Annotated in this window: 66 protein-coding genes and 1 other annotated feature (1 of these 67 running past the window's edge); of the genes, 15 read left to right on the top strand and 51 right to left on the bottom strand. The window is 32.2% G+C overall.

Annotated elements, in window-relative coordinates:
• The 6 genes from ACHAJD_RS01365 to pepV form a co-directional block, all read right to left on the bottom strand.
• Positions 1-1076 carry the 5' portion of a bifunctional diguanylate cyclase/phosphohydrolase gene (locus tag ACHAJD_RS01365; RefSeq protein ID WP_435584053.1) on the bottom strand. 88 nt of this gene lie to the left of the window's left edge, so only the first 1076 of its 1164 coding nucleotides appear in the window; its start codon is at positions 1074-1076; its stop codon lies beyond the left edge, outside the window.
• A gap of 55 nt (positions 1077-1131) precedes the next feature.
• Entirely contained in the window at positions 1132-2316 is a 1185-nt protein-coding gene (locus ACHAJD_RS01360; RefSeq protein WP_435584052.1) for a hypothetical protein, read from the bottom strand.
• 114 nt (positions 2317-2430) lie between these two features.
• Positions 2431-3531: a hypothetical protein gene (locus tag ACHAJD_RS01355; protein WP_435584051.1), complete on the bottom strand. Its 1101-nt coding sequence runs from the start codon at positions 3529-3531 to the stop codon at positions 2431-2433.
• Positions 3521-4048, bottom strand: a complete 528-nt coding sequence (locus tag ACHAJD_RS01350; protein WP_435584050.1) for an RNA polymerase sigma factor — start codon at positions 4046-4048, stop codon at positions 3521-3523. Before ACHAJD_RS01350 ends, ACHAJD_RS01355 begins: the two co-directional genes overlap by 11 nt.
• 54 nt (positions 4049-4102) lie before the next feature.
• The gene (locus tag ACHAJD_RS01345; protein ID WP_435584049.1) at positions 4103-5110 is read right to left on the bottom strand and encodes a hypothetical protein; all 1008 of its coding nucleotides are present in this window, start codon (positions 5108-5110) and stop codon (positions 4103-4105) included.
• Between the two features lie 113 nt (positions 5111-5223).
• Complete coding sequence (pepV, locus tag ACHAJD_RS01340; RefSeq protein WP_435584048.1) at positions 5224-6576, bottom strand: dipeptidase PepV; 1353 nt, start codon at positions 6574-6576, stop codon at positions 5224-5226.
• Between the two features lie 128 nt (positions 6577-6704).
• Here pepV and ACHAJD_RS01335 point away from each other — a divergent pair, with 128 nt between their 5' ends.
• From ACHAJD_RS01335 to ACHAJD_RS01320, 4 genes are all read left to right on the top strand, one after another.
• Complete coding sequence (locus tag ACHAJD_RS01335) at positions 6705-8774, top strand: heavy metal translocating P-type ATPase (protein ID WP_435584047.1); 2070 nt, start codon at positions 6705-6707, stop codon at positions 8772-8774.
• Positions 8771-9058, top strand: a complete 288-nt coding sequence (locus ACHAJD_RS01330; RefSeq protein ID WP_435584046.1) for an ArsR/SmtB family transcription factor — start codon at positions 8771-8773, stop codon at positions 9056-9058. Before ACHAJD_RS01335 ends, ACHAJD_RS01330 begins: the two co-directional genes overlap by 4 nt.
• Before the next feature lie 226 nt (positions 9059-9284).
• Positions 9285-9956, top strand: coding sequence for a hypothetical protein (locus ACHAJD_RS01325; RefSeq protein ID WP_435584045.1), 672 nt, complete (start codon positions 9285-9287; stop codon positions 9954-9956).
• Positions 9957-10036: 80 nt separating this feature from the next.
• The gene (locus ACHAJD_RS01320) at positions 10037-10753 is read left to right on the top strand and encodes a hypothetical protein (protein WP_435584044.1); all 717 of its coding nucleotides are present in this window, start codon (positions 10037-10039) and stop codon (positions 10751-10753) included.
• A 58-nt stretch (positions 10754-10811) separates the two neighbouring features.
• Here ACHAJD_RS01320 and tyrS read toward each other — a convergent pair whose 3' ends face one another.
• The 14 genes from tyrS to ACHAJD_RS01250 form a co-directional block, all read right to left on the bottom strand.
• On the bottom strand, positions 10812-12050 hold the full coding sequence (gene tyrS, locus ACHAJD_RS01315) for a tyrosine--tRNA ligase (RefSeq protein ID WP_435584043.1): 1239 nt from the start codon (positions 12048-12050) through the stop codon (positions 10812-10814).
• Between the two features lie 35 nt (positions 12051-12085).
• Positions 12086-12281 (bottom strand) — a binding site (T-box leader).
• Complete coding sequence (locus ACHAJD_RS01310; RefSeq protein WP_435584042.1) at positions 12278-13279, bottom strand: LacI family DNA-binding transcriptional regulator; 1002 nt, start codon at positions 13277-13279, stop codon at positions 12278-12280. It overlaps the preceding feature by 4 nt.
• A 115-nt stretch (positions 13280-13394) precedes the next feature.
• The gene (rplS, locus tag ACHAJD_RS01305) at positions 13395-13742 is read right to left on the bottom strand and encodes a 50S ribosomal protein L19 (protein WP_435584041.1); all 348 of its coding nucleotides are present in this window, start codon (positions 13740-13742) and stop codon (positions 13395-13397) included.
• A 105-nt stretch (positions 13743-13847) separates the two neighbouring features.
• Complete coding sequence (gene trmD, locus ACHAJD_RS01300) at positions 13848-14549, bottom strand: tRNA (guanosine(37)-N1)-methyltransferase TrmD (protein ID WP_435584040.1); 702 nt, start codon at positions 14547-14549, stop codon at positions 13848-13850.
• Positions 14546-15037 carry a ribosome maturation factor RimM gene (gene rimM, locus ACHAJD_RS01295; RefSeq protein WP_435584039.1) on the bottom strand — a complete coding sequence of 164 codons (492 nt, stop codon included), beginning with the start codon at positions 15035-15037 and terminating at the stop codon, positions 14546-14548. Before rimM ends, trmD begins: the two co-directional genes overlap by 4 nt.
• A gap of 74 nt (positions 15038-15111) precedes the next feature.
• The gene (locus ACHAJD_RS01290) at positions 15112-16323 is read right to left on the bottom strand and encodes an ABC transporter permease subunit (protein ID WP_435584038.1); all 1212 of its coding nucleotides are present in this window, start codon (positions 16321-16323) and stop codon (positions 15112-15114) included.
• Positions 16316-17101 (bottom strand): ABC transporter ATP-binding protein, encoded by a 786-nt coding sequence (locus ACHAJD_RS01285; protein ID WP_435584037.1) that lies wholly within the window; start codon positions 17099-17101, stop codon positions 16316-16318. Before ACHAJD_RS01285 ends, ACHAJD_RS01290 begins: the two co-directional genes overlap by 8 nt.
• A gap of 1 nt (position 17102) precedes the next feature.
• Complete coding sequence (locus ACHAJD_RS01280) at positions 17103-17309, bottom strand: helix-turn-helix transcriptional regulator (protein WP_435584036.1); 207 nt, start codon at positions 17307-17309, stop codon at positions 17103-17105.
• A 2-nt stretch (positions 17310-17311) separates the two neighbouring features.
• On the bottom strand, positions 17312-17773 hold the full coding sequence (locus ACHAJD_RS01275; protein ID WP_435584035.1) for a hypothetical protein: 462 nt from the start codon (positions 17771-17773) through the stop codon (positions 17312-17314).
• A 117-nt stretch (positions 17774-17890) separates the two neighbouring features.
• Complete coding sequence (locus ACHAJD_RS01270) at positions 17891-18139, bottom strand: KH domain-containing protein (RefSeq protein WP_435584034.1); 249 nt, start codon at positions 18137-18139, stop codon at positions 17891-17893.
• A 12-nt stretch (positions 18140-18151) separates the two neighbouring features.
• Positions 18152-18421 carry a 30S ribosomal protein S16 gene (gene rpsP, locus ACHAJD_RS01265; RefSeq protein WP_435584033.1) on the bottom strand — a complete coding sequence of 90 codons (270 nt, stop codon included), beginning with the start codon at positions 18419-18421 and terminating at the stop codon, positions 18152-18154.
• Positions 18422-18486: 65 nt separating this feature from the next.
• A complete protein-coding gene (locus tag ACHAJD_RS01260; protein WP_435584032.1) occupies positions 18487-18774 on the bottom strand; it encodes a DUF2129 domain-containing protein in 288 nt (95 codons plus the stop codon).
• Positions 18753-19160, bottom strand: coding sequence for a YlbF/YmcA family competence regulator (locus ACHAJD_RS01255; RefSeq protein ID WP_435584031.1), 408 nt, complete (start codon positions 19158-19160; stop codon positions 18753-18755). Before ACHAJD_RS01255 ends, ACHAJD_RS01260 begins: the two co-directional genes overlap by 22 nt.
• Before the next feature lie 51 nt (positions 19161-19211).
• A complete protein-coding gene (locus tag ACHAJD_RS01250) occupies positions 19212-19625 on the bottom strand; it encodes a hypothetical protein (protein ID WP_435584030.1) in 414 nt (137 codons plus the stop codon).
• Positions 19626-19773: 148 nt separating this feature from the next.
• Here ACHAJD_RS01250 and ACHAJD_RS01245 point away from each other — a divergent pair, with 148 nt between their 5' ends.
• Genes ACHAJD_RS01245 through ACHAJD_RS01235 form a run of 3 tightly spaced genes read left to right on the top strand, consistent with a single transcriptional unit; the run spans position 19774 to position 22419 of the window.
• Positions 19774-20985: a cytochrome c biogenesis CcdA family protein gene (locus ACHAJD_RS01245; RefSeq protein ID WP_435584029.1), complete on the top strand. Its 1212-nt coding sequence runs from the start codon at positions 19774-19776 to the stop codon at positions 20983-20985.
• 12 nt (positions 20986-20997) lie between these two features.
• A complete protein-coding gene (locus ACHAJD_RS01240; RefSeq protein ID WP_435584028.1) occupies positions 20998-21285 on the top strand; it encodes a hypothetical protein in 288 nt (95 codons plus the stop codon).
• A gap of 9 nt (positions 21286-21294) precedes the next feature.
• The gene (locus tag ACHAJD_RS01235; RefSeq protein WP_435584027.1) at positions 21295-22419 is read left to right on the top strand and encodes a cysteine desulfurase family protein; all 1125 of its coding nucleotides are present in this window, start codon (positions 21295-21297) and stop codon (positions 22417-22419) included.
• 12 nt (positions 22420-22431) lie between these two features.
• Here ACHAJD_RS01235 and ACHAJD_RS01230 read toward each other — a convergent pair whose 3' ends face one another.
• From ACHAJD_RS01230 to ACHAJD_RS01215, 4 genes are all read right to left on the bottom strand, one after another.
• Complete coding sequence (locus tag ACHAJD_RS01230) at positions 22432-23247, bottom strand: InlB B-repeat-containing protein (protein WP_435584026.1); 816 nt, start codon at positions 23245-23247, stop codon at positions 22432-22434.
• Between the two features lie 77 nt (positions 23248-23324).
• A complete protein-coding gene (locus ACHAJD_RS01225) occupies positions 23325-24041 on the bottom strand; it encodes a pseudouridine synthase (RefSeq protein WP_435584025.1) in 717 nt (238 codons plus the stop codon).
• 64 nt (positions 24042-24105) lie between these two features.
• On the bottom strand, positions 24106-24345 hold the full coding sequence (locus ACHAJD_RS01220; RefSeq protein ID WP_435584024.1) for a UPF0223 family protein: 240 nt from the start codon (positions 24343-24345) through the stop codon (positions 24106-24108).
• Between the two features lies 1 nt (position 24346).
• Positions 24347-25474: a 6-phosphofructokinase gene (locus ACHAJD_RS01215; protein WP_435584023.1), complete on the bottom strand. Its 1128-nt coding sequence runs from the start codon at positions 25472-25474 to the stop codon at positions 24347-24349.
• 210 nt (positions 25475-25684) lie between these two features.
• Between ACHAJD_RS01215 and def the strand changes: the two genes are divergently transcribed.
• The 6 genes from def to ACHAJD_RS01185 all read left to right on the top strand — a co-directional run bounded on the left by def (position 25685) and on the right by ACHAJD_RS01185 (position 29362).
• Positions 25685-26275, top strand: coding sequence for a peptide deformylase (gene def, locus ACHAJD_RS01210; protein WP_435584022.1), 591 nt, complete (start codon positions 25685-25687; stop codon positions 26273-26275).
• Position 26276: 1 nt separating this feature from the next.
• On the top strand, positions 26277-26927 hold the full coding sequence (gene fsa, locus ACHAJD_RS01205; protein ID WP_435584021.1) for a fructose-6-phosphate aldolase: 651 nt from the start codon (positions 26277-26279) through the stop codon (positions 26925-26927).
• A gap of 75 nt (positions 26928-27002) precedes the next feature.
• Complete coding sequence (locus ACHAJD_RS01200) at positions 27003-27476, top strand: glutathione peroxidase (RefSeq protein ID WP_435584020.1); 474 nt, start codon at positions 27003-27005, stop codon at positions 27474-27476.
• Positions 27477-27557: 81 nt separating this feature from the next.
• Positions 27558-28142 (top strand): methyltransferase family protein, encoded by a 585-nt coding sequence (locus tag ACHAJD_RS01195; protein WP_435584019.1) that lies wholly within the window; start codon positions 27558-27560, stop codon positions 28140-28142.
• A gap of 143 nt (positions 28143-28285) precedes the next feature.
• Positions 28286-28477 (top strand): hypothetical protein, encoded by a 192-nt coding sequence (locus ACHAJD_RS01190; protein WP_435584018.1) that lies wholly within the window; start codon positions 28286-28288, stop codon positions 28475-28477.
• Between the two features lie 48 nt (positions 28478-28525).
• On the top strand, positions 28526-29362 hold the full coding sequence (locus ACHAJD_RS01185) for a nitroreductase family protein (RefSeq protein WP_435584017.1): 837 nt from the start codon (positions 28526-28528) through the stop codon (positions 29360-29362).
• A gap of 212 nt (positions 29363-29574) precedes the next feature.
• Here ACHAJD_RS01185 and zupT read toward each other — a convergent pair whose 3' ends face one another.
• From zupT to ACHAJD_RS01100, 17 genes are all read right to left on the bottom strand, one after another.
• On the bottom strand, positions 29575-30399 hold the full coding sequence (zupT, locus tag ACHAJD_RS01180; RefSeq protein ID WP_435584016.1) for a zinc transporter ZupT: 825 nt from the start codon (positions 30397-30399) through the stop codon (positions 29575-29577).
• A gap of 11 nt (positions 30400-30410) precedes the next feature.
• Positions 30411-31064 carry a metal-dependent transcriptional regulator gene (locus tag ACHAJD_RS01175; protein WP_435584015.1) on the bottom strand — a complete coding sequence of 218 codons (654 nt, stop codon included), beginning with the start codon at positions 31062-31064 and terminating at the stop codon, positions 30411-30413.
• Between the two features lie 121 nt (positions 31065-31185).
• Positions 31186-32742, bottom strand: a complete 1557-nt coding sequence (pruA, locus tag ACHAJD_RS01170) for an L-glutamate gamma-semialdehyde dehydrogenase (RefSeq protein WP_435584014.1) — start codon at positions 32740-32742, stop codon at positions 31186-31188.
• Between the two features lie 14 nt (positions 32743-32756).
• The gene (locus ACHAJD_RS01165) at positions 32757-33908 is read right to left on the bottom strand and encodes an NAD(P)/FAD-dependent oxidoreductase (RefSeq protein WP_435584078.1); all 1152 of its coding nucleotides are present in this window, start codon (positions 33906-33908) and stop codon (positions 32757-32759) included.
• Positions 33898-34179, bottom strand: a complete 282-nt coding sequence (locus ACHAJD_RS01160; protein WP_435584013.1) for a (2Fe-2S)-binding protein — start codon at positions 34177-34179, stop codon at positions 33898-33900. Before ACHAJD_RS01160 ends, ACHAJD_RS01165 begins: the two co-directional genes overlap by 11 nt.
• Complete coding sequence (locus ACHAJD_RS01155; RefSeq protein ID WP_435584012.1) at positions 34169-34654, bottom strand: 4Fe-4S binding protein; 486 nt, start codon at positions 34652-34654, stop codon at positions 34169-34171. Before ACHAJD_RS01155 ends, ACHAJD_RS01160 begins: the two co-directional genes overlap by 11 nt.
• Positions 34651-35733 (bottom strand): NAD(P)/FAD-dependent oxidoreductase, encoded by a 1083-nt coding sequence (locus tag ACHAJD_RS01150; protein WP_435584011.1) that lies wholly within the window; start codon positions 35731-35733, stop codon positions 34651-34653. The genes ACHAJD_RS01155 and ACHAJD_RS01150 overlap by 4 nt, the downstream gene beginning before the upstream one ends.
• Positions 35730-36035 (bottom strand): (2Fe-2S)-binding protein, encoded by a 306-nt coding sequence (locus tag ACHAJD_RS01145; protein ID WP_435584010.1) that lies wholly within the window; start codon positions 36033-36035, stop codon positions 35730-35732. Before ACHAJD_RS01145 ends, ACHAJD_RS01150 begins: the two co-directional genes overlap by 4 nt.
• Positions 36036-36151: 116 nt before the next feature.
• A complete protein-coding gene (locus ACHAJD_RS01140; protein WP_435584009.1) occupies positions 36152-36478 on the bottom strand; it encodes a PadR family transcriptional regulator in 327 nt (108 codons plus the stop codon).
• Between the two features lie 3 nt (positions 36479-36481).
• Complete coding sequence (locus tag ACHAJD_RS01135) at positions 36482-37738, bottom strand: hypothetical protein (protein WP_435584008.1); 1257 nt, start codon at positions 37736-37738, stop codon at positions 36482-36484.
• Positions 37739-37834: 96 nt separating this feature from the next.
• Complete coding sequence (gene ric / locus ACHAJD_RS01130) at positions 37835-38524, bottom strand: iron-sulfur cluster repair di-iron protein (protein WP_435584007.1); 690 nt, start codon at positions 38522-38524, stop codon at positions 37835-37837.
• The gene (locus tag ACHAJD_RS01125; protein WP_435584006.1) at positions 38517-38756 is read right to left on the bottom strand and encodes a DUF2249 domain-containing protein; all 240 of its coding nucleotides are present in this window, start codon (positions 38754-38756) and stop codon (positions 38517-38519) included. Before ACHAJD_RS01125 ends, ric begins: the two co-directional genes overlap by 8 nt.
• A gap of 121 nt (positions 38757-38877) precedes the next feature.
• Positions 38878-39843: an arsenic resistance protein gene (locus ACHAJD_RS01120; RefSeq protein ID WP_435584005.1), complete on the bottom strand. Its 966-nt coding sequence runs from the start codon at positions 39841-39843 to the stop codon at positions 38878-38880.
• A gap of 103 nt (positions 39844-39946) precedes the next feature.
• The gene (locus ACHAJD_RS01115; protein WP_435584004.1) at positions 39947-40852 is read right to left on the bottom strand and encodes a flavin reductase; all 906 of its coding nucleotides are present in this window, start codon (positions 40850-40852) and stop codon (positions 39947-39949) included.
• 151 nt (positions 40853-41003) lie between these two features.
• Positions 41004-42089: a M48 family metallopeptidase gene (locus ACHAJD_RS01110; protein WP_435584003.1), complete on the bottom strand. Its 1086-nt coding sequence runs from the start codon at positions 42087-42089 to the stop codon at positions 41004-41006.
• 10 nt (positions 42090-42099) lie between these two features.
• Complete coding sequence (locus ACHAJD_RS01105; RefSeq protein ID WP_435584002.1) at positions 42100-42516, bottom strand: secondary thiamine-phosphate synthase enzyme YjbQ; 417 nt, start codon at positions 42514-42516, stop codon at positions 42100-42102.
• An 8-nt stretch (positions 42517-42524) separates the two neighbouring features.
• Positions 42525-43781, bottom strand: a complete 1257-nt coding sequence (locus ACHAJD_RS01100) for a helix-turn-helix domain-containing protein (protein ID WP_435584001.1) — start codon at positions 43779-43781, stop codon at positions 42525-42527.
• A 101-nt stretch (positions 43782-43882) separates the two neighbouring features.
• Here ACHAJD_RS01100 and ACHAJD_RS01095 point away from each other — a divergent pair, with 101 nt between their 5' ends.
• A complete protein-coding gene (locus ACHAJD_RS01095; RefSeq protein WP_435584000.1) occupies positions 43883-44377 on the top strand; it encodes a hypothetical protein in 495 nt (164 codons plus the stop codon).
• A 10-nt stretch (positions 44378-44387) separates the two neighbouring features.
• On the opposite strand, the gene ACHAJD_RS01090 is transcribed toward ACHAJD_RS01095, so the two are convergent.
• The 8 genes from ACHAJD_RS01090 to ACHAJD_RS01055 form a co-directional block, all read right to left on the bottom strand.
• Positions 44388-44750, bottom strand: coding sequence for an HIT family protein (locus ACHAJD_RS01090; protein ID WP_435583999.1), 363 nt, complete (start codon positions 44748-44750; stop codon positions 44388-44390).
• Positions 44751-44759: 9 nt separating this feature from the next.
• Positions 44760-46037, bottom strand: coding sequence for a helix-turn-helix domain-containing protein (locus tag ACHAJD_RS01085; RefSeq protein ID WP_435583998.1), 1278 nt, complete (start codon positions 46035-46037; stop codon positions 44760-44762).
• Positions 46038-46041: 4 nt separating this feature from the next.
• Complete coding sequence (locus ACHAJD_RS01080; RefSeq protein ID WP_435583997.1) at positions 46042-48468, bottom strand: hypothetical protein; 2427 nt, start codon at positions 48466-48468, stop codon at positions 46042-46044.
• An 86-nt stretch (positions 48469-48554) separates the two neighbouring features.
• Entirely contained in the window at positions 48555-49514 is a 960-nt protein-coding gene (locus tag ACHAJD_RS01075; RefSeq protein ID WP_435583996.1) for a hypothetical protein, read from the bottom strand.
• A 15-nt stretch (positions 49515-49529) separates the two neighbouring features.
• A complete protein-coding gene (locus ACHAJD_RS01070) occupies positions 49530-50708 on the bottom strand; it encodes a glycine C-acetyltransferase (RefSeq protein WP_435583995.1) in 1179 nt (392 codons plus the stop codon).
• A complete protein-coding gene (gene tdh / locus ACHAJD_RS01065; protein ID WP_435583994.1) occupies positions 50701-51783 on the bottom strand; it encodes an L-threonine 3-dehydrogenase in 1083 nt (360 codons plus the stop codon). The genes ACHAJD_RS01070 and tdh overlap by 8 nt, the downstream gene beginning before the upstream one ends.
• 343 nt (positions 51784-52126) lie before the next feature.
• Positions 52127-53386: a helix-turn-helix domain-containing protein gene (locus ACHAJD_RS01060; protein ID WP_435583993.1), complete on the bottom strand. Its 1260-nt coding sequence runs from the start codon at positions 53384-53386 to the stop codon at positions 52127-52129.
• Between the two features lie 11 nt (positions 53387-53397).
• Positions 53398-54327, bottom strand: a complete 930-nt coding sequence (locus ACHAJD_RS01055) for an alpha/beta fold hydrolase (RefSeq protein WP_435583992.1) — start codon at positions 54325-54327, stop codon at positions 53398-53400.
• Between the two features lie 138 nt (positions 54328-54465).
• On the opposite strand from ACHAJD_RS01055, the gene ACHAJD_RS01050 reads away from it, so the two are divergent.
• Positions 54466-55950: a bifunctional metallophosphatase/5'-nucleotidase gene (locus ACHAJD_RS01050; RefSeq protein WP_435583991.1), complete on the top strand. Its 1485-nt coding sequence runs from the start codon at positions 54466-54468 to the stop codon at positions 55948-55950.
• Positions 55951-55996: 46 nt separating this feature from the next.
• Here the strand turns inward: ACHAJD_RS01050 and ACHAJD_RS01045 are convergent, their stop codons facing one another.
• Together ACHAJD_RS01045 and ACHAJD_RS01040 are read right to left on the bottom strand one after the other, a co-directional pair.
• Complete coding sequence (locus ACHAJD_RS01045) at positions 55997-56524, bottom strand: peptidylprolyl isomerase (RefSeq protein ID WP_435583990.1); 528 nt, start codon at positions 56522-56524, stop codon at positions 55997-55999.
• 247 nt (positions 56525-56771) lie between these two features.
• A complete protein-coding gene (locus tag ACHAJD_RS01040) occupies positions 56772-57515 on the bottom strand; it encodes a YoaK family protein (protein ID WP_435583989.1) in 744 nt (247 codons plus the stop codon).
• Positions 57516-57671 lie beyond the last annotated feature (156 nt).

The raw sequence follows: 57671 nt of genomic DNA, 5'->3' as shown, positions 1-57671 counted from the left end.
TCATTTTTTTCATAGCTTTGATGATTAATTAAATCATCATAGTGATACACAATCGCTAAAACACGTGATAAAAACGGAATATCTTTCCCTTTTAATCTATGCGGATAGCCGCGTCCGTTATATTGTTCACATTGATACAGTACTGTCTTACATACAACTTCTTTTTCAAGTAGATTTAATAGTATCTTAAACCCTGCTTCTACATTTAAAATTTCATAACGTTTTGCTTTATCGGTATGTTTGACATCATGAACAAAATCCATAACTTGACCAATGGCATGATAATAAATGGCTTGCTTTAAAAATTGTTCTTCGTCTTTACGCATATAACCATGTTGTTTCATTAAAGATGTGGCGTATTTCTCTAATCGTTCAATACGGTCTTTTAACCCATCATCTTTATTAAACATATATTGCATTAATACTTTTAATATACGTTCTTTTCGTTTAGGTCTGGCTAATAGTTTATGACGATACATTTCTTCTTCTGCACGTGTGAAAGTTTCATGAAAATTAGTATGTTTATCTTTTAAATCATCATACCCAATACTTACATCAAGTGGAATGTTAATATCTAAAATTTTCTTAAGCTGTTCTCTAACTAATTTTTCACGTGTTTTCGGATTTTTAATGCCGTTTGTAAAAATAATAACAAACTCATCGCCTCCAACACGCGCTATATATTGATCATAATAAACTTCTCTTAATATTTTAGAGAACCTTTTTATTACTCTATCGCCTTCATAATGACCAAATACATCATTAACCGTTTTTAAACCGTCTAAATCTAAAATGGCTAGTTTAACTGGATAATCAAATGCTTTTTTGTTTACGTTTTGATATAAATGATGACGATTATAAACCCCAGATAGTTGGTCATGTGATGCTAAATAATCAATTTGATTTCTAGCATTTTGAGTTTCAGTTACATCACGAACCAGACCTAAAATTTTAACTGGTTTATTGAATGCATCTTTTTCAATGGTTTGTAAATAGTATTCAATATATTTAATGTCACCAGAATTAGGCATAATCAGTCTTAATAAACTTGAACCTTCTTTAATTTTTCCGTTCATTAATAGACTATTTTTGTGGTATATATCATCTTTATCATCTGGGTGAATTGAATCCCTAAAAAAACATTCTATAAGATTCGAAATCTAGCTGGTCTTGTTCGAAAATGCGTTTAACGTACTCATCACCATCAAATGTTTTGGCAAAAAAATTAATTTCAAAAAAGCCCATTTCAGCTAAGGTGAGCATCATTTGAATTTTTCTTAATTGGCTTCTTTCATTAGCTTGTTGTTTGTGGTAGTACGTTGTGTCATAGTAGACATTTATAAATTCGTTTTGTCTTGGGGAGTAACTATAAATATGGAAATATTTTTTTACATTATCAGCATAATCTTCAAACGATAAAAACATGCCTTTTACCCCAACACTCGCATAGCGTTCAAAGCGTTTTTTAGGAAACTCTGGGTATAGTTCGTAAACTGTTTTTCCGATCACTTTGTTTGCGGTTGTATCCATGAGTTTGCCATATTGATTATTAGCATAGAGGATTTTAGCATCTACCGGTTGATTGTTTTCATCAAATATTAGAGTTAAATGAACAATCCCTAATTTTAAATAGTCGAAACTATCTAAAATATTTTCATAAAAAGAAAGAACCGGTGTATAAGCAAAGATAAATTGAATAATTTCTGCTTTTTTATCAACAAAAGTGTTTACTTTAAAATGTTTACTATTAATTGTACCAATTGTCGTAACCTCAGGTGTAACGCCACTCCGCGCTTGTTCATATAAGTTATAGAAAATCTCATAGCTTTCTAATGAATCTTTTAATGATTCAATTCGATTTTCGCTTATATTAAAGATATCATCTGCAAACTTATTACTTGTTTTCAAATTGCCATTAAAATCAAAACTCAGTAGAGCATAATCTTGATATTTGTCTTTGTTGATATTAATTTCTAAATGTTCTTTTAAAAAAGACACCTTCAAAAGACGCTCGTGGATTGCGCTTAAAGTTGTCTTATCTAGTTTTATTTGGTCAAATACTACCGCTAAATAGTTTCCGTTATAATCATTAAAAATTGCACATGGATTACTCTCGATTTTGAACGTTTTATAAGATGATTTTTCTTCTTTTGCTAATTTGGCGTGTTCAATTACTGTAAACCCGTTCTCAATTAAATATTCTGCATGGGTATAACGAAATCCCTTTTCGTTTAAAACAGCAAAATCAACAATTTCCATGTCGAAAATCGCTTTAAGTTGTGTTATTAATGGTAAAATTGTTCGCTCTTTAAACATAAAAACCCTCCCCAAGGCTTTACATGTGAACATTATAGTATTATATCACATACCTATTTTTATCACAATAACTAGCGTATAAAAAAAGACCCTTTCGGGTCTTCGTTATATTGTTTATTCTTCTTCATCTTCTTCATCTTCTTCTTCGTTATCAAAGAAACGATCTTTATCTATAACGTAGGATTCATCATCAATAAAGATATTGAATCGATAGATGGTTTTGTTTAAGATGTCATCATAAATGATATCGACAATAATTACGCCTTCTTCATCTTCATCATTATCAATTTCAAAGATAATATAAAGGGCATGACCATTATACTGTCTACTAATTTCAAACATCACTTCTTTGTGGGCATTTTCATACTCAATAACAATTGTAATTATGTCTTCATCAAACTCGATTTCAATCATACTTTCAAGTACGGTTTCTCCTAAGACAACCCACTCAACTTCAAATGTTTGTTGATCATTTTTAATTTCTTGAAGAATTTCAACATACGTATTTGATTGATTTGGATGAACGGCAATTAATTCTAATTCCATTTCATCATCATCAATGGTAAGTTCACCTGTAACTAGATACTCTACTTGATTGCGTATCAAAACACCTTCAAGTTCAAAATGATTTTCATCGACTCTCGTTTCGTTATAGTAAAAATCAAATGTCATCGGATTCCCTGTTAAATCAATCGTTGTAAAACTGAGTTTATACGTATAGGCTTGTCTATCTGATAAAACAAGCACAAATGTCATATTATCCTTATTTCCGACAATTGGTTCAATCATCGTTAAGTAATTTCTTAGCGTATTTAATTCTTGATCAATCAGTCGGTGATGATTCAAAGTAACTGTATTTGATAGTGGAATAATTTCCGGGTTATAAACTTGGGTGTCTTGAAATGATTGTGCAAGTAATGATGCTGCAGAGACTGCAGAAATCGTATATATTTCTTCTCTTTCTGAAAAAGCAATTGGGTTAGTTGGAATTGTTGGTGATCCGTTCCCAATTAATACAATAAGTAGTACGATAATTGAGGCAGTTACAGTAGTAAAGGTGCTCAATATAAATCGTTTCGATTGAACAAATGTTTTTAATTTTGAGGTTTGCTTAGGTTTGATTTGAATGGATGCTAAATCAATTTTATGGATAACATTCGGCGTCATTGAAGTAACATCATCTTTTATGATTTTGCTTATATGTTTATTTTTCATGATGATGCTCCTTTCCTGCCTCACGCATTTTTTTAATGGCTTGATTATATTGCCACGTAATCGTTCCTATCGGCTTATTTAATTGATAAGCTATATCTTTGTGCGTTAACTCCCCAACGGTTTTTAGCAACACAATGGTTTGTTCTTCTTTAGTAAGTAACGATAAATAATAGGATGCATCAATTTTTTTATCCTCTGAAGCTTCCCTTGATTCAATAAAATCTAACGTTTCATCATGTAAGGATACTTCTTTTTGTCTTGTGCGATACATATCAAGTGCTGTATTTTTTGCAATGGTTAATAACCAATTAATAAACTTATACTTTGGATTATAACTATGGATATTTTCTACCATTTTAATATACGTATCTTGCATAACGTCTTCAGCCAAAGAGCGATCTCTCACAATCGGCAAAACCATTGCGTATACGGCATGCTTTGTTTCGTGATAGATCGCTTCAAAAGCTTTTTGGTCTTTAGATTTTAGTAATTTTAGTTGGCGATTTGTGGGCAACATAACCACCTCTTTCGCCAACTATTATACCATAATAGAAAGCTAATTTTATATTTCTTATGCTTCGTCACTATCTTCTGTATCATCGTCGTCTTCTAAATCATCATCGTTATCATCTGCTTCAAAGTCGTTTTTATATTCTTTATCAATAATTCGACCTTCTTCATTATCTACTTTAATTTCATAACTAATGATATAAGTTCCTGATGCAGAATCAAATGTGATGGTAATTTCTATTGTACCTTCTTCAACTAAATTGCCATCTTCTGTAATTTTGTAGTCTATTTCATACTCTGTTTCATTGCCATCAGTTTCTATTTCAAATTTGTATTCGCTTTCGCGTCCATTTTCCATGAAATAAAGCGTCATCTCAACTTCGTCTTCTTCTAACTCAAACTCAATCTCAGTACTTTTAACTAATGTACCATCTTTATAAAGTTCAAATAAGAATTCGATTTCTGTTTCATCTTCATCAATTTCACGAGAATATTCAATAAATACATAATTGTTTTCATCTAAGTAAGCGGTCATTTCGAATGCTTCTTCGCCTTCTTCAACTTCACGTTCTCCTGTAAATATGAATGTTTGACCATCATAGATTAAAACGCCTTCAAGTGTACTTTCTACTTCATCTTCATCTTGATCTGTAATGGTTTCATTGTAATGTAACTCATAAGTTAAGCGTTCTCCAGTAATATCAACAATCGTAATAATAAGTAATGTTTCATAATCTTCAAGAGGTGATTCAGTTAATTCTGTTGTAAATCCATTATCTTGTCCCATGAATGTTTCAACAAGTTTTAAATAAGGTTCTAAATCTTCAATGTCTTTTAAAACTTCAAGTTCATCTTGATTGACATTCAAGTTCATGAACATTGAGTCATTTGAAACGGTAGTAAGATTATCCATTTGACTTAATGCACTCATTGCAGATACCGCAGAAAATGCATATACATCTTCTTTTGTTTCAAATAAACTTAGTGATGTGGTGCCTTTAAATAATGTACATCCTGCAAGTAATGTTACGGCTAGAATGAACGTAAGACTTAAAAATAATTTTTTCATAATATAGTTCTCCTTTTTGGTTTTTATTTTTTATTCATAGTGTATACGTAATAATGTTGGTTTTTATTGGAAAAAAATAAAAAAAATTCTGTCAATGACAGAATTTTTAAGTGTTATTCGTGTGCTAAGCTATAAATAGCTTCCATGTAAATAGCCGTTGCTTCAATTAAATCATCAATAAAGATATGTTCATCCACTTGATGGGCAACATCTTTTCTACCAGGCATTACCATACCAAAAGCTACGGCTTTAGTAAGGGCTCTAGCGTATGTTCCCCCACCAATGGTAAATGGTTTTGATTCAAAATCATTGGTAACTTTTTGATAAGCATCCATGAGTTTTAAAACGAGATCATCATTAGGATCAACATAATGAATTGGGACATCATTAATAAATTTATATTCAAGTTTATATTTTTTAACGCGTTTTTGAATTTTCGTTTTTGCTTCTTCAAGTTCAAAACCTTTTGGATAACGACAATTTATTCCTAAACGTACCTCATCTTTATTATAAGAGAAGATTCCAGTATTAATGGTGAATTCTTTCATTTCAGGATGTTTATAATCAATTTTAAGTTTATCACCATATGCATCAAATGATAATTGTTCATTGATGAACTTAATAAATGGATTATCTAAATGTTCCCCTAAAAATTTAGCCATAATAAATCCGGCATTAACGCCTAGATGTGGTTGCATTGCATGCGCGTTTTTCCCATGAACAATGTAGGTATTACCTACAATTTCACCTTTAAAGTTGTTGTATTTACAGAAAATTTCAAATTGTTTTGATAAATCAATACTAAGTTCAGCCTTAGCTAAATCCGGCACAACATTATAACGTTCACCTGATGTAAATGATACTAAACCGTCATCTTCTATAAATTCCCCTAATACATCAAATGTTAACATGCCTTTTTCTCCATAAATCAATGGGAAACTTGCATCCGGTGCAAAGCCTAACGTAGGCATCTCTTCAGTCGCAAAATATTCTTTAATTCCGCGCCATCCTGTTTCTTCGTCTGTTCCTAATATAATACGTACACGTTTAGATAATTTAACATCTAAATCCTTTAAGAATTTAAGTGCGAAATAAGCTGCGATGGTTGGTCCTTTATCATCCATTGCCCCGCGTGCATAAATTTTACCGTCTTTAACTGTTGGATTAAATGGTGGATTCGTCCAGTTATCTCCTGGTGGGACTACGTCAACGTGACATAATATTCCTAAAATCTCTTCGCCTTCTCCATGTTCAATATGTGCCCCATAATTACGAACATTTTTAGTCACAAACCCGTCTTTTTTTGCAAGTTTAAGCATATGCATTAATGCATCTTGTATGCCTTGACCAAATGGTGCTTCGCGTTTTGGGTCAAAATAGTCTAATACACTTGGGATGCGTAATAACGCCTTAGTTTCATCTATAATCTCTTGTCGATGCGCATTCACATGAGTTAAAAAGTCCATTTTAACACCTCCGATTAGTAAATCATATCATGATTGAATAGAATAATCAATTATTTGATTATATATGATTTCCTTGACATATGAATGCGTAATCATATATAATTTAATTACTTAAAGAAGGTGTTAAAATGATCAAGAAAATCGTGATGAAAAACCTTATTTGTTCCGGATGTGCTGGCAAAATTGAAAAGGCACTTTCAGAACTTTCTTATATTTTATCGGCAAGTTTTAACTTTGCCAATCAAGTCATGTTACTAGATGTAACTGAAGAGTATAATGAAAGCACACATATTCACGAAATTAAAAAAATAGTGGATTCAATAGAACACGGTGTAGAAACATACCCTTATGAAAAAAGACACCTTGTTGTACATAAAAGCTTTATAAAAAATAATTGGCTCATGTTATTGGGTATTTTAATCTTCGTTATTGGCTATTTACCAGATGTTTATTTAAATTTAGTCAGGGCCAATCCACTTTACTGGGCTGGTTATTTTATCATTTCCCATAAAATCGCATTAAAAACGTATCGAGGGATCAGACGAAAAGACTTTTTCAATGAAAATACGCTTATGTTCATTGCAACATTCGCTGCTATGACTATTGAGAAACCTTTCGAAGCCATCCTCGTTATTTTATTTTATACTTTAGGCGAACACTTACAACACCGTGCTATTCATCGTTCTAAACAAGAAATTAATAGCTTAATGGATTTACATATTGATTATGCAAATGTTTTAAGTGAAGAAAAAAAATGGGTAATTAAAGATCCATTATCCATAAAAGTCGATGATATCTTACTCGTTAAAAACGGTGAAAAAATCCCTGTAGATGGGATTGTGATTAAAGGTTCTACTTCTTTAAATACCAGTGCTTTAACTGGGGAATCAAAGCTGCAATATGTTAAAGAAAAAGATTATATTAGAAGTGGAAATATTAATGTTGGTGGCGTTATTGAAATGCGTGCTAGAAAAGAATATCAAAATTCTACCATTGCGCGCATTATTGATTTAATCGAAAACGCGACCAATAAAAAATCACCTACTGAAAATTTTATTACACGATTCGCACGCTTTTACACACCATTTGTAACCGTTGCTGCATTACTCATGTTTTCAATTCCTTCGATTATAGATCCAGCCAATACAAGTGAGTATATTTTTAGAGCTGCTACTTTCTTAGTTATTAGTTGTCCGTGTGCACTTGTCTTATCGATTCCATTATCTTATTTTGCTGGTATTGGCGCTAGTGCGCGTCATGGTATCTTATTTAAAGGGTCTAACTTTCTAGATATGATGCATCAAGTTGAAATTATTGGGATGGATAAAACAGGTACGATTACCCACGGAAACTTTGTCGTTGATGGCTACACAAGTTTAGAAACTTTAAGACTTGCAGCCTCATTAGAACAATATTCCAATCATCCGATTGCGCAAAGTGTCGTCAGTGCTTATCAAGGCGAACTTGAACATTTTGAAAATGTTGTTGAAGTTCCGGGTTATGGCATTAAATCAAAAACAAACGGCGATGTTTATTTTGTAGGAAGTCGTACGTTCTTACTTAATGAAGGGATTGAAGTTAAAGACCCTAAAGATACTGCTGGAACCAATGTTTTTGTTGCACATAATGATACCTATATTGGACGCGTCGTTGTAAAAGATCAAATTAAAGCCTCTTCTGTTCGCATTATTAAACACTTAAATCGTAGATTTCATATTGTTATGTTAACCGGTGATAATAAGGATACTGCTAGTGAAGTTGCTTATGAACTTGGTGGTATTGATTACCGACATAGTTTATTACCAGAAGATAAAATTAAAGAGTTTGAACTACTAATTAGTAGTAAACCTAAAATGTATGTTGGTGATGGGATTAACGATGCCCCTTTATTAAAAGCTGCTGATATCGGCGTTGCGATGGGTAATGGTTCTGAAATAGCCATTGATGTAGCGGATGTTATCATCATGGATGATGATGTTAAAACACTTAAAAAGGCATTTACAATCTCAGATCAAACTAGACGTATAGTCTATCAAAATATTATATTAAGTTTAGGTGTTAAATTTTTATTCTTAATATTAGCTAGTTTCGGTATTGCAACTATGCTTATGGCTATATTTGCCGATGTCGGAATCACGTTAATTGCGGTTATGAATTCGTTAAGACTTATTTATGGAAGGAAGATTAGAAAAAGATGAAAAAAATAGATCAAATTAAAGATACTGTAAAGTTGTTTAAAATATTTAGTGATGAAACAAGGTTACGCATCATTGCACTTTTATCTGAGAGTGAATACTGTGTTCAAGAAATTTCAGATACCTTAAAAATGAGCCAGTCTTCTATATCACATCAGTTGAAACTTTTAAGAGATTTAAATGTTGTAAAAACCAGAAGAGAAGGAAAAAACATTTTTTACAGTCTTAAAGATGAACATATAAAAGAAATTTATCTCATTGGCTATGCCCATGCGAATGAATGTTAAGGCCATTTGGCCTTTTTATTTTTGCTATTTACTGTTATCATAAATAATATAAAATAATACAATGCTATTGTCGTTATTGCTGGAGAAATATCACCTACTAATTATTTCATTGCAACCATATTTAACTTAATGATCTTGTCTTCTTACTTAATTACAGTATATGTTGTCTATAAAATAAGTCAAACATCAGAACCTACGGCATTAGAATCGTAACAGAGGAGGCATTATGTCAACACCAAACAAACATTACATTTCAAAAAGTATGACGCAGTTCTATTTAGCTTATGTGATCATCTTATTCACTTTTATTGTTATTGATCGCTACGCTATGATTCAGGCTGTTTTTTTAGATAACTTTGCACTTTATATACGAACAAGAGGGTTATCTAATATATTAGGCGTTTTATATAGACTCATTTTTGTATTGTTTTTGTATGGTATTTATGAAGAGTTAAAACCGAAAATTAAACATAAACTGTTTCGACCTTTATTTATATCGCTACTTGTGATTCATATCGTGCAGTCCGTTATTTGGATTACTGGATTATTATTAGCTAATTATCCACACAATCCTTACATCGTTATATTATCTAGTATAATTCAAACGATAAGTAATGGATTATCGATGATACTAGTTATTATATTAGTCATTGGTTTATTTACGGTATTTCGCAAACTATTTCCAAAACTCACTTTACTTGGTTTCATTTATATTACACTTTACATAAGACTATTTTTTACAATGATTTTTATTAATGCCTATTTTCAACCTGAGTCATATTTCATAATAACCTCTATTACACAGGGGTTATCATTAATAGGCTCCTTATTACTTTTTATTATTATAAAAAAGATAAACAAGCCGTATTTACCTAATGAAATCAATGAAAAAGCCTAAAAATAGGCTTTTTTTCTATTTCATATAGTCTTTAATTATGATAAAATGGTAAAAGTATGAACATTTACGGAGGATAAAAAATGCAAAATACAGTTCAATCAAAACGTGTTATTACAAACACAACGTTAATTATTTACGGCATTCTTGCTTACATTACCACTTTACCTCAACTAAGCTATTTAACACTGATTCGAGCCCTATATTCAGGTAGTATAACTGGAGATGTTCCTGTACAATTTGGATTCATATATTTGCCACTAAACATTTTAAGTTATGTTATTACTATTGTTCTTGCAATTGTTATCTATAGTAGAGTAAAACCATCAGTTCACCGTTCCCAATTATTTAATATGTTATTCATGGTGTACTTAATAACATTAATTCTTGGTTTCATTTTGTTTTTTATTCATAATTTACTCTTTTTTGTTGGGAGTAATATGGGGTACGAACTGTTTTTACTAATAAATCGTCTCTATGCAATGGCTACTTTGGTACTACTTGTGAGCACACTCTTAGTGTTTATTATTGGTTTGATTGGTATAGTACACCCTCAATTTAGTAATATAAGTGTAATACTTGGAACCATTTACATTCTATTAATAATACTTACAAAAATCTTAAGTAATCTAAATGTAGCAAGCAGTATCGATCAACACTTTAGAATGATGATTAATATTCTTTATCTGGAGCAATTAAATATATTAGTTGCTGTATTTTTCTTAGCAAGTTTGAAAACCCACAAGATAAACGAAGAGAAAAATGTTAATGATGTTTTCTCATCAGATTTTAGTTACTAATAAATCGTTTAAAATCATAAAAAAAGAACAATTTTTCTATAAAATTGTTCTTTTTTCATTAAATATGCTTGATTACGCCGTAAAGTTTTTTACCTCTTTTTATAATCGTGTAAGTATTAAATAAGGCGTTTTCTTTTTTGATCATGAAAGTTTCATCAGTTACTTTGTCTTGATTAACGGTTACAGCGTTTCCACTAACAAATTGTCTTGCTTCACGTTTACTACTTGCAAGACTTAATTCAATGAGTGCATCCATAATGTTCAAAGGTTCACTAATTTCGATACTTTTAACCCCTTTAAATCCCATTTCGATTTCTTCTAAAGAAAGCTTACTAATATCGTTACTGAATAATGCTTGCGTGATGTTTTGAACTTGTTTTAACGCTTCTTCACTATGAACAAGTGCTGTAAGTTCTTCTGCGACTGCTTTTTGTGCATGACGTAAGTGTGGTGTTTCTTTCATTAAGTGTTCTATTGTATGGATTTCTTCTTTAGATACTGAGGTAAACTGACGAAGTCTAAGTAATGCCTCTTCATCTTCAAGATTAATCCAGTATTGGTAAAATTCATAAGGTGAGGTGCGAAGTGGATCAAGCCAAATGGTCCCACCCGCAGTTTTACCAAATTTAGTTCCGTCAGGTTTAGTAATTAAAGGAATGACTAATCCGTAAGCTTTTTCTTCAGGGCCAATCGCTTTTCTAATTAATTCTAATCCTGCCGTGATATTGCCCCATTGATCTTGTCCGCCGATTTGTAGCTTACAATTATGCGTTTTATATAATTCCATAAAGTCTAACGACTGCACAATCTGGTAAGTAAATTCTGTGAAGCTTATACCTGTTTCTAAGCGACTTTTAACAGAATCCTTGCTCAGCATATAGTTAAGACCGAAATGCTTTCCTATGTCACGTAAGAACGTAATTAAATCAAGTTTTTTAACCCAATCATAGTTGTTTACAACTTGTGCATCCGGTAAGATTTTTCTGACTTGATTCGCAAGGGCTTCACCGTTAGCCATGGTTTCTTCAAGCGTAAGTAAATTACGCTCTTCACTTTTACCACTTGGATCGCCAATTAATCCTGTAGCCCCACCAATTAGTAAAATAGGGTTGTGACCATGTTCGGTCATTCTTTTTGCGACTAAGTAAGTAACTAAGTGTCCAATGTGTAAACTATCAGCCGTTGGATCTGCGCCTAAGTAAAATGTTAATTTCTCTTTTTCTATTTGTTCTTCTAGTTGGTCATCAGTTAATGCATATAATAAGCCTCTAAATTTTAATTCTTCGATTAATTTCATGTTTTTTCCTCCTAAAATATAAAAAGGTGGCTCCTAAAAAGGACGAACTTCCGTTCGCGGTACCACCTTCATTCTACGTATGTAGCTCTTAATTGGGTAACGGGTCTACCGGCTGTAGTTTTATTACAGCAACTTCTAAGTGTATTTCGCAAGCTTTACTCTTAGTTTCCACCAACCACTAAGTCTCTATTAATAAAGTGGTTTGCTACTTCGCTTATGCATCGTTTTTATTTTGTTGAATCGCGTAAGATTAAACTGTGTTCTAACATCACGCGGCGTTCAGTAATTTCTTCACTGTTCATAAGTTTAGTTAATAGACGCATGCCTACTGCACCGATATCATAAATTGGCACATCAACACAAGATAGTTTAGGTCTCGAAAGAAGGGCATATTTGGTGTTTTGGAATCCCGCCACACTAATGTTTTCTGGAATGCGAACGTTGTTAGCACGTGCAACATTCATAAACGAAACCGCGATAGAGTCACGTACTGCAACAATACCATCGACTTTATGCTCTTTAAAATATTCATTAAAATGCTCTGTGTTAATACTAATTCTACCAGAAGTACGCATGATTTTAGGTGCAAGTGATGCTTCTTGTAATGCACGCAGGTAGCCTGCTTCTTTTAAATCGTTAACCATATATTTACGGACAGTTGATACCATGTAAATATTTTTTCGACCTTCTTGAATAAGTTTTTTAGTGATTTCATAACCAGCTTTTTCATAATCAATTGAAACACTAGGAATTTCATCGCTATTTGGATAGATCGTATTGGTTAAAACAATCGGAATTTGATGTTCGTTTTTAACATTTAATAAAAACTCATATTGTTTATCGGTAATTTCATCATTTAAGTATAAAATACCGTCTACTTGTGAGGCAACGATTTCTTTTAATATATCTTCTTCTGGTGTATCTTCGCTGTCTAAGATATAAAGAAGTATAGAATACTTATAAACGCGTGCAATATCTGCAATCCCGTTCATCATCTCTGCAATAGATGCACGAGACATATCCGGTACTAATACCGCAACCGTTGTTGATTTACGACTCGCTAACCCTTTTGCGAATGCGTTTGGCTTATAACCAAGTTCTTCAATGACTCTTAAAACACGCTCTCTAGTTTCTGGTTTGACCTTTTCTGGATTATTAATCGCTCTTGATACGGTCGCTAGAGAAACGCGTGCTGCACCTGCAACATCATAAATAGTTGCTTTACTCATAATACCACCTTCTTTGAAGAATATTATAGCAGTTAATGAAAATGTTTTCAAACTATTTTCATAGCTTTTTTGTTAATAATGATTAAAAAAAGCCTTTTTCCAAAGGCTTTTTTTATTATCTACGTTCTTTAATACGAGATGCTTTAGCTGAAAGTCCACGAATGTAGTGTAATTTAGCGCGTCTAACTTTACCTCTTCTTACGACGACAATTGAGTCAATTGATGGTGAATGAACAGGAAATGTTCTTTCTACACCAACTCCGTAAGAAATTTTACGTACGGTAAATGTTTCTGATACGCCACTACCTTGACGTTTAATCACAAGTCCTTCAAATACCTGGAGACGCTCTCTGTTTCCCTCTTTGATTTTAACGGAAACCTTTACGTTATCTCCTGGATTAAATACAGGAACATCTGATTTGATATAGTCTTTCGTGACTTCGCTGATAAGATGTTGAGACATGAAATCACTCCTTTTTCTAATCAATGTTCATAGAATAATTAATCCAGCGGAACACGATGTTTTTAACAGCGAAATGATTATATCATATGTCATGACAACATGCAACTATTTGCCTGAACTTTTTTCAGGTTTTGTGTATTTTTCATAAAGGTCTTCACGGCGTTCTTTAGTGCGTTTTAAACTTTCTGTTTTACGCCATGCTTCAATTTGTTGATGGTTACCTGAGAGTAAGACCTCAGGGACTGCTTTTCCTTCAAATTCTCTTGGTCTTGTATATTGTGGATATTCCAGTAAGCCATCAGAAAATGAATCAAACTCATGAGAGGCTTCTTTGTTTAAAATTCCTGGAATCAATCTTATGGTACTATCAATAATTGCAAGCGCTGCAATTTCTCCACCCGTTAATACATAATCACCTATGGATATTTCTAAATCAAAGTAGGGTCTGATGCGTTCATCGAATCCTTCATAATGACCACATAATATGATTAAATGATTTTCTTTACTTAGTTTATCTGCATCTTTTTGTTCATACTTTATGCCTTGTGGTGTCATCATGATCTTTAAAGCATTTTCATAGTTTTCTATACTTCTTAATGCGCGAATGACTGGTTCTACTTGTAAAACCATCCCAGCGCCACCACCATAAGGATAATCGTCAACTTTTTTGTGTTTATTTAATGTAAATTCTCTAAAATCAATGACGTTTATGGTGAGTTTTTCTTCATAGATTGCACGGCCGATAATCGATTCTTTGATCACCGGTGTAATCATATCAGGAAAAATCGTTAATACATCAATCCTCATAACAAGCCTTCCATTTCAATGATAACAATTTTATCTTCTGTTACTTCTTTAACAAATTCTTTTCTAAATGGAATGAGTGCATCTTTTTTATTTTCTCTTTCTACGACTAACATTTCACCTTGTGGCATATCACGAACTTCTTTAACTAATCCAATTAATGTATCCGTATAGACTTTTAAGCCTATTAAATCAGAATAATAGTACGCATCTTCTTCTAATGCTTCTCTATCACTATCTTTAACTAAGAGTTCACAGGTTTTAAACTTAAGGACCTCATCAATGTTATTGAACTCTTCAAAAGTTAATACATCAAGTGTGCTTTTTGGAAAATACCCTTTTACCGTAACTTCTAGCACTTCATTTTTTAGTTGAATATAGAGTTTATTTCCTTTTTTATAACGAGACTCTTTAAAGTCCGAGTCTGTTTTTACTGTTACTGCACCGTTAATTCCGTGTGTGTTTGTAATGGTTCCTATGGTTATATACATTTAAATCACCTCGTATGATATTATATCAAAAGAATGGAAAATAATAAAATTAGTACCTATAATTATAAACATTTTTATTTTTGGAACATAATGCGTTCATTGTTAAACATTAAGTTAAGGATATACACAAATAAAGTGGTATAAATTAAACTTGATATGACGACGATAAAGACATTTAACATACTATAATCGAATGTAAATATACTACTTAACAAGTTAACTGGCCCATATAAAGGAATCAAATGGGTTAGTGCTGTTTGGCTTGCTTCTTGTCCGAAAGAGTTCGCAATCCCAACTATTATCGTAATAAAGTAAAATGGCATAATAAGCATTCCCGCTTCTTTAACACTTTTCGCATAAGCACTCACTACAGCAATTAAGGATACAATAAATAACACCGTTGAAACAAGAACTAGTAATATAACTAAGTAATCAGACACCCCATAAATATTTAATGATGGCCCTTGTTCTTCTAATTGCATTAAAGCTGGTAAGCTTAGCATAATCCCTGCAAAACTTGATAATGCACTCACTAATGCTAAGGTTGCTAAACTCATTACTTTTCCAAGTGCAATATCTTTACGTTTAATTGGTGTAATAAGTAAAGTCGCAATGGTTCCACGTTCTTTTTCTCCTGCAATCGCATCTGGTCCGATACTCATTGCACCAGCGAATAAGAATATGACAATCAACATTGGCATAAGCATCGCTAAGCCTTGACCTGTTACTTGACGTTCATCAACGACTTGTTCTGTTGATGCCATAAAGACTAAGTAATGATTAGGGTCTTCTAACCGATCAATTAACATCATTTCACGATACTCTGTAACTACTGGCATCACTTGGTTATAAGCAAATGAAGATTTACTACGACCATAATTATAATAAACTGCTAAATTTGGTGGCAGTTGGTTTTCATAATCCAGAATGATTTGTTCAAAGTTTTCATCAAAGAATAACACAATGTCAATTTCACCATTTAATAATTTTTCTTCGATTTCATCTGCGGTTAGTGCACTGCCATCATGAATGTCTAAATTAATACGCGATTGACCGTCATCATCAATTTGATTAAGCATACTTCTTAATGATTCTGGCATGTTTTTTTCATAAATGATAAGTTGATGTTCTAAAACACTTGTTGCTTGATTTTGAATCATGTTCCCCATGAGTGTATACATTAAGAAAATTGATAATCCTGGTAATATGAACACCATTAAAACCAGACGTTTATCACTTAATACACGAAAAATTTCTTTTTTAAATATAATCCACATACTAGGCATGTTGTTCACCAGCACTTTCTTTTACTAGTTCAAAGAAGACCGTTTCTAAATCATTATCTAATGCTAATTTTTTAACCTTGTCAATCGTATCTAGTGCTTTCATTTTACCATCAATAATAATCCCTACTCGGTCACATAACTTTTCAACCACACTTAAAATATGGGTTGATAAAATGACGGTTTTTCCTGCATTTTTCAGCTCGATTAAATAATCTGTGACCGTTTTAGCAGTCAATACATCTAACCCATTTGTTGGTTCATCGAAAATGATATAATCCGGGTCATGAACTAATGAAATAGCAATCGAGATTTTTTGCTTCATCCCTGTTGATAAATCAGCCACTTTAACTTCTTGAAACTTATCAATCCCAAAACGCGTAAATAATACTTCTTTACGTTTGATAATCATCGCCTCACTTACGCCATGAAGTCTTGAAAAATAAGTAAATAAGTAATTAGGCGTAAAATGATCTTCTAGTTTTAACTCACTTGTTAAAAAGGCAATGTTTTTTCTAACAAGATTTGGATCTTTACTAATGCTATAAGGCCCCACATGAATATCACCTTCATCTGGTTTTATAAGTGTTGCAATACATCTTAGGGCCGTTGTTTTTCCTGCACCGTTTGGGCCTAATAACCCAAAGATTTCTCCTGGATAAGCTTCAAATGATACATTATCAACGGCAACTTTCCTTTTGATATCTGTTTGTTCGATTTTTCGTTGTTTTCTAGAAAGGTTAAATGTTTTCTTTAGGTTTTCTACGATAAGTTTATCCATGTTATTCTCCTTTAAAAATAAAAACTTTTTCAATTGGTACGTTAAAAAAACGTGCGATTGTATAGGCCAATCTGAGTGATGGTTCATACCCACCTTTTTCAATTGCTACTACTGTTTGCCTTGATACTTGAATGGCTTCTGCGAATTGTTCCTGAGTTAGTTCTTTTTCTTGGCGTAATCTTTTAATGTTGTTTTCTATTACAAACATAATTACACCTTCCTAATTTCACGGATCACTAACAATGCATGAATAATAAATGGTAAGCCCACAAATAATATGATGGCATAACTAATGAGTTTTATAAGTGTCTGTATATCTGAAATAAATAACGTACTTGAAGCGATAAACACTGTGCCAGATATGACAACGATTAGAGTGATATACGCAAATCCTAAAACAGCGTACTTATTAATGATTGTTTGTTCTCTTTCGTCGTTTGATTTTAATATTAATGGCGCATCCATAATTTTCGCTACTTTAATTTTATTATATACGTAATAATTTAAAATAATTGTAATAAAAATAAAGAGCGCTATAATCATTGCATATGGGATTTCTACCGAAAATAACCCTTCTGCTGGGTCAACTGTAATTTGCATAGTAAAGACCACAGCAGCAAGTTCTAACATTAATAAAACCTCAAATACAATCGACAACCAAAACTTTTTCATGTGTTTCCTCCTTTGTAAAGTTTACTTGACATTTACATTGTATACTATACTTTACAATTTGTAAACCATACTTTACAAAATATTATAAAAAAAATCACTTAGTCAAAAAGTGATTTTTTAAAATGCTTCAATATTGATAGTAATTTTTTTGTGTTCTCTTGATGCACTTGCGTACGCAATAGTACGTATTGCATTAGCAATGCGACCGTTTTTACCAATGACACGACCTAAATCATCTTGGTTAACAAAAATTTGTACCGTAATCATTTGATCATCATCTGATAATTTTTTTACTACTAAATCATCGGAATGCACAACTAATGGCGTTACAAGATCTTTAATCATTTTTTCATAATTAACAGCCATAAGTTTCACCCTTTACTTGTTTTGAGATTGGCGATATTTTGAAATAACTCCAGCTTTAGACAATAAGTTTTTTACAGTATCTGTAGGTTGTGCACCTTTAGATAACCATTCTAAAGCACGTTCTTCATCAATTTTTACTTCTGCAGGACTTTTAGTTGGGTCGTATGATCCAATAATTTCTAAATATTTCCCATCGCGTTTATCTTTTGAATCCGCAACAACTAAACGGTAGTACGGACGTTTTGTTGTTCCACGTCTTTGTAAACGTAATTTAACTGCCATAAATATTACCTCCTTTTATTTTCCTATGAAAGAATAACATAGTTTTAAAAAGGTGTCAAGTGTTTTTACTTAACATCGGTAGTTTCTTCGGTAACTTCTTCGGTAACTTCTTCAACAATCTCTTCAACATTTGGGTTCAGATTGCTATTTTCAAAAAGCAATGAGTGTTCTACCTTTCTTACGTGGCGAACTTTTTCTAATTCTAACTTAACTTTATCTACTTCATCCGCATTAACATACACTACTGCGTAACGTCTTTTCTTATGAAAATAGGTTACGTGTCCAACGTGTTCTAAACGTTTGATAATTTTAGGATTTCTAAAATAGACGATTAAACTTTTTCTGTCGAGCATGAGCCGCCTCCTTTGTGTGAGAATTTATACTTGTGTTCATATTTTACCTGAGTTGAAACAGCTGATGCAATATCTTTAGCAATATCATCAAGCATTGCTTGGAATGCCTTTTCTGCTTCTTTATAAGCTTTTATAGTTTCATGCGTAAAAAGTATTTGCTTCGCTTGTTGATAATTGGTTGTATAACGCTTTAAATCGGGATGATATTTCCCGTATTGTTTTGCTTCTTCATATTTTGTTTTGGCTTCTTGAAATGCATAGATTAATGCATGGAGTTCTTCACTATTAGAAATGCGTTGATCTAACGCAATTAGATTCTGATAACTCTCTTCTTTTGAGAGGGTTTCTATTAAATTATTCGTTAATTGTAATGCTTTATCATTCATACTAAAATCACCTAGTGGTATTATAGCATGAAACGAAATATAATCTAAATATTAATACTGTTGATTTTCGATGAAATTTTTGAATTGCAACATCCCACTTTGTGTTTTGCAGATAAAATCTTCTTTTGATTGGAATGGTTTTTGGTTAAACTCAAATCTTACATCCATAATCCATTCAACGGTTTCACCATCAGAGATAAATGTGTTTTTACATTCGTTATAAACACCAGGAACTTCATAAATAATCGTGACACTCTTAGGTAAGTAGTTATCTTTAATCGTTTCTTTCATAACAAATTCATGACCATCTGATTTAAAAATCAAATGAAAAGTTAATGGATTTTCCTTTATCTTTTCATAGCGCAGTAAGCCTTGTTCCCATTTAAGCATTAAATCGTGATTTAAGAAGATGTTCGTAACGGGTTCAATTTTTTCATTAATAATTACTTTACATTGATATTCCATAGCCACACTCCTTAAGATTTGATATAATAATTATACCGTAAAATAGTTATTTATAAAACATTGTGCTTATAAGGGCGTTCGTTTGACAAGCAAACTTTAAATGCATATAATAATAGCGAATTAATTAGCAGATTGAAATGAGGCGTACATGATGAAGAAACTTACACTAGCTTTCCTATTAATGTTATATTTATTATTTAGTTTTATAGAAACTAAGACTGTTTCTGCAGAAACGAATGATGATTACGTACCTACTATCATTTACATTGATCAGGATGGTTGCTTAAACTGTCGCGAGGTAAAAGACAGTGGGGTTTTAGATGGTTTAAGAGATGCAGGCATTATCGTGATTATTTATGATGTCTATGAAAACCCGGCAATTGTTGATGCTTATGCATGGGCATACGAGATTCCTGGTGGGCGTGCTGCACCGGTTATTTATGCTGGTGATATGTACTTTAAAGGTAGTGAAGATATCATTAGTGCTTATAATCAAGGACTTATTCAAGATAATGCACTTTTCCCATTAAGAAGTATTGAAGGTTATGAGCCTCCGGTGTACGGATTTTGGAGTGGGTTATTATTTATTGTAATCGCTGGTTTATTAGACGGAGTTAATCCTTGTGCGATTGCAATGTTACTTATGTTTATTTCAATGGTTGGTTTTACTAAAGATCGACGTATTTTAATCACAGTGAGTATTTCTTATATTGGCGCAATATTTGTCACCTACTTTATTATAGGGATGGGCTTTTTAACTATTTTAGGATTATCAAGAGATGCGTTTTCGAACTTTTCTTATTTCTTATACGGAGGATTCGCATTACTTTGTTTATTCTTATTCGTAATTACCTTCTATGACTTTTTAGTGACACGCAATCAAGAATACGGTAAAATTAAGAATCAACTTCCAAAAGTTATACAACGTCTTAATAAAAAAATTATGAAGTCATTTACCGATGCTATCCATGATGAAGAAGGCAGTGCAAAACAAACGTTATTGATTATATTTGTGCCGATATTGCTTGGAATTATCGTTGGTATAACCGAGGCTGCTTGTACTGGCCAAATTTATATTGCTGTTTTAGCCTCAATTTCAGCAAATAATCCAACAGGTGGATTATCTACTATAGAACTATTTTACATCTTAGTTTTTAATGTTATGTTTGTCGTTCCGTTAATCTTAATCGCTTTAACCGCTGTTAAAGCGCGTTCTGTTGCAGGTGTTGCGAACTTTATCCGAGAAAGAATGTCTTTAATTAAGTTCTTAACAAGCGTATTCTTCTTACTCATGGTTATTTATTTTACATTATTATTATTTGGTATTGAATTAATCAGTTTTGACGTAGACTTTTTATAAGAGGGGTGCTTTATGAAACAAAAAATTAATATTGAAGTAAACGGCAAGAGTGTGTTTAAGGGGAAAGTACTAAATATTCCTGTTAAACATGAAAAAATCATTGAAAAAAGTTTAGAACTTTTTGATGATGAAGATCCGTGTATCATTCACACTTCGTTTATATTAAAACATTACGCCGAAATTATACTTAATCTTTTCGAAAAAGAAAATACCACCGTTATTGAAGGGGCAAAACATCAAGATGACTTAGACTTTTTAGATGTAAAAAGTCTTGATACAATGACCATTACCTTATTATAGGAGGTTAATATGCCATATTTTGATCATGCGGCAACAACAAAAATTGATAAAACTGTTCTAAAAGCAATGCAAAAGACCATGGAAACTTATTATGGGAATCCGTCTTCTTTGCATGACCCAGGTATTCAAGCAAGAAAACGGTTAAATCAAGTAAAAAACGAAATTGGAAACTTATTAAACGCAACTAGAAAAGAACTCATTTTTACAAGTTCTGGCACTGAAGCAACCAATTTAGCGATTAAAGGCGTTTATTATAAAAACCCTACAGCACAGATAATTACTTCTAAAATAGAACATCATGCCACAGAAAACACCTTAAAGTTCATTGAACGTTTGGGTGGAAGTGTTCACTGGCTTGAGGTTAATGAAGAAGGTTTCATTGACTTTGATAAACTTGAAAAAGCATTAAAAAAAGAGACTTCACTTGTCTCAATCATTTTTGCAAACAATGAAATTGGTACCTTACAAAACGTTAAAAAAATTCGTGCCATTACAAAAGCGCATAACGTATTACTCCATTTAGATATGGTACAAGCGCCACTACACATGCCAATTGATTTTCATGATATTGACGCCGATTTAGTTTCATTATCCGCCCATAAATTTAATGGCCCAAGAGGCATAGGCCTTTTATATAAAAAAGAAAATATCATCCTTGAACCATTAATTCATGGTGGTCAACAAGAATTTAGCATGCGTGCAGGCACAGAGAATTTAGCTGCAATCGTTGGATTTTCTGAAGCGCTCAAACTCAGTATGAAACGTTTAAAAACCCATCAAAACCATATTGATCATTTGGCACATTATTTTATTGAACAACTTAATATCAATAATATTGCTTACCGACTTAATGGTCCTGATTTAGATTTTTCTAGATTAAATAATATATTAAATATTGGGTTTAAAAACCAAGATGCTCAAACACTTTCATTCAAATTAAACCAAAATGACATCTATGTATCCCTTGGGAGTGCGTGTGATTCTGAGAGCATTGAAGTAAGTCATGTGCTAAGAGCCATTCATGTTCCAAAAGATTATATTGAAGGTTCATTACGTTTTTCAATTTCTGATGAAAACACTAAAGAAGAGATCGATTATCTCATAAAAATATTAAAAGACATTCTAGAAAACTAGAATGTCTTTTTATTATTCAGAACAGGTATACATATCTGTTGGGAACGCTTCTTTATTAGTACCAATATTCGTATAAACTAAAATAAATGTATGTTTTTCAAATCCAGCTTGAATATCGATTTCAACACGTAAGCCTTCTTCAGTTACCCTTAGCTCATAGGTTCTAAATGAACCTGTAGCACCTAAGCGTGTTTTAAAGATATCAAAATAATCACTTTTTAACGTATAAACGTTATCTTCAATCGTAAACCACTCAAGTTCAATACGATCTGGTAGCATATGTGTATTCGCATGATTAACATTGATAAAATTAAATTGATATTCACTAATTCCTACACGTAGCCAACATTGATTATCACTACGGTATTCATAGCCTATATATTCTTCTTCAAAATAGTTCATATAAAGATTAATAGGATTATTTCCAGTAATAGAGGTTTTAACTACATAATCTTCTCTTGAAAACATAAATGTTTGAATTGGACTTCCTGTTGAATTTAAAACAGAGGTTGTTGCACGTATTTGCGTCGCATTCAAAATACTATCTAAGAGTTCGTTAAATGCGGCTTGTTCTTCATTTTCTTCATAGGTTGCTCTAATATCAATATCACCTGTAACGTTATCAAATGTATGAGACCATCCAGTAAAATAATAGCCTATTCTACTTGGTTCATCTGGTTCAACCGCACTGTCACCATGTTCTACAGTCTGCGATGAGATTTCTCTATGATCATAGTCTAAAAATCTAACGTTATAAGGCCCTTTTGTACACCCAACTAACACAAGTGTTGTTAGCGCTAAAAGGAATAAAGTAATGGTTTTCTTCATGTTCTCACGCCTTTCAATTTTTACGTCTAAATCTATTGTAACATATAATATACACACTTTTTATTGCTTACAAAGATTTAACGATATCTTACATTATGAAGCTTATCAACTTCAACCTCATTTAATACTTTTACTTCACCAGGTTCCAAGTTAGGATCAAGGACTAGTTCGTGAATCGCTGTTCTTTTTAAGTAAGTAACTTCATAGCCTATATGGGAAAACATATTTTTAACTTGATGGAATTTTCCTTCTTTTATTTGTATGGTAGCTTTATGCCCTTCTACACTTAAAATACGCGGTAAATGAACATCATATGGTGTTTGATTACCATCGAGTAAGCTCATAGGCTTTAATAAATCCTCAATATTTGTGATGATAGCGTCTGTTTCAACATAGTAGGTTTTATAGACATCTTTTTTAGGATGAATGATACTGTGAATAAGCTGACCATCATTTGTTAGAATAAGTAAGCCTTCTGTATCGATATCAAGTCTACCAGCAATACTTAAATCATGGCGTTTATAGGCATCGGGCAATAAATCAAACACCGTTTTATGTAAAGCATCTTTATTTGCAGAAACATAGCCTTTGGGTTTATACATCATTAAAACAAGTTGTTCATGATAAACAACCGCTTCGTTCATAAAGAAAATTTGATCAGTTAAGGGATCAATATCCATACTTGAATCTTTAATGGGGTTGTCATTGACTTTAATCAAACCGGCTTTACATAATTTTTTAATGTCGTTTCTTGAACCATACTTTAAGTTACTTAAAAATTTATCTAATCGCATAAAACCACTCTCATTTCATGATTATTGTATCATTTTAAACAAAAAAATCCACAATTAGTGGATTTTATAGTTTTTTCATTGTTTGATAAATAGAAATTTGTGTTTGTTTTTCAAATGCTTGATCAATCGTTTTTTCTTCTGATTGGTTGTTTAGTATTTTACGATAGGTAACATACTTTGTTTTTAGCATTTCAACATCCACGTGTTTAGGATTTTCTTTATAATCTTCAAGTAAACTTAGGAACTCGACAATTTTTATAATCTCTTCTGTTGTATAGTGTTCATAATCAATAGGGTAATTCATTTTAGTCTCCGAATGAAATTCCGATTGATTTAGCTGCTTTGACTAATTGTCCATTAGGGTCTACGTATTTAGCCCCACCTTTACTAGTCTCACCAACTTCACCAGTCCCAACAACTTCTTCAAGTGGTACTGCACTAATTTCTCTACCACGGCAACGAACCATACTACCGGTTCCACCTTCCATGAGTAAATCAATTGCGGCAACACCAAATCTTAACCCAATTGAACGGTCAAATTGACTTGCAACGCCACCTCTTTGAATATAAGCTAAGTTTGAATAACGAACTTCATGATTCGTAATCATCGTTTGAAGTTGACGTGTAACAACATCTCCAATACCACCTAAACGGATAGTATCGGCAGAGTCTTTAACGATTTCTCTTACATGAACTTCACCGTCTTTAGGTTTAGCGCCTTCACTAACGACAATAATCGCAAAGCTTTTACCTTGTGCATCACGTTCTTTGATTTTTTGAATTATTTTATTAATATCATATGGAATTTCAGGGATTAAAATAACATCTGCACTCCCTGCAAGACCACCCTCAAGTGCTAACCAACCTGTATGGCGTCCCATGACTTCAACTACCATAATACGGTCATGAGAATAAGCGGTTGTATGAATCTTATCTAATGCATCTGTAATGGTTTCAAGTGATGTATTAAATCCGAAAGTAACATCAGTAGCTGGTAGATCGTTATCAATCGTTTTTGGTACACCTACTACAGAAATTCCACGACGATGAAAGTCTCTTGCACTAGTTAATGTTCCATCTCCACCAATAACAATTAATCCGTCAACGCCTTCTTTTTCTAAATTTTCAATAGCTACATGTGATACATCTTTATATTCATAAGACCCATCATCTTTTAAGATAGGGAAGTTGAATAAATTATCTTTATTGGAAGATTTTAAAATCGTTCCACCCTCATGCATAATCCCTGATACTGCCTTTAAGTCTAAAACTTGATAATCATTGTGATATAGACCTGAATAACCACGTTTATATCCGATTACCTCAATCCCATACTTATTAATTGCGGTTTTAGTAATGCCGTTAATAACCGCATTTAAACCACTACAGTCGCCTCCGCCTGTAATAATTCCTATTTTTTTAATTGGTTTCATATTTGCCTCCACTAGAAAATCTTTTGTATATCTATTATACTAGGATAACGATTTTCATACAATAGATATACAGGGTCTGAAAACGCTTTATATTTTAAATGATACCGGTTTCTATGTGATTATGTTAAAATTATTACGGTTAAAATCTAAAACGTTATTTGTTAGTGATTTAGATGATGATTTGTTATAATATTTTTAGGAGGGATCCTTATGTTAACGATGAAAGATATTATTAGAGAAGGACATCCAACGCTTACAAAAAAAGCACATGATGTTACACTACCTCTTAGTGATGAAGATAAAGAAATATTAAAAAATATGCGAGAATTTTTAATTAACTCTCAAGATGAAGAAATTGCAACAAAGTATGAACTAAGACCAGGTGTTGGTCTTGCGGCACCACAAATCAACATTTCTAAAAGAATGCTCGCAATTTATACGGTAGATGAAAATTTTGAAACGCTTCATGATTATTTAATGATTAACCCAAAACTCGTCTCCCATACTGAATTACTTACTTATATGCCTGGTGGTGAAGGATGTTTAAGTATTGACCGTGAAGTCGAAGGTTTAGTCCCACGTCATAAACGTGTCACTGTAAAAACACACTTATATGATGTCTTAACGGATACTTTACGTGAAGAAACTCTAAAACTAAAAGGATTCGTCTCAATCGTTTTTCAACATGAACTTGATCACTTAAATGGCGTTTTGTTCACAGAAAGAGTGACACCAACACTAGAAGGCGTTATGCCTGTTCAGTTTAAAACAATAGAAGAAAATAATGAGGAGGAAGCATAAAATGAAATTATTTATCGATTCAGCTAATGTAGAACACATTAGAGAAATTGCATCATTAGGTATCATTTCTGGGGTTACTACTAACCCAACACTCGTGGCTAAAGAAGGTAGAGACTTTAATGAAGTTATTAAAGAAATTACATCAATTGTTGATGGGCCAATAAGTGGAGAAGTTATTAGTTTAGACGCAGAAGGTATGATCAAAGAAGGTAGAGAAATTGCTAAAATCCATAAAAATATGATCGTTAAAATTCCAATGACAGCTGAGGGACTTAAAGCTGTTAAGCAGCTAGCAAGCGAAGGAATTAAAACGAATGTAACATTAATTTTCAGTACCAACCAAGCATTGTTTGCAGCCCTTGCAGGTGCATCATATGTTAGTCCATTCGTTGGCAGATTAGAAGATACACTACACGATGGTATTGAAGTTGTAGAACAAATTCGTGATATATTTGATATATATGGTTTAGATACAGAAATTATAAGTGCAAGCATTCGTTCACCAAAACAACTTCAAGATTCAGCTTTAGTTGGTGCTCATATTGCAACTGTACCTTATGAAGTTTTCAAAAAATCTTTAAAACATCCACTAACTGATACTGGTATTGCTTCATTCTTAGCAGACTGGGAAAAAGTCTTCGGAAAAAAATAAAATAATAAACAGATGCATATTATTTGCATCTGTTTATTTTTTTTGCAGTATAATATAAATACGGGGGTGTTTTTTATGAATTTATACGATTTTAAAGTAACTGATGTTAATGGGAAGGAAGTTTCACTAAAAGATTACCAAGGCTATGTTGTTTTAATTGTGAATACCGCATCAAGATGTGGCTATGCTAAGCAACTCGAAAGTTTAGAATCTTTTTATCAAGCGTATAAAGATCAAAAATTTGTTGTATTAGGATTTCCATCAAACCAATTTAAAAAACAAGAACCACTTGATTGCGATATTTTAGAAGAAACTTACGCTCAACAATTCGGTGTCACATTTCCACTGTTTGACAAAATTGAAGTTAAAGGAAAAACCATGCATCCGCTATATGAATGGTTGACCGGTGAAACCAAAGGGGTAATAACGAGTAAAATCAAATGGAATTTCACAAAATTCCTCATTAATCGCAAAGGAAATATTGTAGAGCGCTATGCGCCTAATGTTGAACCAGAGCTGTTTAGATATGACATAGAAGATTTACTATAAAGTGTGCAATCATTGTACACTTTTTTACTTTGTCTAAACGTGATAAAATAAACTATATCAATTTAACATAGGAGGCATTATATGTTTTGGATTGTGAACTTGATTACCTTAATCATTTCAACCTTAGGTTTAGGTTATTACTATGGTCATAGTGTTCAACCTTTTTGTAAACAAGCAAAATATAACGAAGATGCCTTTAAAAAATGTGGTGACTATAGACTTATTTCTGGCATATTCGAAATCATCATCTTTTTAAATTATTTAGTTTTCTTTATCGTAGAGATTCCAAGGTTGCCCAATATTTTTAATAATCAAAATTATGCCCACTTAATTGGGATGACTTTATTCATTTTCGGAATGATCATTATGCTTATTAGTATGCAGGTTGTAGGCTTAGAAGTAAATAAAAAGAAAAGTAAATTAACCATGTTAACAGGAATCTATAAATACATAAGACATCCTAAAACACTCGGAACCATGTTGGTTTGGTTTGGGGTCGCTACGGCTTCTAACCGTTTGTTTCTAGTGTTATTTACCATTATACTTTCATTGATTTATATCTATATAACCTATTTAGAAGAAGATGATTTAATGCTTAAATATGGTGATGATTATATCAAATACCGTGAAAATACAGGTAGATTTTTACCTAGATTTAAAAAATAGAACAACATTATTTATTGTTACGGATTTAAAAAACCCGTATAAATAATATCATTATGGTTCCTATTTGCAGCTATATTTCATTAATCTTATCCAATTGATAAAAGGACGCAACTTTTCATATATATGTGAATGGGGGGTTCGTTATGAAAAGGATTGTCTTAAGGTGGTCTGGCTTAATTTCTTTAGTATTGTTTGGTGGTACGACATTATTTTTTATTAATAATGTACAACTAGTACATGGTGAAGAACTTATTGTCATCGGTTTAATGTTAACGGCTATCTCAATCATCTTTATTATTATTTCATTCATTATTCCTAATGACAAGATTATCTGAGTGATCCATTTAACTAAACAAAATAAGTCAAATAAACTGGGAGACATTATGAAAGATATTATATTAAAGAGAAAATCGATAAGAACCTATAAAAAAGAAAGTTTGTCCGATATAGACATCACAAAAATACATGAATTAATAAAAAATATTGAATCTATAGCTGGTCCGTTTAATAATACTATCCAATTAAATTTTCATGAAAATCAATATATTGATGAAGAAAAGCCAAAAAAAATTGGGACTTATGGGTTTGTCAAAAATGCCAAAACATTTGTCTCAGGTAAAGTCAATCATTCTTATTTAGGTCTTATTGATTTTGGGTATTTATTTGAATACTTTATCTTAAAAGTTACCGAGATAAACCTAGGAACAGTATGGCTTGGTGGGACTTTTAACAGAAAATCATTTAATATACTCTTATCACCTCAAGAAGTTATTCCAGCAATAACCCCTATTGGTTATATAAATAATACACAATCATTTGTGGATAAAGTAATTAGAAAAAGTTCTAAAGGAGATAACCGATTATCATTTGATAGCTTATTCTTTCAAGAGAATTTTAATACACCACTTGATTACAAAAACAATGGTTTATGTGAGGCACTAAACTTAATCAGACTAGCGCCTTCTGCGTCTAACAAACAACCTTGGCGATTTTTAATTAAAGATCAAATGCTTCATGTTTATATAAAACGCACACCGAACTACGCAAAGGTACTTAAATATGATATCCAAGCTGTTGATATTGGTATTGCACTATGTCATACAGTGATTGCATTTAATTTATCCATTGAAACCCCTGAATTTTTGACTGCAAAACCGAATATAGAAACAGCTTTTGAGTATATTGCTTCTATAAAGTTACCGGATCATTTGATACAATAATCCGACATACAATATAAATATATCATACAAAAACACCTGCATATTTATTAAAATAAGCAGGTGTATTTTTTTATTCTCTAATAAATGTGGTTCACTTTATATAGATTTTTAATTTGATTGGTGTTTGGTGTTTATTACAAATGATAAGACCCAAAGTTACAGCGTCAATAAGATTGTTTTTTTTGAATATTCCTATAGTCACTGAGTTTTGTTTAAAGTAATAACAAGCTAACAGCTATGACAAACATTCCTGCTAACAAACCATAAATTACTTTATGATGTGAACCGTACTTTTCTGCAGTTGGAAGGAGTTCATCGAGTGCAATATAAACCATAATTCCACCGACACCTGCAAACACAATTCCAAATAATAGTTCACTCATAAATGCTTGTAAAATTAAGAATGCAACTAATGCCCCAATTGGTTCAGCAAGCCCTGATAAGAAAGACCACATAAATGCTTTCATTTTAGAACCTGTTGCATAGTAGATTGGTACACTAACTGCAATCCCTTCTGGGATATTATGTATAGCAACGGCAATCGCAATACTTACACCTAATGCAGGGTTTTCAAGTGCAGCTAAAAATGTTGCAATCCCTTCCGGAAAATTATGTAGTGTGATTGCGAGTGCAGTAAACACACCCATTCGCATTAATGATTTACTTTTTTTACGTTCTACTTCGTCTGGGGTTTCTTCCATTTCACTTGCATCACGAATTTCGTGTGGATTTGCGGCTTCAGGCACTAATCGATCAATGAGTGCTGTAAGTGCTATCCCACCAAAAAATGCAAATGTTGTAATGACGTAAGCACGTCCATTACTCATAGTTGCTTCTAAAGACTCTAATGCTTTTGGAAATATTTCTATAAAGGACAAGTAAATCATAACTCCTGCAGAAAATCCTAAAGCAATACTTAAAAATGTTTCATTAGTTTTTTTAGAATAAAATGCTATAAGGCTACCAATACCTGTTGATAATCCAGCAAATGTTGTTAATGCAAATGCAAATAATATTTCACCCGTTGTAAAATCCATAATACGCCTCCTTAGTTAACAGGTAATCCAAAAATGGATCCTGCGATTTGTTTAGTTATAGCATGTATTTCATCATCGTTTTTAATATAAATGATTCCCGCATAGTCGTCTTTTTTATCGATGAAAATTTCTGTATTTATCGTTATAGATAAATCATTTAGATAACTAAGTAAATCTTTATCATCTATGACTCTAGTAATTTTAAACCATCCTTTTTTACTAATCCAAAGGGATTGATCTTTATTCTTGTTGATGAATCCTTCTGCACTAGGTATAGGGTTTCCGTGCATACAATGTGTAGGTTTCCCTAAATATTCGTACAATCTATTTAAAACTTCTTCACTTGTAACGTGTTCGAGTTTTTCAGCTTCTTCATGCAATGCTTCCCAAGGAAGACCAAGTTTTTCCGCTAAAAATACTTCCCACACTCGGTGTGCTCTTATCAATCGAAGTGCTTCGCTTTTTCCTAGTGTTGTAAGTTTAATTCCTTTGTACGGGACATACTCAACAAAACCTTTTTTAGCCATACGTTTTATCATTTCGTTAATACTTTGCATGGTATAGTTAAAAGTTTTAGCTAAAACTGAACTTTTCACATATAATGAGTCGGTTTCATGAGAGAGTTCGTAAAGTATTTTCAAATAATCTTCTTCAGCAGAAAACATTTTGTCACCTCTTTTTTAAGGTATGCCTTAATATTATTTTAATGCTATCATTATATAATTGAATTGTCAATAATTATACATAAAAAAAGCGACATATTTTTAAATATATCGCTTTGTTTTTTTATAATGCTTCTGAAACAGTTTTTCCTTGCATATGTAGAACTAAATACTCTGGTCCTCCAGCTTTTGAATCTGTACCGCTCATGTTAAAGCCACCGAATGGTTGATACCCAACAATCGCTCCAGTACATTTACGGTTAAAGTATAAGTTTCCAACATGAAATTCTTCTCTAGCTTTTTCTAAATGCATACGGTTATTACTCCATACAGCACCAGTTAAACCGAATTCTGTGTTGTTTGCAACTTTAATCGCTTCATCAAAATCTTTCACTTTAGTTATTGCTAAAACAGGTCCAAAGATTTCTTCTTGCATGATGCGTGCATAGGGATCAACATCTACAATAACTGTAGGTTCAATAAACCAACCTTTTTTATCGTCTGTTTTTCCACCTGCTAGTAATCTACCTTCTTTTTTACCGATTTCGATATAATCACTAATATTTTTAAATGCTTTACCATCATTTACTGGTCCCATATACGTCTTTTCGTTTGTAGGATCTCCTACAATGATTTTTTCGGTACGAATTTTAATTTTCTCAATGATTTCATCATAAACTTTTTCATGAATAATTGCACGTGAACATGCGCTACATTTTTGTCCACTAAATCCGAAAGCACTTTGGACAATTGCATCAGCAGCATCATCTAGGTTTACACCTTCATCAATAACGATAGCGTCTTTTCCGCCCATTTCTGCAATAACACGTTTTAACCAAATTTGTCCTTCTTGCACTTTAGCAGCATTTTCATAAATACGACATCCAATTTCTTTACTTCCTGTAAAACTAATGAAACGTGTTTTTGGATGATTTACAAGGTGATCACCAATAATACTTCCTTTACCTGGTGTAAAATTAACGACCCCTTTAGGAAGACCAGCTTCTTCTAAAACCTCAACAAATTTATAAGCGATTACTTGTGTAGTTTCTGCTGGTTTTAGTAAGACGGTATTTCCACTAACTACTGCAGCAGTAGTCATTCCTACTAAAATAGCAAGTGGGAAGTTCCATGGGGTGATAATTGCCCCAACCCCAAGTGGAATATAATGATATTCATTGCGTTCAATGTTTCTTCTACTTAAGATTTTCTTATCAATTTCCGTCATCTCTAACATTTGGCGACCGTAATATTCTAAGAAATCAATGGCCTCTGCAGTATCTGCATCAGCTTCTGCGTAAGGTTTACCAGCTTCTTTTGTCATTAAAGCACTAAACTCAAACTTACGTCTTCTTAAAATACCTGCAGCTTTAAATAATACATCTGCACGTACTTTAGCTGGTACTTTCTTCCATGATTCAAATGCGGTTAGCGCACTCTCCATCGCGCGATCTACTTCTTGTAGACCTGCTTGATAAATCGTTCCAATAACTTCATCATGGTTAGATGGATTTTTAGAAATAGATGTTTTTGCGGTTTTAATACGCTCTCCATTAATAATGAGTGGGTACTCTTGACCTAAATAACCCTCTACGATTTCTAAACCTTTTTTAAATTTAATTACGTTTTCTTCTTTTGTAAAATCAATAAGCGGTTCTGTTTTGTAAGTATAAATTGCCATAATTTTGCTCCCTTCTAAACAACACTAGTTTCTATATCTTCTATTTCTGTACCATCAAATCTATCTAAAGATAAAGCATCCATAGGCATTGATGGTGTTTTTCCTAAAATTAATTCTGAAAGTAATAATCCTGTCATTGGTGCTAGCATAAATCCATGCCCACTAAATCCACAAGCAATGTAGAAGCCTTTTAGTTGCTTGGTATCACTGATAATTGGTTGATGATCAGGACTCATATTATAAAGACCACCCCATTGTCTTATAACACGTAAATTTCCAATCGGTGGTAGTAATGCGGTAACTGTTTTTGCCATTTCATCTAGAAACTGCCAACTTGATGTCATTGAATGCCCTTTAGGCATGTCTTTATCACCTCTACCCATTATAAAAGCTCCGTGTGGGGTTTGTTGGCAATAAATATTTTTAGAAAATGAAATAACCATTGGCCCTTGCATTCTTTCAACTGGTTCAGTTACTAGAATTTCATGATTTCTTGAATAGACTGGAATGTCTACACCGACCATTTCTCCGACTTCTTTTGACCAACCACCTGCAGCGTTTACGACTAAACGCGTTTCAATATCACCTTTATCCGTAAAAACCTTTGTAATTTCATTGTTTTTGGTTTGTATACCTGTGACTGTCGTGTAAGTATAAAAGGTTACACCTAAACGTTTTGCAGCTTTATAGTAAGCATCTGTCATGGTGAATGGATTTAAATGTCCATCTGTTTTACAAAACGTAGCGCTATGGACTTCGTCTATATTTAAATGTGGCACAATTTCTTTAGCTTCTTCTTTAGTTAAAACTTGTGATGGAATGCCTAAACTGTTTTGCAATGCAACATTTTTCTTAAATGTTTTGGCTTCTTCTTCATCACTTGCAATAACTAAATAGCCTTCTTGTTTAAATTCAACATCACCATCATATTGTAGAATTTCTTTTGCATTTTCAAAAAACTCAACACTTTTTTTAGCAAGTAAACAGTTCATTTTAGTGCCCCATTGTTGTCTAACACCTGCACCGCAGCGGCCAGTTGCACCACTTGTTAGATAAGATTTTTCTATTACAACAATATCCTTCATGCCTTGATTAGCTAAGTTATAAGCAATGCTACACCCGCTAATTCCTCCACCAATAATGACAATGTTTGCTTTATTTTTCATCATCAGCTTGCTCCTTTATGCTATTTAATTTAACCCCCATAGTGAAAGGACGCATATTATGAAAATGTACCTCTTCAAGTGGCTTATTAAAATATTTACTTATTTCCCACTGAACCATTTTTCCACAAGTATTGGCTTGGCATGGTCCCATGCCAACACGTTTAATACGTTTTAACTCTTCAAAAGTTTCATAACCTTGTTCAAATAAATCATATAAATCTTGCAAAGTTACATCTGAACAACGACAAATAATGACGTTTTTAGGATCCATGTTTCACCTCAATAGTCATCGCATCATATACAAATTCTTCTGGAATTTCCACATGAATAAGTGCGGTTTTATTTTGTTTTTCTGTTAAAACAACGCGTGTGATTAACCCTTTTGTAATAATTTCACCTGCACGATTCATTACATTTACTACTTCATCTTTATTAGGTAGTGGTGTAAACTCATAAGGCACCTTTAATAGTACCTTGCCATCTTTAATTTGTCTAACTGTAATGGCTAAACCGGGACAGTTATAAACACAGATTCCACATCCTGTACATGCGTCAAAATCAATTAATGGTCTTACATTAATATCTTCAGGAATAAAGATTGCATCAAAGGGACAACTCGTACTACATGGATTACAGGGTATTTCTTTATAGCATTCAATAATGGCTTTTGCTTTTACTAAAACGCTAGTTTCTGGGAACTCTTTTTTTATTTGATCTATTGTAGGGATGCCAGTCTTTTCAATCATAATGTAACCCCCAATTTTTCAATCCCTATACGGACTTTTACGCCGTGAGGACCGTTTCTTAAATTTACAAGATCTTGTCTTAACTGACTTAATCTTTCTTCTATTCTTTCAACTTTGTACCCACGTTTAATTGCGGCTTCAAATCCTGTTATACGCCCTGCAATCATCGCACTACTTGCTTCTTCAATCCCCGCAACATCCCCACAAGCATAGACATCACTGACTGTCGTTTCATATTTAAAGTTAATTTTCGGTACATTGCCACCAAGTTCACGGATATAAACCACTTCAGCGCCAACTTGTTGTAATAGCTCTGTTAAAGGCGCAAGACCTACTGCGATACAAATGGTATCGACTTCAAAAATTTCTTCAGTTCCAGGAATCCCTTGCCATGATTCATCGAGTTTCCAAATTTCAACTGCTTCAACACTTTCTTTACCAATTGCTTTTTTAACGCTTGTATTGGTTAATATTTCTACACCTAACCGTCTAATTTTAGAAGCATGAACTAAATACCCACCAATAGTGCTAGCAGCTTCAACCAACTTAACGACTTTTACTCCAGCTTGCATCAGTTGATAAGCTACAATTAAACCAATATTCCCACTACCTACCATAATCACTTTATGACCTGGTTTCACGCCGTAAACGTTCATCAATGTTTGAACAGCTCCAGCTGCATAAACGCCAGGAATATCATTATTTTCAAAAGGAAGTGCTTTTTCACTAGCACCAGATGCTACGATAATTGTTTGTGCCTTAATTTTAAAATACGTATCATGTTTCACACATGACACTACCTTATCTTCATATAAACCAACTACGGTTGTTTCTGTTAAAATTTCTAAATTCTTATGATGCTTAATGTCATCAACTAAAATATCTAAAATATCAATACCTCGTTTTGAGGCATGTTCTTTTTCACTTCCAAAAAACATATGGGTTTGTTTAGAAAGCTGTCCACCTAAAATATGACTACGGTCAATAATAAGTACCTTTCCACCAGCATCTAAAACACTTTTTGCAGCACTAAGTCCTGCAGGGCCAGCGCCAATGATTACAAATTCGGCTTGTCTCATTTAATTAGCCCCTTTCCTTCTTGTTTTTTCACATCCATATTATCTTCAAGTGGTGTGATACAAGTACGTACATTAGGAACGCCATTAACCACCATATTACAGGATGCACAGTTTCCTATCGCACAATAAAAGCCTCTAGGGCGTTTTAAGTGAATACTATCGCTTAAGGTTTTTACACCTTGAGCATGAAGTGCCGATGCAATCGTATCTCCTTCATACCCTGTAATTGCTTTTCCATTATAGTAAAACGTGATTTCTCTTTTCTTTTCAAAGCTTAAAATCGGATGCTTTTCAATACGCATAGCCCACCTCACGAGTTTTTATACGGTACTATTATATCATAAAGCGCTTACACTGCCAATTACACTTTTATAGTTTGAAATAACTATAAAAAAAGATTCAGTCAATATGACTGAATCTACGTGTTAATTATCTTAAATATTGTTTCAAATGCTTCGTTAAATGACTTGATTTTAGAGTTTAAGTAAAGTTTTCCTTTGTTTGTTATTGAATAGTATTTTCTTCTTTTGAGGTTTTCGCCTTCTTGCCAGTAAGAAGTAATATATTCTAATTGTTCTAACCTTTTAAAACTTGTATAAAGGGTTGCTTCTGTGAACATAAAAGCATCTTGGGTTAATTCTTGAATCTTATGATTTATTTCATAACCATAAGAATCTTTATGATTTAATAAAGACAGCAATATCATATCGGTATGTCCTCTTAGAATATCACCCATTAACTCCATGGATTACACCTCTTTATTTACAAATGGTTTTGGTAAAAATATGGAAATAATTAACTTAATCAAGCCTACAAAAATCATTACTAATACTGGCACCATAAACAGTGGACTCAAATAATGCCCGATGCGATCAATTGCATCAAACGTTATGAACATAATCATTGATAAACTAACCCATGTTATAAAACTCAATGTAATTGTCTTAGTTGCTCTAATCTTATTTAATAATCCTAACAAGATAACAATAAATAACTGTACTAAACCAAGTAACCCTAAAATACCTAAAAAATAGTAATCTATCGATAGTGATAATTTTATCAGCACTAAGATATAGACGCCTCTATCAATCGTATCAGGATCTAAAAAATACCATCCGTTTTCATGTTGGATGCGGAGAAACACTTCTAAAGGACTTAAAACTGTAAATAGTAATCCACCTAACAACATGAATGAAATGACTCTGTTCGTAAATTTTTTGTTTAATGTCACAATAAAATTACTTGTATGTCTATTTGATACATTATCATCTTTAACAGATAAATAGTCATAAGATGCTTTAATTTTACTTTGTGGTGAAGCAAGCCCAGTTTGTATACGGTAACGCATTAATAGTCGATCATAGATTAATTTAGCTATTAAAGCAAATATTATTATGCCAATCAAAAAAGATAATAGCGTAATAATAATATACCCACCAATTGATATATTGGTTGGATTAGTAATGGTTGAATTAGCTAATGTCATGAATACAGTCCATCCAGTAGTAATTGAAGAAAAAACTATCGCTAAATTAATGGTCCAAAACACAAAACAAGTCTTTAAGTAAGAAAATATTTTAGTTAAATAGATATTGTGTTTTTCAATATCTAGTTCTTCTTTTCTAGTATATTGTGCTTGTGCATAAAAATAATAGGCTGCTCCGCTAAAAAGTAAAATACTACTTAAGGTTAATACAAACCCTAATGTCGAATCGATAAACATTGCGATTACTGCAAAAATACTTAAAATTGCGGACACTATAAATGCAATGTCTGCCCAATCAGGTTTTATCTTATATAGTTCTGGAATATCGTCTTTTGATTTAAAACTTCCCATCGATTTAATCGCTTCAATATAAGCTTTTTGTTCATTATTCGTTTTTTCTAATAGTTCATAATATCGATCAATTAAATTACTTGTTACTTCTTCAATAATACTCTCAACGTCTTCTCTTGGATCAAATCTAAAATGATAACTAACATATTGCTTGATTTTTTCTTCCATAACACACCTCATACCTAATCTAGTTATGTATATGATAAATCACTATACCTAATCTGTCAAGGTATGGATATAAAAAAAGTGCATTTCGCACTTTTTTTATAAATCTTGTAATCTTTTAAACAATATGTTGTTTTCTAAATGAATATGTTGAAACATATCTTTTTCTAGCATTTCTAAGTATTCATATGTCTTTTCGTAAGTGCCACAAGTATCTTCAGGGACTGAGTAATCATTGGTTACATTTCTTAAAGATTTCAGTAAATCTCCAGCAGCAGCATGTTCACTTTCTAAATCATCAATCACTTTTTTAGCTTGTTCTAAATCGGCTGGTGACTTAGTATCTAAATAGCTATAAATGGCTGGATATTGAATAGTTTCTTCTTTTATTAAGTGTGCTTCTAGTTCTGTTTTTAACATATGGAAATCTTTATGTACTTTTGATAATTTAGGATGATGCATGCCGTGAACTCTTAATATTTTAGTAGTTAGTTCACTTAAAACAGGCAACATTTCATATAAAAACGCATGATGTGTATTAAGGATATGTTCAACTAAAAGATTTAAATCTGCTTTTGTCCAATCGGTATTTAATTGGTTTTTTGAATTATCATAAAGAGTATTTAAATCTTCTAATAAATCCTTAATATTGATTGGTTCGTTTTTTAATGCTTCTTCTAAACTGCGATACCCATTACAGCAGTAATCTATTTTATGTTGCTCAAATAGTTTTGCACTACTTGGAATACGCGTAACTATACTTCCTAATGTATCATTTGGTTTAATCATGATGTACCTCCTTTGTTTTGGTGATAACTACTTTATAAATATCTGGTCCTTCTTCTTTATATTCCCAGGTAAATGTGTCTTTATACTCTGCTTGAAACTGATAATATAAAGGTTTTGGATCGTGATCATTTATGAGTAACATACTTTCATTAACCTCTAATGAAAAGAATAATTTCATTATGGCTGGATGTTTTTCTTTAGGTATATATTTTGTTGCGTCAATTGTTTTCATTGTACACTCCTTTCTAACACTATCATTTTAAAAGGTTTCAGACTGCTTAACAACCGATATAGTAATAAGTATAATCAATGGCTTAAAGCCTAAAAAATGCACCCTTGTAAATAAAAAAAGACTACATTGTAGTCTTTAAGCTTAATTTAATCTCTTTTTTCACATACCATGCGGCTAGTTGGACTTGCACGATATAAGCAATAGCGATTATAAGTGCTATTTCAGGTCCCTGTTCATTAAAGACAGTTAAGGCAATTGCCAAAGCCAGTGACAGACTTCTTATCATAGTTCCGTTGATTAACGCGATTCTATCTGCTCTTTCAAATAAGTTTCTGCCAATAAAATCGATGGTTATTAACATCGTTAAATACCCTAACACAATTGGCACAAGAATATGTAATAATAAGTTTGGGTTAGCGATTAACATATTTGCACGTAAACTCATTACAATCCCAATTAAAACCACAACGGCTAACGTTGAAAAAAGTGGGAATATCGGTTTAATTTTGGTTATGAATTTTTGTTCACCAAATTGTTTTTTAAGTAGAGTTTGTGTTAAAAACCCTAACAACATAGGTAAAAATACAATGGCAATGATTTGTTGAATGATTTGGGTAAATGGAATATTTGCTGCCTCACCCATAAAAAAATTTAAGTATATGGGGGTTAATAATCCACCTAGAATAAGTCCAATGACAATCATTCTTATGGCTTCTTTAACATTACCATTTGCCATAACTGTCCATGAAACTGTCATACCAGATGTTGGTAGTAATGCAATTAATAAGATACCTAAACGGAAATTGTCATTAAACTTAAAAAATATGTAGCCAAACAAAACCGCTAAAAGTGGTAAATAGATAAAGTTAATGCACTGTGTCACGACTTGTAGCTTTAAGTTCCCTTTTTCTTTTAAGCTTTTAAAATTTAATGTGACCATCATTGGATAAACCATTAGAAATGATAAATAAGTTACCAGCCCTCTTAAACTTGATGTATCTATGAATGCCCCAACCAAAAACCCTATACTCATAGCGATTAAAATACTTAATACAATATGTCCTGAAATCCAATATAATAGTTTCATACAATCACTCCTGCTAAAAAATATTCTATGTTAAATATACGAATGATTCAACTATAATACCCTATAAGTTTGTGTGCAAACAAAAAGGAGACGACGTCTCCTTTTATTTTTTAGATTCTTTGCGGTATTTTTTAACCCAGTTTTTAAGTCTAGATAAACTAACAAGGTTTTCATCACATACTTGACGATACGTTTTTTTGCCTGATACGATTAATTGTACCATACGGTTTTTCTCTTCATCGGTAAACTTAGTAGACGCAAGTTTATTTGACATCTTCTTAGTTAATCCTTCTCTACCAAATAGTGTATAAAGTGCATACCAGTCTTCTATTGTTTCATGATATACATCAAATTCTTCTGATAAATCTTTATATGAGTGACCAGCCTCTTTTAGTAAACAAAGTTTGTATTTAAAATGGAAACTATAAGGTTTCGGTGGCATAGTCTTACGAATGTTTTGGTAAAGTGCTTTGCCCTCTAATGCCGCTTTTCCAATGACTTTTCCAATTTGATAGTACTTTTCATCTAGTCCGTAAATGATTGGATCTAAAATATTCATAGATGGAATGTTTTGATCGACAAACAAAGACTCTTCTACAAGTGTTTTTTTGACCTCACATATATAGAGATGATGACGTTTCACATGAACATGTTCGATTATTTCGACAATCAATGCGACTGGAAAGTCTTCAATATATGGTGTATTAAGCGCATATTGCGTGTCAAATAAAATCGACTTGTCAAAATCATCACTCGATACGGTTGCGCATAAATCTGCTTTATCAATCGAGGTTGTAGAAGGGATATTAATACTTACTCTTACGCCAACTTCAAGTTGTTTTTGCATGTGTTTTTTCTCATCTAACATGATGCTAATCATAGGTGGTGTCGTGCCCATTACCGAAAGATTACTTACTGTAGTATAAAATGTGCCTCCAGAATTACTTACCCCAAGTATTGTTAACGGTAAAGGGTAGATGAGTGGAATTTTAGGTATTGATTTTTTCATCATTTCACCCCCGTTTTATAAACTAATTATACCATTTTTTTTTGAATATCAAAGTAAATATACAAAATCAAGATGGGGGATACCACTAGAAGCAACTTTTAATAGGTAAGGGGTTATAAAAAAACAGCTTTTAAACATAAAAAAGCGCGTATTAACTATGCGCTCTTAGTTTTTGTATCCGTGTTTCAGTTTTTGGATGAGACAGTTTAAGTTTATGATATAGGGCATGAAACGATTGTTCAGTTTGTCTTTTATCAATGATTTCTAATGCACTTGCTAATGCTATAGCATAGCCTTTACTAGCCGCATAAGTATCCGCTTCATACTCTTGTTTATGTGCTAATTGGTAAAATAAAGTTTCAATTATATTTTCTAAAATATATATAAAGACACTTAACAAAGTTATATAGTTAATTAGGGTTGTATCTACACCTAATAACTGTATGAATGAAGTGTCAAAAATGACATAAGTTATCGCCAAATAACTAATAAATACAGCGATTAAAACGAATAGACGTTCTAATAAATGTTTATGAAAATAATGACCAATCTCATGGGTAATAATTGCTTGAACTTGCTTACTGTTTAATCCACCTAATAAAGAAGGTGTTAATAAAACTTTTTTTGTCTTAAATACCCCCATCAAAAGGGCATTCATAGGTAAATACAACTTTTTACTCTGAATTATATAGAGTTGATTTTGTAAATTAGGTTCCATGTGATAGAGTGTTTGATCAAATGGCATCTCATATGGAATTTGCTTAAAGAAATAAAATGCTAGCCATTTAAATACAATAATGTAGAGTAAAATAGATAATATAATTAAAACGCCAAATAAAACAAAATAAGTCTGCCATGACGCGTTAATAAACAATGTCGTAATTAAAAAAGCCATGCCTAAATAAACAATGAACTGTTTATAGAAAAATCTTATGGATGCTTGTTTAAATCGTTTAAACATAGACTTATGCGGCGAATTAAACCCTGTCTCAATTATAATAAGTAAAAAGGTTACACTAATTACGCCAATCACTAAGTTCAATCGCTCAATCGGTCCATTAAATAAAAACAAGACCGCAAATACAATAAAAAACATAGTAAAACGAATCAGACCGTTTTTGATCCAATTACGTCTTATACTTTTTGAATTTGAAACCGTCATATTCAAGCCATCTAAAAATGAGTTGAATAGTAAAACGATTCCAAAAACCATTAATAATATAAACCTAGCAATCATAATTTACCTTCTATTCACCAATGATTTTTATTAAAACTCTTTTCCTTCTCAATCCATCGAATTCACCGTAAAAAATTTGCTCCCATGGGCCAAAGTCTAATGCTCCATCTGTAACTGCAACCACAACTTCTCTTCCCATAATCGTACGTTTTAAATGGGCATCCGCATTGTCTTCATATGTATTATGTTTATATTGATTATAAGGCTTCTCAGGTGCTAAACGCTCTAAAAACACTTCAAAATCTTGATGCAATCCTCGTTCGTCATCATTAATAAAGACACTTGCAGTAATATGCATTGCGTTACATAATAAAAACCCTTCTTTAATGCCACTTTCTTTTAGACAACGTTCGACATCATGCGTAATATTAAGAAGTTCTCTTCTTTTCGTTGTTTCAAACCATAACTCTTTACGATATGATTTCATTAAATCACCTACTTCATTATTTCTTTCATGGCTTGTAATAGTTTATCTGCATAAATATACGCTTCTTTATATAATCGTTTTTCTTCTAATGCTTCAGTATATAATCTGGTTGCCATTTTGACTAACATAAAATCGGCTTGATTAAATGTTGAATCCGCAAATTTTTTCAAACGACTTAAGTATTCATCATCTCGACTGTGTGTTAAAGCATACTCAATCGCATCCATCGCTAACCATAAGTGTCCATAACGGTCATCAAACTGGTCGGTTTTAGCTTGTTGAATAACATGCAATGCTTCGACACCATATTTCTGTTGGAATAAGGCATACGCTTTAAAGCAGTAATACTCCCCTTTTTCTGATTTATAGGTGTTCAATATTTTTAGGGCTTCAGCGTAATTACGATGAGCAAGGTGATAACGTGTCATATTTTGTTTAGCTCTTTCAAGTAAGAACGGCTTATTATTGATATCTGCATAGTGATACGTATATTTATATGACTCTAAAAAGTCATCAAATCTGTTCATATAAATTAAGATACGTTGGGTCATAATTTTCGCTTGCATTAAACGTGTAAAATTATAGAGTTTTTGAAACGTGTTAGAAGATAATTCAAACCTTTTTAATGATTGTTTATAATCATAAAAATTTTCTGCGAAAATAATCCCTCTAATTTGGTGGTTAAAAGCCATAAGATGTTGATCCTTACCAAATGTTTCATATTGATCAAGATATTTTATGGATGTAACTCTATCTCCTTTATTAATGAAATACGCTGCATATTCTATATAAAGTAACTCTTTATCCCTTCCTTCAAACAATTCTTCAAGAAGTAGTAGTTTTTGATAAAACTCATCTTGAAATTCTTTATATCTTCTTAAGTGTTGTGTATACATAAACATGATTAAATAGTAACGATGAAAACAATCACAATTGAGATAAATGTCCTGATTTTCATATAATTCTTCCGCAAAAGGATGCGTTGGCTCAATTCTTGCATACAAAATATCTTCATATATTTTATTAAATTTTGTATCAAAGCTCGTTTCACACTCTAAACAATATTGACGTTTAAAATCCAATACTTTACTTAACGTTGTCATCGTCTCGTCTGTTGGTTTCATTAACCCTTGCTCAATTCTAGTTAACATACTATGAGAAAGATTCGTTAAGGTCGCAAGTTCTCGTAGAGTGAGTTTTTTCTCATGTCTTTTTAAACGGACTTTAAAACGAAAACGATCATAATCCTTAGTTAATTTTTCCATGAGGCATCCTCCATTAATGGTTTGTAAGACAAACCTATCTAAATGCAAATTTAGTGATAGAAATGATTATTATGTTAAAATAATTATTAAGGAGTGATAAAATGTTACCTATTGTATTTAACGAACAACTAAAAACACGTAATATGTTAATATGGTTAGCCATTTTCTTAGTCGTATTAACTTTATATATGATGTTTGATTTTTTAGCATTTGGATCGCTTAATTCAATGATTAATGAACTCGGTGTTGGCTTATTCATCGTTCATATGCTGATTAATCTAACGATGGCTTTATTAACAAGTATTATGTTATCTTTTACGCAAATTAAATTAAACTTAACCAAAGTTGAACCTAAAGGATCTAATACCATTCCTGTTGTTTCATTTGTATTTGCATTATTTACTTTCGGTTGTACACCTTGTGTTATTGCCTTTTTAGCTGCAGTAGGGATTGCTTTTACACCCATAATATTTCCGTATGGTAATCTGCTTTGGAAACTTCTATTACTTTTATTTATTGGTTTATCGACAATTTATATTTTGTATAGTGTTCATAAAGGTACTTGTAAAGCAAAAATATCTAATAATCAAGCTTAGGCTTGATTTTTTAATACTTTTGTTTGGCTGGAATAACGCCTCTTACGCCACCTTGAGGTTTATCCATATCACCTTTATACCTAGGGATCAAATGAACGTGGAGATGAAATATCGTCTGTCCTGAGGCTTCACCGTTATTGATACCTATATTATACCCATCAGGTTGATACATCTTATCTAAACGATTTTTCATAACGTGTAATGCATCATGCATAGACATAATTTCATCGTTTGTTGCTAGAAAGTAATGTTCAATATGACGTTTTGGAATGATCAGTGCGTGTCCCTTACTAACTGGGTAAGAATCAAATATGACATACATATGATGATTTTCATAGATTATTTCAAACGCTTTTTTACAAAATAAACACATACCCTCACCTCACTTCATCACTTTTTTATTCATATCGATCATTAATTTTGTAATATCGTACGCTTTTTTATATAGACGCTTTTCAACAAGCATCTCACGATAATATTTAAATGCAATTTGCGTTCGGTTGTAGGCACAAGATTTAATTGATTCGTAAAAGTATTCTTCTAGTATGGTCTCATAATTTTCGGTATTTTCAGGATCGATTATACCTTCTAAAAAATCAAAGCCAATAGTATCAATCTTTGTTTGATAATCCGATTTGCTTACTTCATTTTCGCCTATTTGAATGGTTTTTAGGGCTTCACTTATTAAGTTTTCTTTTATTTGTGCATAAGCTAAATAATAATAGTATAACCCTGTTTTATTTTGAATTTTACTAGCTGTTTCGATTGCTTGAAGATAATCATGTCTTAGAATATGATAGATAAGCGTATTAATTCTTGTTACATAAGTTAGCCCTGTTAGTTTTTCCCGGATTGCATACTGTTCAATAAAGTTTAACTCATCTATTAATTGATCAAAATCAGCCATTTTCATACGGTTAACTGCAATATATAAACGTGCATAAACGGCGCGTCTCATGTTGTTTTGGCGTTCAAACAATTGCATAGCTATTTTGAAATACTTCGTTGATTTTGTGAGTTTATAACTTTCTCCGTAGGTGCGTCCTAAAAAATAGTTATATAAAGGCACTGATGTCTCAGAAGGATTATTATCTAATCCTTTATGTAAGTTATCTAAGGCTACCTCATATTCTTTTAAATTAAAATAGTAAATCCCTCGATATAATGCATAATCCTCATACAAGTTTGAGTCAAGCATATCACTAACATAATCAATTGCTTGAAGAAACATTTTTGTTTTTTCCATTTTCCCATGATGAGGGTAATTATATACCCCAATAAATAAAACAATGTAATCAATCGTCAAACAGGAGTTTAAATAATAAGGCTCTTCTATTTCAATCTGTTCCATTTTTGGTAAAATATTTGGAATTGCTACATAAAACAATGCATCCTTAACCTGTTTTCTCAACTCGAAAAAACGTTGATTTTTTTCTTCATCATGCATAAAATTCACACGTAATGCACGTGTGATTTTTTCATAACTTTCCTCAGTTATTGGCACTAATCCATGTTCAATTTTGTTAAGTAACGTATGTGAAAGTCCTGAATGACTTGCAAGTTCCCTTAAAGTGAGCTTGGCTAAGTGACGACGAATTTTAATCATTTGACCAAATGTTTTTAAAATATGTTCGTTTATATAGTCTACTTGTAAGTTCATTTCATCACCCGATTTCTTCTAAACGTCTTAGTTGTTTTAAAAGTTCTACTTTGAAGGTAACACTTTGATACATGGTTGTATCAATAAAGTAAACATCAATTTTTTCTTGCCTCGAGCGTTTTAGTAATCGCTCAATGGTATAAATTGATGGATGTACAGGCGTTCTTAATAATATCATTCTTAAATCATTTGTATGGTTATATAAAGTAAATGCAGCCTCATCAATACTTTCCATATGTGGTAGTCCTAATAAAATCGATTTAAGATTCTCATTCTTTTTATATGTTTTAATATTATTATGGTATAAGTAATGATCAAAGGTGTTTAAATCTATAACCGGTAAGTTATTTGGATATAAATTAAAAAGTCTTCGAAATAATAGATCACTTGAATCACTAAGCGTAAGTACTGTATCCAAATCAATAAATAAATGGATAGGCTGTGGGTGATTATCATAGAGTTTAGGCATCATATGAGGATGATTTTTTATCCAATCATAGGTTTCTTGTTGGGTGTTTTTATGTAAGCCTAATCCTATAATCACTGGCTCATTCTTTAATGGATCATATAATGTTTGGACTGGTTTTTTTAGTGTTGTTTTAAGTAATTTTTTTTGTGCATTGAATGCAGTTCTAATATCAAAATAAGGATATGGATGATTACTGATAAACTGTTTTATTGCAAGCACTTCTTTAGTTGATTCATGTGGATACGATTCTTTTTTACTTTGAACTGGGTGTATATACAGTGATGCATATGAATTGGAACCTTGATAAGTTTTAACAACATCTTCTTTTACATTTAAGTATACACTAGTTAAGCCAACTTCTTTATGTGCTGCATCACTAAGGATGGTAACTTTATCTGAATAATGTAGGTCTAAACTGTTTTTATGATTCGGATTGATAAATATCATACAATCAAATGGCTTTTTCTGATAAGCTAAAAACTTCGTGTTTTTCACGATAATTGCAGGGAAAATTTGCTTAATTTGCTGAAAAATGTATGGTTTTTTAATTTCTTTAAAGATTTCTTTAATATCTTGTTTGAGCACTAAATCACTTAATTTTCTGTATGCTTTATGATTTAATTTTTTCATACGGTGTGATTGTAAGTGTTCAAGCGTATCGTTTAGACTTTCTGTTGTGGTAGTTTTATTGTAAAGTTCGCTAATAGGTGTTTCATAATGGTGTCTGGCTACATCAATCATTAAACTTTCTGCCATGATGCTTTCATGAAATAACTCATAATCATTAAAGTGTTTAATATAGTCGACTAACATTTCATAGCGTTTAACCTGCGTAAATGTAGATTCAATATGATCAAAATACGATTCATAATCATGAGCTTTAAAAAGTGGATAGTCACTTAAGGATGTATACGATTTATTAAAAGCAGTTAAAGTGTTATTCTCGTCTTTCAAATCTAACACGCCACTTGGTAAACTAGATGATTTTATGACATCATATTTATCTATAATTAATATTGATTGATTGTTTAAAAGGGCTGTTTTAACAATTTGAATAGCCGTTTGTGTAATTTCTTCTATGTTCGCATCATATAACATAGTGACAGGATGTTTCATACTAGAAAATGCGATTTGATTTTCGCGTAAGTATAGCTTCTCGTTTGTAAAGGGTAATATATAGTCCTTACGTCCTAAATTTTTAAGGTTTAATAAATCAAAATATGCTTTAAACGGTCTAGTTTGCGGCACATTTAAAACGAGTTTTATCCGATCTTCTATTGACCTTCTTACTTTTGTTTGTGATAAAAAGTAAATAGATTCTTCTTTAGTTATCACTGATGGTTTAATAAATTTTTTAAAGGTTGAAATCGATAAAGAATCTACATCGTTTGGAATGATTTTTAAAGCGTAATGATTAGTCTTGTTAATAACAAGTTCTTTTTCTTCATAACAAGCTTTTTCGATGTTATAGACAACTTTTACAGAAAGTAAAGGTTGAAAGATTGGCTTATCTAACAAAATTACAGATTTATAAAGTGTTTTTAACGGATCAATTTTAATGGTTTCAATATTTTCTTTTATAAGTTCAAATGTGTTTATGGCAAATAATTTGCGAATATTAAATTGATATGCATCAAAAAAATCTTTAGTCGTTTGTTTTTCTAAAGCAACTTTACTTTTTAGTGAAAGTTCATCTGGGTAGCTGTAATATAACGGATAAATCATTTGAATCGACTTTATTTGTTTAAGCGGCTGTGTTGCTATTTGTGGTAAATACATGTCATCATAAAGTAATCTATAGTTTTCATCCATTAGATGGAATCTAATTTTATCTTCAGATTCTAACCATTCAAAAACAACACAGTGATATTCTTTTAATCCAGAATATTGTGACTTCACTGTGATGGTAATTGGCGTGTTATATAAAATACTTTGATGCAAATGCCAAGAGATGTTACCCATAGCCTCACCTCCGTTGATAGTTTGATTTTATCAAAATAATGTACTTATAGCAATAAAACCCTAACGTTTAAGTTAGGGTTTTAATTTTAACACACTTGTTTTCTAAGTTGAAACTTATTTATAACTAATGTAATACCATGAACACTAAAAACACTTAAGAAAGCAATTGTTCCTAGTTTTCCACCTGCACCACCAAAAAATGGTGCGCTAAATATAAAGATTAATCCAAATAATACACCGGCTAACGCTACGAATCGCTCGTCTTTTAACTTTGCTTGATTGCTCATTCCTGCAAATGATGCGCCAATCACGACTATAGCTAACATTAAGCCGTTTGTTGCACTCGCAAAACGAAGCACAGCGCCTAGAAAAAATCCTACAAAGCCACTTGCTAAAACAGGCCCTTGGTTAAAACGAATACTTAGTGTATAGGTTATAGTTGCTGCAAAAGTACTAAAAAATATAATCAAAAGTTGTTGATTTAATGTATAAACAGTGCCTTCTAAAAATGGTGTCCCCGCAATAAGTGAAGTGATTAACGCTCCAGATAAAGCAATTGTTCCAAGTTTACCACCATAACCGTTGAATACATCTTTAACAAGGATATAAATTAATCCTGCTAACAAACTTGCTAAGATAAAAGGATATATCCCTAAGAGCAAAGGACTACTCATTCCTACAAATGATCCGCAATATAAGGCCACTTGATATTTCTTTACAAATAATGCTGCCAAGATACCGATTAATCCACTTGATAAGACAATACAAAACGGTGTGTTAATGTGAATGATATACGTTAAAAATGATCCAATAACAACCATTAATATGTCTACCCCTTGTTTTTTAATGTCTAATACAACATGAGGTTTACCTAAAACATCTTCTTTAAATACTTTAATTATCGTTACAATAGCACCAATTGAGAAAAAGCTAAATACAACTAAGAATACGGGTTGATTCAAAATTAAATTCCAAAGCGTAAGGACTAATATAATCATTACAAAAGAAGTAAGTGTAACAAAACCTAATAAACGTGAAATTTTCATAAAAGAAACCAAACGTTAAATAACGTCTAGTTCTTTCCCTACTTTCTTAAACGCATTAATGGCTAAATCTAAATCTTCTTTAGTATGAGAGGCACTAATCATTACCCTACATCTACCTTTACCTAAAGCTACTGTCGGGAAAACGATAGCTGAAACAAATACGCCTTCGGCTAATAATGCTTTTGAAAATGCCATCGTTTTTGCTTCGTTTCCAATCATAACAGGCGTAATAGGGGTTTCGCTTATTCCAATATCAAACCCTAAATCTTTTAATGCTTGTTTAAAATAACGTGCATTATCCCAAAGCTTCTCAGTATATTCTTCTGTTTCCATAAGCATTTTAACACTCTCAATGGTTGCTGCAGTAGCTGCAGGCGGTAAGGCTGTAGAAAATAGCAATGGTCTAGCACGATGCAATAACCATGACTTTACATTTTGCTTAGTTGCTACATAACCCCCAACAACCCCAATAGCTTTACTTAATGTACCGATAATAAAATCGATCTCACCATGTAATCCAAAATGGTCAACTGTCCCTCGACCACTCTTACCAAGTACACCACTACCATGAGCATCATCTACATAAGTTAATGCGTTGTATTTTTTGGCTAATTCTACGATTTGTGGTAATGGGGCTAAATCCCCATCCATTGAGAAAACACCATCAGTTATAATCAATACATTACGGTAATTTTCTCGTCTTTCTTTTAAAATGCTTTCTAAATGCTCCATATTGTTATGTTTATAGACTGCTTTATCAGCTTTAGATAAACGAACACCGTCTATGATAGAGGCATGATTTAGCTCATCACTAATAATCAAGTCTCCTTTTTCTGTAATGGCTTGAATCGTCCCAATATTACAGTTTAAGCCTGATTGAAAACACATAACAGCTTCTTCATGTTTAAACTCAGCTAATAAAACTTCTAAAGTTTCTAATAAATCTTGATTTCCTACAATCGTACGAACACTACCAGCACCAACACCGTATTTTTCCAATGCGTCCATTGATGCTTTTTTAACACGTGGATGGTTGGCTAAGCCTAAATAGTTATTACTAGATAAATTAACAACTTGTTTTCCGTTTAAATTAATTACATTCGTACAAGGTCCATAATTTACTGGTAACTCTCTATAGACACCGTCTATTTTGAGTTGTGCGATTTTCTCATCAATAAATGCAAGTTTATTCATAAATATCATCCTCTGGTTTTAATACAATCTTCCCACAATTTCCACTACCCATAATTTCTGCAGCTTCATTAATTTTAGATAATGGGAACTCATGTGTAATGATTTTATCAAGATTTAGCTTGCCTGATTCGATTAGTGCTTTAACTTGATACCATGTATCATATATTAATCGTCCAACAACCCCATAAATATGGATCCCTTTAAAAACGATATCTGTCGCTAAATCGAGTTCAATCGGTTGTGCTGGAATACCAAGTAAACTCATTCCACCACCTGGTTTAATATACTTAAACGCTTGTTCAATAGCCGTTTTATTTCCACTAAACTCCCCAATGACATCGACACCCTTACCGTTTGTTAGTTTCATGACAGCTTCAATAACATCTTCTTCTAAAGGATTAACCACATGATCAGCGCCTAGTTCTTTTGCTAAGTTTCTTCTGTAGGCATTAACTTCTATAGCAATCACGGTTTTAGCGCCAAGGGCTCTTGAAACATCCACACCCATTAAGCCGATTGGTCCACATCCAACAACTGCTACAACTTTGTCTTTAATATCAAAATGTGACATTGTATGAACAGCGTTCCCTAAAGGCTCTTGAACAGATAAATGTAGTGGATTAACATCTTTACTATTCACAAAGCAATTAGCAGCTGGCATTTTAATATAATTCGCAAAACATCCATCTGTATCCACACCAATAATAAGTGTTTTCTCACAAATATGACCTTCTCCTCTTAAACAGAACTCACATTCATCACAAATAATATGGGTTTCAGCGCTTATTACATCGCCAACTTTAACGCGATCAACCGCTTGGCCTACTTTAACAATTTCACCACTAAACTCGTGTCCAACAGTTAAAGGTAATTTAAGACGTTTTTTTGCCCAATCATCATAAGTATAAATATGATAATCAGTCCCACAAAACGATGCCGTTAATACTTTTACTAATACTTCGTTGTCTTTTAAATCAGTGGTTAGTGTTTTTTTCTTATAAGAAAAACCTTTTCCAGGCTGGTCTTTTACAACAGCCATCATTTCTAAAGTTTTACCGTTTTCATATGTTCTCATATTTAGAAACTCCTTCAATTAATAATAACGCTTACATCATTATCATTATAACATAAAGACAATCGTTAATAAGCATGTTTTAAAAGAAATATTTAATTCGTTTTTTAAGCAGAAAAAAGTCATCCAGTTTACTAATGGATGACCTAAAAAAATAAAAAAGGAGTAATGGTAAACGAATAAAAAAATCCCTCACAAGCCTTCCAAAACTTATACCTAAATCCTTAACCCGTCTACTACATTTATATTATGCAATACGTTGAATACATAAACAAGTAGGTACTGTTAGTTTACAAAAGGGTAAATTTCACCTTTAAAGTGAAAATTACCCTTTGTTGGTTCATATTTACAGAAATTTCGACTCTTTCATGTAATCTTTGGCAACTTTTAAAGCTTTGTCAAATAATTTATTATGCTCGTAATATTCTAGTGCCATAATTTGGATGATGCGATAAATATTAAACTCGTAAATGGCTTCAGGCTTATTTGATAGTTCAATGTAGAGCGTTTCAAATTCATCATTATCATATTTTTTAGTTATAAAATACATGAATAATTTATTTAATCTCGAAAACAAATAATGTGATTTAATTTCCGATAGCTGAAGCGACGCTTTTAAAACACTAACTGCTTCATCATTTCTATTAAGGCGATTTAATATATTGGCTTTATAAAAATGAAAATACAAATCGCTTATTTCATACAAATCAAGTTCTTTTAAGGCTTGTTCATATTTTTTTTGTCTATAGTAAGTGTATGATCTTAAAAATCTAAGGTGATTAAAAAAATGCTTGGTGTCCATATCATCATGTTGAATACTTAACTCTAAGTTATTCAGTGTTGAAACTGCCTCATCAAATCTACCGACTTCGGTTAAGTTTTTTACTAAAACTAAATCCGCTGCTAATTTACGTCTTAAGTTTGCATGCTCTCCGTGTAAACGTGAAGCTCTACTGGCTTGAAGAATACAGTTATGTATTCTAAACTGTCTTTCATAACTAAAAGCTAAATAACTTAAGTTAATTGCATAAGCTTTTTGATTTCCATGTAAAAACTGGTTAGCTTCTAAATATCTGACCGCTTCTGCCACTTGATTAGTTTTAAATAGATTAACGCCTTTTATTAAATTAAATCTTTGTTTTTGTTGTTCAGAAAAGTAATCATAAAATACTTCAAGTTTATCAATTTCTTCTAATGAATAATTGCCATTATATGAAGACTGATAAGTTATGTAAGAAAACATATAGTCGATATATATAAGCGAATAAAAAAGCTCGTGATGTTTTTGATATAACAATTTAAAAATGTCATTCATTCTTACACGATCACCATAATACATTGCTTCATTATAAAGTTCTAGTTGTTCATATTTATCTGTTAAAAAATCTAAATCCGTTATTAAGTTGATATCAACATGACTAAACAAACGTTCAAGTGTTTCAACGTTTGGAAATATTTTACCGGTTTCAATTTCTGAAACTAATGTTGGTGCAACATTTTCGCTTCGGGCAATCCCTCTTAAAGAATAACCTTTTTTCATGCGCTCAAACTTAAATACTTGTCCTAGTATTTTTAAGTTTGATTTGGGATATATAGAATTCGTCATAAATGTGCTCCTTAAACTTCGGTTTCATTTAAGAACTCAAGTAATTTTTGATAGGTTTTATCTTTGTTTAGTTCGTTTAACACTTCATGTCTGGCTTCTAAAACTTCATAGATTCTTAATGGATAATTTGGATGTATCGATAAATAATAACGTGCTAACTTTTCAATTGCGGTCCCGTTTGTATTTATAGGATCTAAGAGCCCTGAGATAAATAATGTAGGTAGAATTTTTGCTTCTAACATAGACTCTTTATTATTTACCTTATCGACAGTTTTAAAGAAGTCTTTATAAAAGCGCTTATTATAAGCATACCCACAAAGAGGATCTTCTATATATTTTTGCACGATTTTTTTATCTTGAGTTAGCCAATCAAATTTTGTAATTGGTTGCTTAATTTGTTTTATAAGACCATCATTTAATAATTTCGCAAGACCTTCATGTCTTTTATGATTGCCTTTAAAAAGACCCAAAAAAGTTGCCATCAATCGCATCAACTTAATATAAGTTCCCTTGTATTTTGGTAAAGATCCCATAATAATAGCTTTTTCTATGGTAGCATTCGAGTATACTTGTAAATATCTTCTTAAAATAATTGACCCCATACTATGACCCAACACATAATAAGGTAAGTCTTTATGGACTTTCTTAATATGATTTCTGATAAGTTCTACATCTTCAATGATATTTTCAAATGTGTCAGATTCATCAAACAAACCTACTTGTTGGTTAGGTTTTAAACTCATACCATGTCCTCGGTGATCATGGGTATAAACAGCATAATCATGTGAAACTAAAAACGCCGCAAAGTGCGCATATCTTAATCCGTGTTCACCCATACCATGAAGGATATGAACGACACCTTTGGGTTTTTCAGGTAAATAACTTACGACATGCAAATTACTCTTAGAGGTCCCTTCTATAAATAGCGCCATTGTTTTCATAACTTTCCCCCAATAAACGAAACTTTCATATTTATTATAACATATGTTAGTTTTAATAAGGTTTTTTTGTTTTCGTTTTACATAGGCAATTTACTGATAGTATGTTAAAATAAAAAGGCTTAAAAAAGGATGATGACGATGAAAAAAATAGCATTATTATTACTATTAGTATTAATAGTTTTTAACCTAAGTGCTTGTATCGAAAAAGATATTAAAGATAATGGAAACACTATTGATGAAAGCACACCTTTAGAATTCTTAGATATTTTTTATGTCAATGATTTACATGGTGCAATTTTACCTGAGGGAAACCGAATGGGATTTGCCCATATCGCTAATTTATTAATTGCACAAAAGCAAACTTATCCTGAAAATACGCTTATTTTATCTGGTGGCGATATGGTTCATGGAAGTGCTTTATCAAACCATTATTTAGGTGAATCTATGATTCATTTAATGAATGCTTCTTTATTTGATGCAATGGCTATAGGCAATCATGAATTTGATTGGGGATTAGAAACAGTAAGTCGTTACTTTAATCCTGAAAGTGCGCATTATGTCGCTAATTTTCCAATGCTAGGTGCAAATGTTCATTATAAAGGTACTAATGATATGCCTGCCGGCATTGATCCTTATACCATTATCACTAAAGGTGATATGAAAATTGGCATTATAGGCATAATAGGCTATGGATTAGAACGTTCTATTTCTACAAGGTTTGTTGAAGATTATGAATTTAAAAACCCTGTCCCTATTGTTAAAGAATACGCAACCTACCTTAGAACTGAAGAAGGCGTTGATTTAGTCTTACTGTTAACTCATGATGCAGGTGGTGTTAACGATGCAGCTTTTGAATTTGTTGGTGATGCAAAAGTTGATGCAATTTTTAATGCCCATTCACATAGAGTAGAATCTGGTTTTAGTTATGGAATCCCTGCCATTCAATCTGGTGGGTATGGCTCTCATGTTGGTCATATACGTTTTGAAATAGACAATAAACTCGTAACTGATGTAACGATGTCTAACTATACACAAGCAACAAATGGTTTATTAACAAGTGCGCACCCAGGTGTTCAAACACTCATTAACCAATATGTGTTTGAAACAGATGCAATATTTAATGAACCTATTATTTATACAAATCAAACTTTATATCGCAATGACCTCACCTACTGGATGTCTACTTTAATGCGTACGGCGACAAACGCAGACATCGGTTTTCATAACACGGGTGGTACGCGTACAAATATTGAAGGTAACGCCTATATTACATTATCAACCTTATATGATGTTTGGCCGTTTGATAATGAAGTAATAACAACTTATTTAACTGGTGCACAAATTAAAAATCTTATGGGTCGTTTAGATTATTATAGTACGGAAATAACCTACTTCAATGATACCGAATATTATAAGGTGGCTACAAACGATTACTTATTTTTCCATAATAGTTATTCATTTAAAGATGGAACAGACAGTGTTGAAACGACTTTATTTTTAAGGGATTTAGCTTATTATGAACTTAAGAATCAAGCGTTAATTTATTCAACTTTTAGTTTAAGTAATCCAATTTTAACTACTTATATTCCTAATCAAAACAATCAAGAAGACACTGTAAATTAGACGCTAATTAGCGTCTTTTTTCATAAAAAAAACCGCTAAGCGGTTTTTATACACATTGAACTTCTTGAATTTTAGTGCCTCTTAAATCAACACTCACACTTTCAATTTGAATATCATTGAGCGGTTGGTCACTACGATCGGTTTGAGCTGAAGCAATGGCATCTAGCACATCAAATCCTTCAATCATCCCACCAAATCCTGCATATTCCCCATCTAAATGATGACTATTTTGATGCATGATAAAAAACTGTCCTGTCGCTGAATCTTTAACCATCGTTCTAGCCATCGAGATAACCCCACGTGTATGTTTAAGTTCGTTATTAAATCCGTTAGATTTAAACTCTCCCTTTATCGAACACTCTGTATCCGCACCCCAACCGCCTTGAATCATAAAATTACGAATTACACGGTGAAATATTAACTTATTATAATACCCTTTTTCAATTAGTGTTACAAAATTAGCTACTGTATTCGGCGCAACATCATTAAATAGTTCTAGTTTGATTTCTCCTAGTCCTTTAATTTTCATTGTGACTAAAGGATTAGATTCATTAATATATTTTTGATAATCCATTGTATAAAACTCCTTTTAATTTATACGTAATATTATACCATATAGTTTAAAATAGCTTGAAAAAAGCGGAAAAAGTTTAGTAATAGATAGAATGAAAGTGTATTGAACTATTTAGTATACGCTTTTACTTTTTCTCAATGATCTATGGACCATGTTGCAAGGGGTTTATTAAATTAATCACATATTCAATAATCGTTTTAAAGCACACTTCATAAAATTAATATTAAAAAAGGTCACAACAAGCATTCTAAGATGCTTGTTGTGACCTTGTCATTTCTATGGAATTCTTTAGTTCAAGAGGCGGTGAACTTAGTTCTAGTTTTTTTCTTATGGACTGATTTTTAATGTCAAATATTCCGATAGTCATTCCTATAATAACGATCCCTAATACACTAATAATAAGCGCTATTATTGGACTGAAATCCATAATAAGTAACCCGGTAATCCCACCTGAAACATAACCCAAAAACTTTACACTAAAATAAAATGTCTTAGCCCAATCTCCACGGGCAATTCCAATCCCTATATCTGTTATATCGCCAGTCACATGAGTCGTTCTACCTATTTCACTTTGTGAAGTCGCTCCGTTTTGCCAACCCATTCCCATAGGAAGTAACATAGCAAAAATATGTGTCCCTAAACTTTCAATCATTTGATTATTGGTTAAAATCAAAATCATTGAAACCAATGCGGGAAGGGTTGAAAGCATAAGATTTGCAGAGAATTTTATGTATTTTGCAACGATGGCTGACATATAGGCACCAAATATAAATGAAAATACAATTAACATTAAGTAAAACGCCATTCTTATATCCGTCACGAGAAACCGTGAAAGATCTGATGCTGGCCCTGTCATATGTGAAACTCTTGAGAACAAGATGGCGTAGGTTGCAATCATATTAATGCTTCCAGACCAAAATGTAAGTAACCAGCCACAAAACCAAAGAAGTTTCTTGTAGCCTGGATTATTTTGCTCAATATTCTTAATCATTTACAACCCTCCTGTTCTCAGATTTTTTAAAAAAATTTATTTAATTATAATACAAATGCATCTGAAACTTCTTCTTGAATAGGCTTTAAAACAATAACTGGTTTTTTAGTTAATAAAGATAGTAGCACACAAATACCAGAAAGTGCTGCAGCTAGA

This window comes from Liberiplasma polymorphum (assembly GCF_043951795.1).
Taxonomy (GTDB): domain Bacteria; phylum Bacillota_I; class Bacilli_A; order Izemoplasmatales; family Izemoplasmataceae; genus Liberiplasma; species Liberiplasma polymorphum.
This window is presented reverse-complemented; position numbering and strand designations above follow the sequence as displayed.

Excerpts from the sequence above, each read along its gene's own strand:
- ACHAJD_RS01360 (WP_435584052.1), bottom strand. The coding sequence starts at position 2,316 with ATGTTTAAAGAGCGAACAATTTTACCATTAATAACACAACTTAAAGCG.
- ACHAJD_RS01355 (WP_435584051.1), bottom strand. The coding sequence starts at position 3,531 with ATGAAAAATAAACATATAAGCAAAATCATAAAAGATGATGTTACTTCA.
- ACHAJD_RS01350 (WP_435584050.1), bottom strand. The coding sequence starts at position 4,048 with ATGTTGCCCACAAATCGCCAACTAAAATTACTAAAATCTAAAGACCAA.
- ACHAJD_RS01345 (WP_435584049.1), bottom strand. The coding sequence starts at position 5,110 with ATGAAAAAATTATTTTTAAGTCTTACGTTCATTCTAGCCGTAACATTA.
- pepV (WP_435584048.1), bottom strand. The coding sequence starts at position 6,576 with ATGGACTTTTTAACTCATGTGAATGCGCATCGACAAGAGATTATAGAT.
- ACHAJD_RS01335 (WP_435584047.1), top strand. The coding sequence starts at position 6,705 with ATGATCAAGAAAATCGTGATGAAAAACCTTATTTGTTCCGGATGTGCT.
- ACHAJD_RS01330 (WP_435584046.1), top strand. The coding sequence starts at position 8,771 with ATGAAAAAAATAGATCAAATTAAAGATACTGTAAAGTTGTTTAAAATA.
- ACHAJD_RS01325 (WP_435584045.1), top strand. The coding sequence starts at position 9,285 with ATGTCAACACCAAACAAACATTACATTTCAAAAAGTATGACGCAGTTC.
- ACHAJD_RS01320 (WP_435584044.1), top strand. The coding sequence starts at position 10,037 with ATGCAAAATACAGTTCAATCAAAACGTGTTATTACAAACACAACGTTA.
- tyrS (WP_435584043.1), bottom strand. The coding sequence starts at position 12,050 with ATGAAATTAATCGAAGAATTAAAATTTAGAGGCTTATTATATGCATTA.
- ACHAJD_RS01310 (WP_435584042.1), bottom strand. The coding sequence starts at position 13,279 with ATGAGTAAAGCAACTATTTATGATGTTGCAGGTGCAGCACGCGTTTCT.
- rplS (WP_435584041.1), bottom strand. The coding sequence starts at position 13,742 with ATGTCTCAACATCTTATCAGCGAAGTCACGAAAGACTATATCAAATCA.
- trmD (WP_435584040.1), bottom strand. The coding sequence starts at position 14,549 with ATGAGGATTGATGTATTAACGATTTTTCCTGATATGATTACACCGGTG.
- rimM (WP_435584039.1), bottom strand. The coding sequence starts at position 15,037 with ATGTATATAACCATAGGAACCATTACAAACACACACGGAATTAACGGT.
- ACHAJD_RS01290 (WP_435584038.1), bottom strand. The coding sequence starts at position 16,323 with ATGCCTAGTATGTGGATTATATTTAAAAAAGAAATTTTTCGTGTATTA.
- ACHAJD_RS01285 (WP_435584037.1), bottom strand. The coding sequence starts at position 17,101 with ATGGATAAACTTATCGTAGAAAACCTAAAGAAAACATTTAACCTTTCT.
- ACHAJD_RS01280 (WP_435584036.1), bottom strand. The coding sequence starts at position 17,309 with ATGTTTGTAATAGAAAACAACATTAAAAGATTACGCCAAGAAAAAGAA.
- ACHAJD_RS01275 (WP_435584035.1), bottom strand. The coding sequence starts at position 17,773 with ATGAAAAAGTTTTGGTTGTCGATTGTATTTGAGGTTTTATTAATGTTA.
- ACHAJD_RS01270 (WP_435584034.1), bottom strand. The coding sequence starts at position 18,139 with ATGGCTGTTAATTATGAAAAAATGATTAAAGATCTTGTAACGCCATTA.
- rpsP (WP_435584033.1), bottom strand. The coding sequence starts at position 18,421 with ATGGCAGTTAAATTACGTTTACAAAGACGTGGAACAACAAAACGTCCG.
- ACHAJD_RS01260 (WP_435584032.1), bottom strand. The coding sequence starts at position 18,774 with ATGCTCGACAGAAAAAGTTTAATCGTCTATTTTAGAAATCCTAAAATT.
- ACHAJD_RS01255 (WP_435584031.1), bottom strand. The coding sequence starts at position 19,160 with ATGAATGATAAAGCATTACAATTAACGAATAATTTAATAGAAACCCTC.
- ACHAJD_RS01250 (WP_435584030.1), bottom strand. The coding sequence starts at position 19,625 with ATGGAATATCAATGTAAAGTAATTATTAATGAAAAAATTGAACCCGTT.
- ACHAJD_RS01245 (WP_435584029.1), top strand. The coding sequence starts at position 19,774 with ATGATGAAGAAACTTACACTAGCTTTCCTATTAATGTTATATTTATTA.
- ACHAJD_RS01240 (WP_435584028.1), top strand. The coding sequence starts at position 20,998 with ATGAAACAAAAAATTAATATTGAAGTAAACGGCAAGAGTGTGTTTAAG.
- ACHAJD_RS01235 (WP_435584027.1), top strand. The coding sequence starts at position 21,295 with ATGCCATATTTTGATCATGCGGCAACAACAAAAATTGATAAAACTGTT.
- ACHAJD_RS01230 (WP_435584026.1), bottom strand. The coding sequence starts at position 23,247 with ATGAAGAAAACCATTACTTTATTCCTTTTAGCGCTAACAACACTTGTG.
- ACHAJD_RS01225 (WP_435584025.1), bottom strand. The coding sequence starts at position 24,041 with ATGCGATTAGATAAATTTTTAAGTAACTTAAAGTATGGTTCAAGAAAC.
- ACHAJD_RS01220 (WP_435584024.1), bottom strand. The coding sequence starts at position 24,345 with ATGAATTACCCTATTGATTATGAACACTATACAACAGAAGAGATTATA.
- ACHAJD_RS01215 (WP_435584023.1), bottom strand. The coding sequence starts at position 25,474 with ATGAAACCAATTAAAAAAATAGGAATTATTACAGGCGGAGGCGACTGT.
- def (WP_435584022.1), top strand. The coding sequence starts at position 25,685 with ATGTTAACGATGAAAGATATTATTAGAGAAGGACATCCAACGCTTACA.
- fsa (WP_435584021.1), top strand. The coding sequence starts at position 26,277 with ATGAAATTATTTATCGATTCAGCTAATGTAGAACACATTAGAGAAATT.
- ACHAJD_RS01200 (WP_435584020.1), top strand. The coding sequence starts at position 27,003 with ATGAATTTATACGATTTTAAAGTAACTGATGTTAATGGGAAGGAAGTT.
- ACHAJD_RS01195 (WP_435584019.1), top strand. The coding sequence starts at position 27,558 with ATGTTTTGGATTGTGAACTTGATTACCTTAATCATTTCAACCTTAGGT.
- ACHAJD_RS01190 (WP_435584018.1), top strand. The coding sequence starts at position 28,286 with ATGAAAAGGATTGTCTTAAGGTGGTCTGGCTTAATTTCTTTAGTATTG.
- ACHAJD_RS01185 (WP_435584017.1), top strand. The coding sequence starts at position 28,526 with ATGAAAGATATTATATTAAAGAGAAAATCGATAAGAACCTATAAAAAA.
- zupT (WP_435584016.1), bottom strand. The coding sequence starts at position 30,399 with ATGGATTTTACAACGGGTGAAATATTATTTGCATTTGCATTAACAACA.
- ACHAJD_RS01175 (WP_435584015.1), bottom strand. The coding sequence starts at position 31,064 with ATGTTTTCTGCTGAAGAAGATTATTTGAAAATACTTTACGAACTCTCT.
- pruA (WP_435584014.1), bottom strand. The coding sequence starts at position 32,742 with ATGGCAATTTATACTTACAAAACAGAACCGCTTATTGATTTTACAAAA.
- ACHAJD_RS01165 (WP_435584078.1), bottom strand. The coding sequence starts at position 33,908 with ATGAAAAATAAAGCAAACATTGTCATTATTGGTGGAGGAATTAGCGGG.
- ACHAJD_RS01160 (WP_435584013.1), bottom strand. The coding sequence starts at position 34,179 with ATGGATCCTAAAAACGTCATTATTTGTCGTTGTTCAGATGTAACTTTG.
- ACHAJD_RS01155 (WP_435584012.1), bottom strand. The coding sequence starts at position 34,654 with ATGATTGAAAAGACTGGCATCCCTACAATAGATCAAATAAAAAAAGAG.
- ACHAJD_RS01150 (WP_435584011.1), bottom strand. The coding sequence starts at position 35,733 with ATGAGACAAGCCGAATTTGTAATCATTGGCGCTGGCCCTGCAGGACTT.
- ACHAJD_RS01145 (WP_435584010.1), bottom strand. The coding sequence starts at position 36,035 with ATGCGTATTGAAAAGCATCCGATTTTAAGCTTTGAAAAGAAAAGAGAA.
- ACHAJD_RS01140 (WP_435584009.1), bottom strand. The coding sequence starts at position 36,478 with ATGGAGTTAATGGGTGATATTCTAAGAGGACATACCGATATGATATTG.
- ACHAJD_RS01135 (WP_435584008.1), bottom strand. The coding sequence starts at position 37,738 with ATGGAAGAAAAAATCAAGCAATATGTTAGTTATCATTTTAGATTTGAT.
- ric (WP_435584007.1), bottom strand. The coding sequence starts at position 38,524 with ATGATTAAACCAAATGATACATTAGGAAGTATAGTTACGCGTATTCCA.
- ACHAJD_RS01125 (WP_435584006.1), bottom strand. The coding sequence starts at position 38,756 with ATGAAAACAATTGACGCAACAAAATATATACCTAAAGAAAAACATCCA.
- ACHAJD_RS01120 (WP_435584005.1), bottom strand. The coding sequence starts at position 39,843 with ATGAAACTATTATATTGGATTTCAGGACATATTGTATTAAGTATTTTA.
- ACHAJD_RS01115 (WP_435584004.1), bottom strand. The coding sequence starts at position 40,852 with ATGAAAAAATCAATACCTAAAATTCCACTCATCTACCCTTTACCGTTA.
- ACHAJD_RS01110 (WP_435584003.1), bottom strand. The coding sequence starts at position 42,089 with ATGATTGCTAGGTTTATATTATTAATGGTTTTTGGAATCGTTTTACTA.
- ACHAJD_RS01105 (WP_435584002.1), bottom strand. The coding sequence starts at position 42,516 with ATGAAATCATATCGTAAAGAGTTATGGTTTGAAACAACGAAAAGAAGA.
- ACHAJD_RS01100 (WP_435584001.1), bottom strand. The coding sequence starts at position 43,781 with ATGGAAAAATTAACTAAGGATTATGATCGTTTTCGTTTTAAAGTCCGT.
- ACHAJD_RS01095 (WP_435584000.1), top strand. The coding sequence starts at position 43,883 with ATGTTACCTATTGTATTTAACGAACAACTAAAAACACGTAATATGTTA.
- ACHAJD_RS01090 (WP_435583999.1), bottom strand. The coding sequence starts at position 44,750 with ATGTGTTTATTTTGTAAAAAAGCGTTTGAAATAATCTATGAAAATCAT.
- ACHAJD_RS01085 (WP_435583998.1), bottom strand. The coding sequence starts at position 46,037 with ATGAACTTACAAGTAGACTATATAAACGAACATATTTTAAAAACATTT.
- ACHAJD_RS01080 (WP_435583997.1), bottom strand. The coding sequence starts at position 48,468 with ATGGGTAACATCTCTTGGCATTTGCATCAAAGTATTTTATATAACACG.
- ACHAJD_RS01075 (WP_435583996.1), bottom strand. The coding sequence starts at position 49,514 with ATGAAAATTTCACGTTTATTAGGTTTTGTTACACTTACTTCTTTTGTA.
- ACHAJD_RS01070 (WP_435583995.1), bottom strand. The coding sequence starts at position 50,708 with ATGAATAAACTTGCATTTATTGATGAGAAAATCGCACAACTCAAAATA.
- tdh (WP_435583994.1), bottom strand. The coding sequence starts at position 51,783 with ATGAGAACATATGAAAACGGTAAAACTTTAGAAATGATGGCTGTTGTA.
- ACHAJD_RS01060 (WP_435583993.1), bottom strand. The coding sequence starts at position 53,386 with ATGACGAATTCTATATATCCCAAATCAAACTTAAAAATACTAGGACAA.
- ACHAJD_RS01055 (WP_435583992.1), bottom strand. The coding sequence starts at position 54,327 with ATGAAAACAATGGCGCTATTTATAGAAGGGACCTCTAAGAGTAATTTG.
- ACHAJD_RS01050 (WP_435583991.1), top strand. The coding sequence starts at position 54,466 with ATGAAAAAAATAGCATTATTATTACTATTAGTATTAATAGTTTTTAAC.
- ACHAJD_RS01045 (WP_435583990.1), bottom strand. The coding sequence starts at position 56,524 with ATGGATTATCAAAAATATATTAATGAATCTAATCCTTTAGTCACAATG.
- ACHAJD_RS01040 (WP_435583989.1), bottom strand. The coding sequence starts at position 57,515 with ATGATTAAGAATATTGAGCAAAATAATCCAGGCTACAAGAAACTTCTT.